The 57671-nt window shown below is 70.2% G+C and carries 44 protein-coding genes and 3 pseudogenes (1 of these 47 running past the window's edge); 24 read left to right on the top strand and 23 right to left on the bottom strand.

Features of this window, described 5'->3' with window-relative positions:
• Positions 1 to 594: the 5' portion of a GTP cyclohydrolase II gene (gene ribA, locus NQU54_RS21645; RefSeq protein WP_257632499.1), read on the bottom strand. 63 nt of this gene lie to the left of the window's left edge; the window shows 594 of its 657 coding nt (coding positions 1-594); its start codon is at positions 592 to 594; its stop codon lies off the left edge, out of view.
• 97 nt (positions 595 to 691) lie between these two features.
• Here ribA and NQU54_RS21640 point away from each other — a divergent pair, with 97 nt between their 5' ends.
• Positions 692 to 1441 (top strand): creatininase family protein, encoded by a 750-nt coding sequence (locus tag NQU54_RS21640; protein WP_257632498.1) that lies wholly within the window; start codon positions 692 to 694, stop codon positions 1439 to 1441.
• Positions 1441 to 2076 (top strand): annotated as a pseudogene (locus tag NQU54_RS21635) (RibD family protein); the annotation flags it as partial. The gene NQU54_RS21640 and the pseudogene NQU54_RS21635, both read left to right, overlap by 1 nt.
• Before the next feature lie 279 nt (positions 2077 to 2355).
• On the opposite strand, the pseudogene NQU54_RS21630 reads toward NQU54_RS21635, so the two are convergent.
• The 5 genes and pseudogenes from NQU54_RS21630 to NQU54_RS21610 all read right to left on the bottom strand — a co-directional run.
• Positions 2356 to 3153: pseudogene (locus NQU54_RS21630) on the bottom strand (lysylphosphatidylglycerol synthase transmembrane domain-containing protein); the annotation flags it as partial.
• Positions 3154 to 3206: 53 nt separating this feature from the next.
• A complete protein-coding gene (locus NQU54_RS21625) occupies positions 3207 to 4112 on the bottom strand; it encodes a class I SAM-dependent methyltransferase (protein WP_372505977.1) in 906 nt (301 codons plus the stop codon).
• Positions 4040 to 5146: a glycosyltransferase family 4 protein gene (locus NQU54_RS21620; RefSeq protein WP_257632497.1), complete on the bottom strand. Its 1107-nt coding sequence runs from the start codon at positions 5144 to 5146 to the stop codon at positions 4040 to 4042. The genes NQU54_RS21625 and NQU54_RS21620 overlap by 73 nt, the downstream gene beginning before the upstream one ends.
• Complete coding sequence (locus NQU54_RS21615; RefSeq protein ID WP_257632496.1) at positions 5143 to 5541, bottom strand: 6-pyruvoyl trahydropterin synthase family protein; 399 nt, start codon at positions 5539 to 5541, stop codon at positions 5143 to 5145. The genes NQU54_RS21620 and NQU54_RS21615 overlap by 4 nt, the downstream gene beginning before the upstream one ends.
• A 78-nt stretch (positions 5542 to 5619) precedes the next feature.
• A complete protein-coding gene (locus tag NQU54_RS21610; protein ID WP_079257046.1) occupies positions 5620 to 6618 on the bottom strand; it encodes a zinc-dependent alcohol dehydrogenase in 999 nt (332 codons plus the stop codon).
• Between the two features lie 118 nt (positions 6619 to 6736).
• On the opposite strand from NQU54_RS21610, the gene NQU54_RS21605 reads away from it, so the two are divergent.
• Positions 6737 to 7462 (top strand): CDP-alcohol phosphatidyltransferase family protein, encoded by a 726-nt coding sequence (locus NQU54_RS21605; RefSeq protein ID WP_257632495.1) that lies wholly within the window; start codon positions 6737 to 6739, stop codon positions 7460 to 7462.
• A 52-nt stretch (positions 7463 to 7514) separates the two neighbouring features.
• On the opposite strand, the gene NQU54_RS21600 is transcribed toward NQU54_RS21605, so the two are convergent.
• On the bottom strand, positions 7515 to 8222 hold the full coding sequence (locus NQU54_RS21600) for an SDR family NAD(P)-dependent oxidoreductase (RefSeq protein ID WP_257632494.1): 708 nt from the start codon (positions 8220 to 8222) through the stop codon (positions 7515 to 7517).
• A gap of 102 nt (positions 8223 to 8324) precedes the next feature.
• On the opposite strand from NQU54_RS21600, the gene NQU54_RS21595 reads away from it, so the two are divergent.
• The 4 genes from NQU54_RS21595 (at position 8325) to NQU54_RS21580 (ending at position 10965) form a co-directional block, all read left to right on the top strand.
• A complete protein-coding gene (locus tag NQU54_RS21595; protein ID WP_257632493.1) occupies positions 8325 to 9164 on the top strand; it encodes a helix-turn-helix transcriptional regulator in 840 nt (279 codons plus the stop codon).
• 303 nt (positions 9165 to 9467) lie between these two features.
• Positions 9468 to 9626, top strand: a complete 159-nt coding sequence (locus NQU54_RS21590) for a hypothetical protein (protein WP_167500918.1) — start codon at positions 9468 to 9470, stop codon at positions 9624 to 9626.
• Complete coding sequence (locus NQU54_RS21585) at positions 9623 to 10171, top strand: sigma-70 family RNA polymerase sigma factor (RefSeq protein ID WP_257632492.1); 549 nt, start codon at positions 9623 to 9625, stop codon at positions 10169 to 10171. The genes NQU54_RS21590 and NQU54_RS21585 overlap by 4 nt, the downstream gene beginning before the upstream one ends.
• Positions 10168 to 10965, top strand: a complete 798-nt coding sequence (locus NQU54_RS21580; RefSeq protein WP_257632491.1) for a hypothetical protein — start codon at positions 10168 to 10170, stop codon at positions 10963 to 10965. The genes NQU54_RS21585 and NQU54_RS21580 overlap by 4 nt, the downstream gene beginning before the upstream one ends.
• Positions 10966 to 11176: 211 nt before the next feature.
• Here the strand turns inward: NQU54_RS21580 and NQU54_RS21575 are convergent, their stop codons facing one another.
• Genes NQU54_RS21575 through kdpF form a run of 4 tightly spaced genes read right to left on the bottom strand, consistent with a single transcriptional unit; the run spans position 11177 to position 15745 of the window.
• Complete coding sequence (locus NQU54_RS21575; RefSeq protein ID WP_257632490.1) at positions 11177 to 11845, bottom strand: potassium-transporting ATPase subunit C; 669 nt, start codon at positions 11843 to 11845, stop codon at positions 11177 to 11179.
• Between the two features lie 5 nt (positions 11846 to 11850).
• The gene (gene kdpB / locus NQU54_RS21570) at positions 11851 to 13986 is read right to left on the bottom strand and encodes a potassium-transporting ATPase subunit KdpB (protein ID WP_257632489.1); all 2136 of its coding nucleotides are present in this window, start codon (positions 13984 to 13986) and stop codon (positions 11851 to 11853) included.
• Positions 13986 to 15647, bottom strand: coding sequence for a potassium-transporting ATPase subunit KdpA (kdpA, locus tag NQU54_RS21565; protein ID WP_147968876.1), 1662 nt, complete (start codon positions 15645 to 15647; stop codon positions 13986 to 13988). Before kdpA ends, kdpB begins: the two co-directional genes overlap by 1 nt.
• Positions 15648 to 15655: 8 nt before the next feature.
• Positions 15656 to 15745, bottom strand: a complete 90-nt coding sequence (kdpF, locus tag NQU54_RS21560; RefSeq protein ID WP_010351568.1) for a K(+)-transporting ATPase subunit F — start codon at positions 15743 to 15745, stop codon at positions 15656 to 15658.
• A gap of 683 nt (positions 15746 to 16428) precedes the next feature.
• On the opposite strand from kdpF, the gene NQU54_RS21555 reads away from it, so the two are divergent.
• Positions 16429 to 18381, top strand: a complete 1953-nt coding sequence (locus tag NQU54_RS21555) for an APC family permease (RefSeq protein WP_257632488.1) — start codon at positions 16429 to 16431, stop codon at positions 18379 to 18381.
• Here the strand turns inward: NQU54_RS21555 and NQU54_RS21550 are convergent.
• The 5 genes from NQU54_RS21550 to NQU54_RS21530 form a co-directional block, all read right to left on the bottom strand.
• On the bottom strand, positions 18314 to 19588 hold the full coding sequence (locus NQU54_RS21550; RefSeq protein ID WP_257632487.1) for a pectate lyase: 1275 nt from the start codon (positions 19586 to 19588) through the stop codon (positions 18314 to 18316). The two genes, NQU54_RS21555 and NQU54_RS21550, sit on opposite strands and share 68 nt — an antisense overlap.
• A gap of 634 nt (positions 19589 to 20222) precedes the next feature.
• On the bottom strand, positions 20223 to 20915 hold the full coding sequence (locus tag NQU54_RS21545; protein ID WP_257632486.1) for a hypothetical protein: 693 nt from the start codon (positions 20913 to 20915) through the stop codon (positions 20223 to 20225).
• Positions 20912 to 21340 (bottom strand): hypothetical protein, encoded by a 429-nt coding sequence (locus NQU54_RS21540; protein ID WP_257632485.1) that lies wholly within the window; start codon positions 21338 to 21340, stop codon positions 20912 to 20914. Before NQU54_RS21540 ends, NQU54_RS21545 begins: the two co-directional genes overlap by 4 nt.
• On the bottom strand, positions 21337 to 21768 hold the full coding sequence (locus tag NQU54_RS21535) for a hypothetical protein (protein WP_257632484.1): 432 nt from the start codon (positions 21766 to 21768) through the stop codon (positions 21337 to 21339). Before NQU54_RS21535 ends, NQU54_RS21540 begins: the two co-directional genes overlap by 4 nt.
• 84 nt (positions 21769 to 21852) lie before the next feature.
• Entirely contained in the window at positions 21853 to 22983 is a 1131-nt protein-coding gene (locus NQU54_RS21530; protein ID WP_257632483.1) for a hypothetical protein, read from the bottom strand.
• A gap of 153 nt (positions 22984 to 23136) precedes the next feature.
• Here NQU54_RS21530 and NQU54_RS21525 point away from each other — a divergent pair, with 153 nt between their 5' ends.
• The gene (locus tag NQU54_RS21525) at positions 23137 to 23880 is read left to right on the top strand and encodes a UPF0158 family protein (protein WP_257632482.1); all 744 of its coding nucleotides are present in this window, start codon (positions 23137 to 23139) and stop codon (positions 23878 to 23880) included.
• A gap of 25 nt (positions 23881 to 23905) precedes the next feature.
• Here the strand turns inward: NQU54_RS21525 and NQU54_RS21520 are convergent, their stop codons facing one another.
• Positions 23906 to 26008, bottom strand: coding sequence for a hypothetical protein (locus NQU54_RS21520; protein WP_257632481.1), 2103 nt, complete (start codon positions 26006 to 26008; stop codon positions 23906 to 23908).
• A gap of 653 nt (positions 26009 to 26661) precedes the next feature.
• Here NQU54_RS21520 and NQU54_RS21515 point away from each other — a divergent pair.
• The 3 genes from NQU54_RS21515 (at position 26662) to NQU54_RS21505 (ending at position 30879) form a co-directional block, all read left to right on the top strand.
• Positions 26662 to 27819, top strand: a complete 1158-nt coding sequence (locus tag NQU54_RS21515) for a recombinase family protein (RefSeq protein ID WP_257632480.1) — start codon at positions 26662 to 26664, stop codon at positions 27817 to 27819.
• A gap of 631 nt (positions 27820 to 28450) precedes the next feature.
• Positions 28451 to 29368, top strand: coding sequence for a hypothetical protein (locus tag NQU54_RS21510; RefSeq protein WP_257632479.1), 918 nt, complete (start codon positions 28451 to 28453; stop codon positions 29366 to 29368).
• A gap of 413 nt (positions 29369 to 29781) precedes the next feature.
• On the top strand, positions 29782 to 30879 hold the full coding sequence (locus NQU54_RS21505) for an integrase core domain-containing protein (RefSeq protein ID WP_257632478.1): 1098 nt from the start codon (positions 29782 to 29784) through the stop codon (positions 30877 to 30879).
• Between the two features lie 19 nt (positions 30880 to 30898).
• On the opposite strand, the pseudogene NQU54_RS21495 reads toward NQU54_RS21505, so the two are convergent.
• Positions 30899 to 31548, bottom strand: a pseudogene (locus tag NQU54_RS21495) (winged helix-turn-helix domain-containing protein); the annotation flags it as partial.
• Positions 31549 to 31713: 165 nt separating this feature from the next.
• Here NQU54_RS21495 and NQU54_RS21490 point away from each other — a divergent pair.
• Entirely contained in the window at positions 31714 to 33123 is a 1410-nt protein-coding gene (locus NQU54_RS21490; RefSeq protein WP_441005750.1) for an IS701 family transposase, read from the top strand.
• Between the two features lie 15 nt (positions 33124 to 33138).
• Here NQU54_RS21490 and NQU54_RS21485 read toward each other — a convergent pair whose 3' ends face one another.
• The 4 genes from NQU54_RS21485 to NQU54_RS21470 are packed head-to-tail and all read right to left on the bottom strand — an operon-like array spanning position 33139 to position 37814.
• Positions 33139 to 34008 carry a GNAT family N-acetyltransferase gene (locus tag NQU54_RS21485; RefSeq protein WP_257632475.1) on the bottom strand — a complete coding sequence of 290 codons (870 nt, stop codon included), beginning with the start codon at positions 34006 to 34008 and terminating at the stop codon, positions 33139 to 33141.
• Positions 34005 to 35261, bottom strand: coding sequence for an ATP-grasp domain-containing protein (locus tag NQU54_RS21480; RefSeq protein ID WP_257632474.1), 1257 nt, complete (start codon positions 35259 to 35261; stop codon positions 34005 to 34007). The genes NQU54_RS21485 and NQU54_RS21480 overlap by 4 nt, the downstream gene beginning before the upstream one ends.
• 22 nt (positions 35262 to 35283) lie before the next feature.
• Complete coding sequence (locus NQU54_RS21475) at positions 35284 to 36501, bottom strand: MFS transporter (RefSeq protein ID WP_257632473.1); 1218 nt, start codon at positions 36499 to 36501, stop codon at positions 35284 to 35286.
• The gene (locus NQU54_RS21470; protein ID WP_257632472.1) at positions 36498 to 37814 is read right to left on the bottom strand and encodes an ATP-grasp domain-containing protein; all 1317 of its coding nucleotides are present in this window, start codon (positions 37812 to 37814) and stop codon (positions 36498 to 36500) included. Before NQU54_RS21470 ends, NQU54_RS21475 begins: the two co-directional genes overlap by 4 nt.
• Positions 37815 to 38098: 284 nt before the next feature.
• Between NQU54_RS21470 and NQU54_RS21465 the strand changes: the two genes are divergently transcribed.
• Positions 38099 to 38875, top strand: coding sequence for a class II aldolase/adducin family protein (locus NQU54_RS21465; protein ID WP_372505982.1), 777 nt, complete (start codon positions 38099 to 38101; stop codon positions 38873 to 38875).
• Here the strand turns inward: NQU54_RS21465 and NQU54_RS21460 are convergent.
• A complete protein-coding gene (locus tag NQU54_RS21460; RefSeq protein ID WP_257632471.1) occupies positions 38761 to 39996 on the bottom strand; it encodes a hypothetical protein in 1236 nt (411 codons plus the stop codon). The genes NQU54_RS21465 and NQU54_RS21460 overlap by 115 nt on opposite strands.
• A 1660-nt stretch (positions 39997 to 41656) precedes the next feature.
• On the opposite strand from NQU54_RS21460, the gene NQU54_RS21455 reads away from it, so the two are divergent.
• From NQU54_RS21455 to NQU54_RS21410, 10 genes are read left to right on the top strand one after another with little or no spacing between them, the layout of a single operon-like run.
• Positions 41657 to 43075, top strand: a complete 1419-nt coding sequence (locus tag NQU54_RS21455; protein ID WP_257632470.1) for a 3-phosphoshikimate 1-carboxyvinyltransferase — start codon at positions 41657 to 41659, stop codon at positions 43073 to 43075.
• Positions 43072 to 44388, top strand: coding sequence for an aspartate aminotransferase family protein (locus NQU54_RS21450; protein WP_257632469.1), 1317 nt, complete (start codon positions 43072 to 43074; stop codon positions 44386 to 44388). The genes NQU54_RS21455 and NQU54_RS21450 overlap by 4 nt, the downstream gene beginning before the upstream one ends.
• Positions 44385 to 45644, top strand: a complete 1260-nt coding sequence (locus NQU54_RS21445; protein WP_257632468.1) for a Coenzyme F420 hydrogenase/dehydrogenase, beta subunit C-terminal domain — start codon at positions 44385 to 44387, stop codon at positions 45642 to 45644. Before NQU54_RS21450 ends, NQU54_RS21445 begins: the two co-directional genes overlap by 4 nt.
• On the top strand, positions 45644 to 46684 hold the full coding sequence (locus NQU54_RS21440; RefSeq protein WP_257632467.1) for an MDR/zinc-dependent alcohol dehydrogenase-like family protein: 1041 nt from the start codon (positions 45644 to 45646) through the stop codon (positions 46682 to 46684). The genes NQU54_RS21445 and NQU54_RS21440 overlap by 1 nt, the downstream gene beginning before the upstream one ends.
• A complete protein-coding gene (locus tag NQU54_RS21435) occupies positions 46681 to 48687 on the top strand; it encodes a non-ribosomal peptide synthetase (protein ID WP_257632466.1) in 2007 nt (668 codons plus the stop codon). The genes NQU54_RS21440 and NQU54_RS21435 overlap by 4 nt, the downstream gene beginning before the upstream one ends.
• On the top strand, positions 48680 to 53434 hold the full coding sequence (locus tag NQU54_RS21430; RefSeq protein ID WP_257632465.1) for a beta-ketoacyl synthase N-terminal-like domain-containing protein: 4755 nt from the start codon (positions 48680 to 48682) through the stop codon (positions 53432 to 53434). The genes NQU54_RS21435 and NQU54_RS21430 overlap by 8 nt, the downstream gene beginning before the upstream one ends.
• Positions 53435 to 53436: 2 nt before the next feature.
• A complete protein-coding gene (locus NQU54_RS21425) occupies positions 53437 to 54468 on the top strand; it encodes a MupA/Atu3671 family FMN-dependent luciferase-like monooxygenase (RefSeq protein WP_257632464.1) in 1032 nt (343 codons plus the stop codon).
• The gene (locus tag NQU54_RS21420) at positions 54465 to 55802 is read left to right on the top strand and encodes a condensation domain-containing protein (RefSeq protein WP_257632463.1); all 1338 of its coding nucleotides are present in this window, start codon (positions 54465 to 54467) and stop codon (positions 55800 to 55802) included. The genes NQU54_RS21425 and NQU54_RS21420 overlap by 4 nt, the downstream gene beginning before the upstream one ends.
• Entirely contained in the window at positions 55799 to 56773 is a 975-nt protein-coding gene (locus NQU54_RS21415) for a beta-ketoacyl-[acyl-carrier-protein] synthase family protein (RefSeq protein ID WP_257632462.1), read from the top strand. The genes NQU54_RS21420 and NQU54_RS21415 overlap by 4 nt, the downstream gene beginning before the upstream one ends.
• 47 nt (positions 56774 to 56820) lie before the next feature.
• Entirely contained in the window at positions 56821 to 57297 is a 477-nt protein-coding gene (locus NQU54_RS21410) for a flavin reductase family protein (protein WP_257632461.1), read from the top strand.
• Positions 57298 to 57671: the final 374 nt, after the last annotated feature.

Genomic DNA, 57671 nt, shown 5'->3' with positions numbered 1-57671 from the left:
GAGCAGATACGGGAGGTTCTCCTTGTGGGGAGTCATCAGCAGCGGCACCTGCTCGCTGACCCGGACGCCGTACCGCAGCAGCGCCTCCCGTTTCTGCGGGTTGTTGGACAGCAGCCGCACGGAGCGCACCTGGAGGTCGTGCAGAACGTCCGCCGCCACCTTGTAGTCGCGGGCGTCCGCCGGCAGGCCGAGGGCGAGGTTGGCCTCGACCGTGTCCAGCCCCTCCGCCTGGAGCTTCATCGCCTGGAGTTTGGCGAGCAGCCCGATCCCACGGCCCTCATGGCCCCTCAGATACACCAGAACGCCCCGGCCTTCGGTCGCGATCGCCTTCAGCGCCGCGGAGAGCTGGTCGCCGCACTCGCAGTGCCGGGAGCCGAACGCGTCTCCGGTGAGGCACTCGGAATGCAGCCGGGTAAGCGCTTCCTCCCCGGTGACATCGCCGTATACCAGGGCTATTTGTTCATCACCGCGAACGAGGTCCCGATAGCCGATCGCGAGAAAGTCGCCATGTGTCGTGGACAGCCGGACATTCACCACTCGTTCGACACCCGAGGGGCGGGTGTCGACATCGAACACGCCATCACTTTCTGTCATGTCCCGATCTTATCTGGAAAACCGCCGCACTTGTACAGGAGAATGAGAAAGCCGCGGCAACAGGCTGTCCGGCCGACACAGGAAAGGTCCATGAGATATGAGCGGTTCGGGAACGCGCCCGCAGTCCGGCAAGGTGTTGCCGACTCGGACGACGGAGGAAGTGCGGGCCGACGGGGCCGATGTCGCGGTTCTTCCGATAGGCAGCTTCGAACAGCACGGCGCATTTCTCCCGCTGGCCACCGACACGGTCATCGCCTGCACGATCGCGGACGAGATCGCGGCCGTGCACCCGGTGCTCCACCTGCCCCCGGTGACGATCTCCTGCTCCCATGAGCATGCGGCCTGGCCAGGGACGGTCTCCCTGTCCGCGGCGACCCTCTACGCCGTGGTCCGCGATATCGCGGACTCGCTCCGGCGCTCGGGTATACGCGGTCTGATTCTGGTGAACGGACACGGCGGAAATTACGTACTGCGCAACATCGTTCAGGAATCCGCCGGTACCGACTTCCGTATGGCGCTATTCCCTGGATCGGCGGACTGGGATGCCGCCAGGACACGCGCCGGAGTGCGCACCCCGTCGAACACCGATATGCATGCGGGTGAACTGGAGACATCCATACTCCTGCATGCCCATCCAGAACTCGTACGGCCCGGTCATGAAACCTCCGACTGGATATCCGACGATCGGAAACATCTGCTCACCCTCGGTATGCCCGCCTATACCGAGTCCGGGGTCATCGGCCGCCCTTCCGAGGCGTCCGCGGACAAGGGAAAGGAACTCCTGGCCGGGCTCGTCGAATCCTTCGCCGAGTATCTTTCCCTGGTCGGTGCCGAGAAGGAGGCGTGATGACTTTTCTGGAGACGGAAGAGGCGTGGGAGCGGCTGCGCCCGGTCCGGACCGAGGCGGCCGCCGCGGCCGCCGGTCTGGTCCGGGGCCCGGACGGCCGACGGCGTTGGAGCGAGGCCGCCTCGCCGGAGGCCCGGCTCCTGGCCGACCGTTACCTCCCGCTGTGCCTCGCCGGGCCGCGGCTGACCATCGCTCAGCTCGGCCAGAGCCTGGACGGGTTCATCGCCACCCGCACCGGCGACGCCGACTACGTCACCGGCGAGGAGGACCGCCGCCATCTCCACCGGCTGCGCGCCCTCGCCGACGCGGTGCTCATCGGGGCCGGGACCGCCGTCGCGGACGACCCCCAGCTGACCGTCCGCGCCTGCGCGGGCAGCCACCCGGTGCGGGTCGTCCTCGATCCGCGCGGACGGGTGCCGCTCGGCCGACGGGTGTTCACCGATGGCTCAGCTCCGACCCTGTGGGTGGTGGGCACCACCGGCGAGCGCCGGCCGGCGCCGCCGGACGGGGTGGAGGTGCTGACGCTCACGGACCCGGACGCCTTTGCCCCCCGCCACCTGGTGCGGACGCTCGCGCGGCGCGGGCTCGGCCGGATACTCGTCGAGGGCGGCGGGGTCACCGTGTCGCGCTTTCTGCACGCCGGGGCGCTGCACCGGCTCTACGTCACCGTGGCCCCGGTGCTGCTCGGCGACGGCATCCCCGGACTGCGCTTCGACGGGACGCCGGTCATGCGGGACGCGCTCCGACCCCCCGTGCGCCGCTCCGCCCTCGGCGAGGACACCCTCTTCGAACTCGACCTGTCGGCCCCGCAGCCGGCCGCACCACTGGACGGCCAGCACCGCGAGACCGGGGAGGCTCGCGGCGAAGGTGAGCACACCGTAGACCACGGCCACGGTCAGCCCCTGGCCCGTGCCCAGGCCCGCGGCACCGAAGGCCCAGGCGGTCACCCCCTCGCGGGGGCCCCAGCCGCCGACGTTCAGCGGCAGCGCCATGGCGATCAGGGCGAGCACCAGCAGGGGCACCAGCTCGGTCAGCGGAGCCTTTGACCCCGCGGCCCGCGCGGCGAGGACGAACGTGGTCAGATGCCCGGCCAGCACCACGACCGAGGCGACCACCACCCCCGGCCAGCTGCCCCGGGCCAGCAGTCCGCGGCGCGCCTCGGCCAGCGCGCCGCGGACCGCGCCCCGCCGCCGCGCGGCCACCGGCGCCGCACGGTGTGCGCGGCGCCGGACGGCCAAGAACACTATGACGAGCAGTAGTACGCCCACGGCGGTCAGGACCGGCACCGACGCCATCCGGCCGCCCAGCCCGCCGATCAGCCGGCCCGCCCGGTCCAGCGCCAGGGAGGGGTGGGCCAGCAGGATCGCCACCCCCACGCCGATCAGCACCACCTGGCCCGCGACCCGTTCGAGCACCACCGCGCGCACGCCCCGGCCGACATCCCCCGCGTCCCGCCCGTGCCGTACCGCGCGGTGCACATCGCCGAGGACCCCGCCGGGCAGCGCGGCGTTGAGGAACAGCGCGCGGTAGTAGTCGGCCACGGCCGGGCCCAGCGGCAGCCGGATCCGCAGGGCCCGCGCCACCAGACACCAGCGCCAGGCGCTGAAGACCGTTGTGAGCAGGCCGAGGCCGAGCGCCGCCAGCAGGGCGGGGCCGTCGATGGTGCGCAGGCCGTCCAGGAAGGCGCCGGTGCCCAGCCGCCACAGCAGCACCCCGAGGATGGCGACGCCCGCGGCCGCCCCGAGCCGGGCCCGCAGCGCGGCGGTCACGCGGCCGCCCCCATCGTGCCGGACGCGGGCAGCGCCAGCAGATCCCGGTGGTGCACCACCACCCGCAGCGCGCCCGCCGTGGCCATCGCCAGCCGGCGGCGCAGATACGCCTCGGCGTGCCCGGCGAGGTCCGGCCGCTGCTCCACGGCCGCGCCCACCCAGCCGCGCAGCCACTCGGCCGTCAGCGCGGAGTGATCGGGGCCCAGCACCCAGGGGCTGGCCTGGGTCCGTACCGTCGCGCCGTGCCGGGTGAACGCCTCGGAGGCCACCGCCGTCGCGTCGGGGCCCACCAGACCGCCGCGCCGCTGATGGGCGTCGAACGCCTCGGCGATCTCCGCGTCCAGCGGATCGGCCGGGGCGAGCTCGACCCGCCCCACCACGGACAGCGTCAGCAGCGCCGGGCACTGGGCCTCGGCGCAGGCCGCGGCGATCCGCTCCACCTCCTCCCGGGTGAGCACGTCCAACAGCGCGGACGCCGTCACCAGCGAGGCGCCGTCCAGCGTGCTCGCGGTCAGCCGGGCGAGGTCGCCACGTGCCGTCGCGACGGTGACACGGCTGCCGTCGGTGGTCGCCCGGGGCATCCGCACCGCCGCCCGGTCCAGCAGATCGGGGTCGCGGTCGTGCAGGATCCACAGCTGCGGGCCGCCCAGCCGGGGCGCCAGCCAGCGCCCCATGGAGCCGGTGCCGCAGCCCAGGTCGTGGATGACCAGCGGCGGGTCGGACAGCCGGGGGCCGAGCGCCTCGAGGAGTTCGGCGGAGCGGGCCGCCGCGTCGGCGCCCTCCCGCAGCTCCAGCCAGTCGGGGGTGTAACGCGGTACGTCGGTCGTCTTCACGCGGCCCTCCGCGGTTCGTCCAGGAGCTGTTCCAGCGCACCGGCCAGATTGCGGGTGGTGTTCGCCCACCCGGCCAGTGCGGTGCGCCGCTCGTGCGCGGCGGCGGTCAGCCGGCGGCGCAACCCGGGGTCGCCCAGCCAGCGGCGCAGCGCGGCGGTGAGCGCCTCGGGGTCGTCGGGGTCGATGAGCATGCCCGGCACCCTGCCGTCGGGCGCCTGCCCGACCGCCTCCGGAACCCCGCCGACGGCCGTGGCCAGCACCGGGATCCCCCGGGCGAGCGCCTCGGTCACCGCCATGCCGTAGGTCTCGGCGTACGAGGCGAGCACCATCGCGTCGGCGGAGCCGTAACCGGCGTCCAGCTGGGCGCCGGTCCTCGGGCCGAGCAGATGCACCCGGTCGGCCACGCCCAACTTCTCGATCAGCTCCCGGAGCCGGTCGGTGTATTCCGGGTCCTGGTCCAGGGCCCCCACACAGTCGCAGCTCCAGGGCAGATCATCGATCCGCGCGAGCGCCTCCACCAGCCGCAGCTGGCCCTTGCGCGGGGTCACCGAGGCCACGCACAGCAGCCGTGAGCCATCGTCGCCCGAGGCGGCGAGCGGGGCGATATCGGCGCCGGGCGCCGCCACATGGACCCGGTCCGGGACCAGCCCGTGCAGCTCCACCAGCCGCCCGGCCGCCCATGCGCTGGTGGCCACCACCGTCCGCGCCGAGCGCAGCGTCCGGCCCTCCAGCGCCGTGAGATCCGCGGCCCGGCCGGGGGCCAGGCCCGTCTCGTCGCCCAGCGGCAGATGCACCAGCACCGCCAGCCGCAGCCGCTGGGCCTGCGGGACGACGATATAGGGGAGCGCGCAGGCCACCAGCCCGTCGAGCAGGACGGCCGTGCCGTCCGGCAGCCCGCCCAGGATCCGGGCCAGCTCGGCGCGGGCGGCGGGGCCCGGCTGGGGCCAGTCGCCCCCCACCGCGTGCTCCTGCACCTCCCAGCCGATGCCGGGCAGATCCCGGCAGACCCGCAGGTCGTAGACGTTGCCGCCGCTCGGCGCGACCGGATCGGCCACGGTGCCGGGCATCACGATATGCACCGTACGCGGTGCGGCCGGCCTCATAGGTCACGCTCGTAACTCGCCCAGGCCACATGCGACTCGTGCAGGGTGACCGCGATCCCGGACAGCCCGCGGGCGCCCTCGCCCAGCGCACCGGAGCGCACCCGTTCGGCGAGGCGGTCGGCGATCACCTTGGCGAGGAACTCGGTGGAGGTGTTGATCCCCTTGAAATCGGGTTCGTCATCGAGGTTGCGATAGCTGAGCGCACCGCACACCTCGCCCAGCTCACGGGTGGCGAGCCCGATGTCGACGACGATGTTGTCGCCGTCCAACTCGGCACGGCGGAAGGTGGCGTCCACGAGGAACGTCGCCCCGTGCAACCGCTGCGCGGGTCCGAAGACCTCGCCGCGAAAACTGTGAGCGATCATGATGTGATCGCGGACGGTGATGCTGAACAACGGATGACCCTCCAGATACGGCGCGTCGGGCCCTCGGCCGGGGCACGCCCTCTAGTACGGGCCTCGCGTTCCCCGTGTTCAGACCGATGACACGGCAGATTCGGCGCCGTAGCGTACCCGGTGGCACAGCCCCGGAATCTCGCCGGAAGCGAGCCTCGGCAGCACCTCGGGAAGCTCCTCGAAGCCGCATTCGCCGGTGACGAGGGCGTCGAAGGCGGGGTCGGCGAGCAGTTCGAGCGCCAGCGCCATCCGGTCGCCGTAACCACGGCGGTTGCCCCGGGCGGGTGACACCGTCCCCACCTGGCTGCTGCGCACCGTCAGCCGCCGGGAGTGGAACGCCTCCCCCAGCGGCAGGCCGACCCGCCGGTCCCCGTACCAGCTCAGCTCCAGCACGGTGCCCTCCGGGGCGAGGAGCTCCAGCGAGCGGGCGAGCCCCCGCTCGGTGGCGCTTGCGTGCACGACCAGATCGAGGTCGCCCGCCGCCTCCTCCGGGAGCGCGAAGTCCACCCCGAGCGCCCGCGCGACCTCGGCGCGCGCCGGCTCGGCGTCCACCAGCTGCACCCGTACGGCCGGGAACCGCGACAGCACCGCCGCCACGGAGGCCCCCACCATCCCGGCCCCCACCACGGCGATCCGGTCGCCCAGCAGGGGCGCGGCGTCCCACGCGGCGTTCACCGCGGTCTCCACCGTGCCCGCCAGCACCGCGCGCTGGGCGGGCACGCCCTCCGGCACCGGGGTCACCGCGCTCGCCGGGACCACATAGCGGGTCTGATGCGGATACAGACAGAAGACGGCGCGCCCCAGCAGGGACGACGGCCCCTCCTCCACCAGACCCACATTGAGATAGCCGTACTTGACCGGCCCGGGGAACGCGCCGTCCTGGAACGGCGCGCGCATCGCGGTGTGCTGACTCTCCGGTACGCCACCGCGGAAGACCAGGGTCTCCGTACCGCGGCTCACCCCGGAGCACAGCGTGCGCACCACCACGTCCTTCGGCCCGGGGTCGGGCAGGGCCGTCTCCCGTATCTCACCGAGGCCGGGGGAGCGAAGCCAGAAGGCACGGGCGGTGCGCGTCATACGACGTTCTCCTGAGGGGATGAACAATCGGGCGGTGGCTCACGTACCGATGACCATGAAGCCGCGAACACGGTACGCGGCACCCATTCACTCCGCCACACAGCCCGGAGGGTGCACGGTGGCCCTGAACAATCCCTACAACACGACGCCGTTGCGGAACGAGACGGCGGTGGGCGCCGCCGCCCAGCTGCTGTTGCTCGTCCTGCTCGGCACGGCGATCGACCTGGGGCCCGCGGGCTGGCTGACCGGCCTGGCCTTCGCGGTCGTCACCTGGGCGGTGCTCACCCGCGCCCTGTCGCGGTCCTGGCTCGCCTCCTTCGGCGCGGCCAACCGCGTCACCCTGGCGCGGGCCACGCTCGTCGGCGGTGTGACCGCGCTGGTCGCCGACTCCTTCGAGAGCCCGACGCCGGTCACCGCCCTGGTGGCCCTCACCGCGGTCGCGCTGATCCTGGACGCGGTCGACGGACAGGTGGCCCGCCGCACCGGCACCTCGTCCTCCCTGGGCGCGCGGTTCGACATGGAGGTCGACGCCGTCCTCATCCTGGTGCTCAGCATCTATGTGGCCACCTCGCTCGGCCCCTGGGTGCTGCTCATCGGCGCCATGCGCTACCTCTTCGTCGCCACGGCACGGGTGCTGCCGTGGCTGAACGGCCGGCTCCCCCCGAGCACCGCCCGTAAGACGGTGGCGGCGCTCCAGGGTGTTCTGCTGCTGGTCGTCGGCGCCGATGTGCTGCCCTATCCGCTGGCCTTCGGCGCCGCGCTGCTGGCCCTGACCCTGCTGAGCTGGTCCTTCGCCCGCGACATCCGGTGGCTGTGGCGCACCCGGGACAGCAGGACCGGATGAGCACGGCGGCGCCGACGAGCCCGCCGCTCCACCAGGGGAGGGTGCCCCCGCCCTACCAGGGGAGGGTGCCCTCGATGTCGACGTAGCCTCCCGTCGGGCCGTCGGGGCCCATCTGCGCCATCCGGACGATGATCTCGGCGCCCTCCGCCACGGTCTGGTGGCCGGTGTGCGCGTTGAGGTCCGTCGCGGTGTAGCCGGGCTCGACGGCGTTGATCCGCATCTCCGGGAACGCCTTCGCGTACTGCACGGTGACCATGTTGACCGTGGTCTTCGACGCCGGATAGGCGACCCCGGGGTAGGCGTAGGCGGGGTCGTCCGGGGTGGAGACCCGCTTCAGCGAGGCCAGACCGCTGCTGACGTTGACCACGACCGGGGCGGCGGACCGCCGCAGCAGCGGCAGGAAGGCATGGGTGACCCGCACCATGCCGAAGACGTTCGTCTCGAACACGGTCCGCATCATGTCGGCGGTGACCTCCGCGGCGCCGACCACCCCGCCGTCCGGCGTCCGCTCCTCGATACCGGCGTTGTTGATCAGTACATCCAGCCCGCCGTCGGCCTCGATGGTCTTCACGGCGGCGGCCACGGACGCGTCATCGGTGACATCGAGGACGACCGGCCGCGCCCCCAGCCGTTCGGCGGCCCGGCGACCGCGGTCGGCGTCCCGGCTGCCCAGGTGGACGGTGTGTCCCGCGGCGATCAGGCGGCGGGCGGTCTCGAAGCCGAGACCCTTGTTGGCTCCGGTGATGAGTGTTGTCGTCATGTCTCCAGGCTCCGCCCGGAGGGTGCGGGCAGCCAGGTGCCCTGTCTTCCTGGGAACGCGAGTACCAGGTTCGTCCCCGGGCCGAGGTGCACACTGGTCACCATGGCGACCACGGAGTTCGGGCAGGCGGTACGGCGCTGGCGCGACCGGGTCCCCCCGGAGGCCGCCGGGCTGCCGGCCGGCGGGCAGCGGCGCGCGGCCGGGCTGCGCCGCGAGGAGCTGGCCATGCTGGCCGGGATCTCCGTCGACTACATCACCCGCCTCGAACAGGGCCGGGCCTCCCATCCCTCGACCCAGGTGGTCGAGGCCCTGGCCAGGGCGCTGCGGCTGTCGGGGGACGAGCGCGCCCACCTCTTCCGGCTGGCCGGGCTGGTGCCACCGGGCCCGGAGACCGTACCGGCGTACATCACCCCGAGCGTCCAGCGGCTGCTGGACCGGCTGACCGGAACTCCCGTCGCCGTGAGCGACGCGTCCTGGACGCTGCTGATGGCCAATCCGCCGTATGTGGCGCTGATGGGCGATCCGTCCCGATGGCGCGGCAACGAGCGCAATGGCGCGTGGCGGCACTTCGTCCGCCAGATCAGCGGGGCCCGGCAGACGCATGAGGACCGGACCCGGTTCCAGGCCGCGCTGGTCGCCGATCTCCGTACGGCCGCCGCCCGCTACCCGGCCGATCAGCGGCTGCGGCGGCTGGTGGCGGAGCTGCGCGCGAACAGCGAGCGGTTCGCGAAGCTGTGGGACTCCGGCACCGTCGGCCACCACGAGGCATCGCGCAAGACCATCGACCATCCGCGGGTGGGTTCGCTGACGCTGGACTGCGATGTGCTCACCGTGGCGGGCAGCGATCTGCGGATCGTGGTCTACACCGCCGAGCCCGGCACCGAGGACGCCGAACGCCTCGCCCTGCTCACCGTGCTCGGCACCCAGACACTCACCGGCTAAGCAGATCGGCGGAAGTCGGCTGCGGTTCGGTGGCGCCCCGAAGGGGCGCGGGGAACTGCGCGACCAGCCACGACGGCGCCGCGGACGATCGACGGCATGTCAGGGCACTTCCAGCGGAGCGCTTAGCACCTATCTGTTTTTCATATTTGCGTAATTGGATCGCTGCGTTCCGTAAGATTTTAGGCTCATCCGATGCACGAACCGGCGTCCGTGCGCGCTATCTGAACAGAGAGCGCAACACGGCGCACTCGCGGGGCGTGTGGGGGCCACCCTCGTACGACGAACAGAAGGACAACAAGTCCGGTGAATCTTCAAACCGTGGTGAACGTCGTCACCGCCGTGCTCGTGGCACGGGTATTCGGCAGTGACGCCATCGCCCTCCTGCGCCGTGCGGCCGCGATGGGAGTCCGCGTCGGCGTATCGGAACTGCATCGCAGCAACCAGGAAGGAGGGGAGCGGTGACCAACGACTTCCCGCGCTCGCGCGAGACCACCTCGATGACCACCGGACTCCCCGCCGACTTCCGTGCCTTCCACCAACTCCACCGGAAGGCGTACATAGACCGAGCCATGGTCTACCTCGGCAACCACGCGGACGCCGAGGAAGCCGTCGACGCGGCCTTCGAGCAACTCCTGCGCTGCTGGCCCAAGGTCCTGACCATGGAGAACCCGGCCGCCTACGCCTGGAAGGTCATGAAGAACCGGGTCATCGACCTCGCCCGCGCCCGCAACCGGGGCCCCGCCCTGCTGGACAACGCGACCTTCGAGACCGCGATACTCCAGGACGCGGTCGATCCCATAGCCGTGCTCGAGGAGAGCCTGAACCTCTATCAGGCCATCAAGAAACTCCCCGAGCGCCAGCAGGACGTGGTCATCCTGCTCCACTGCCGCGGCTACCGCGTCGCCGAGACCGCCACCCACCTCGGCATCACCGAGGCCGGTGTCCGCTCCACCGCCCGCTACGCCCGCCGCCGTCTCCAGCAACTCCTGGCCAAGGAAGACCGATGACCTCACCCATTGACCACATCCTCGCCCGGGCCCTGCTCAACCCCACCCCTCCCATCGACTTCGAGGCCGCCGAGGCCCGGCTCGCCGCCCGCCACGCCGACCCCGGCGGCGCCCCACCCCATGAGCGGCCCCCGCAACACCCCCGGGGGACGGCCGGGGCCGCCGAAGCCGCGGCGCCGGGCGCGGACGAACGGATGGCGCAGGACCTGCACACCCTGTGCGAGGCGATCATGGCCCGCCCCGACGCCCTGACCCAGCTGCGGGACTTCCTCACCCGGCGCATCCTCGAACCGCCCGGCTCCCGTGTCCTGGGGTGCGTCCTCCAGCTGGCCGGCCATGAGGACCACGCCCAGTTCTGGTGGCAGTTCGCCGCCGGCGCCGGGGACCCCGCCGCCGCGTACTGCCTCTACCTCCACCACATGGCGCTCGGCGAGGACGGCCAGGCGCACGCGTGGCTGGAGTGGTGGCATGAACAAGCGGGCAACGACATCCCGCCGGTCACCGACACCGTGGAGGACTGGGCCGCCACCGACCATGAGATGGCCGCGGCCCTGCGCATCCTGCACGGCCTGAAGAGAGGCCAGGAGGTGCCGCCCGCCACCACGGCGGTCATCCACTACGTCGCCCGGGCCGTCGACTTCATCGACGACCCCGATATCGACCTCCCCCTGCCCGAACCGGGGTTCGCCGACCGCATCGAGGACCTCACCACCACCAAGGCGGCCGCCGCCAGCGCGCCACCGGCCGGCCGGGCCGTGCTGCCCGAGCGGCCGCGCAGCGGTTCACCCGCCTAGCGGCCCGGGGCGCGTGGGGAGACGGGCCCCGGCCCGAGGCCATCCCTCGAAGCGGTACCCCGTACCGGGCGGCGCCTCCTCGGTACGGCGGACCGCGGCCCGCAGCCGGACCGGCAGCTCGTCCATGCCGAAACGGCGGCGCGGCGGCGGGAGCCGGTGGCCGGAGGCATCCTCCGGCCACCGGCTCCCGCTCCTGGGGCGCGCCACGCCATCAGCGCTCGGCGACGAGATCCTTGAGCGCGATGTTGAGCTCGAGGACGTTCACCCGCGGCTCCCCGATGAAGCCGGCCATACGGCCCTCGGTCCTGTCCTCGACCAGCTTCTTCACCTGGGCGACGGGCAGCCCGTTCTTCACCGCGACCCGGTGCACCTGGATGTCCGCGTACCGCGGGGAGATGTCCGGGTCCAGACCGGAGGCGGAGGAGGTCACCGCGTCGGCGGGGACCTGGGACGGTTTGACGGTGTAGCCGGGCACCGAGTTGTTCTTGACGACCGCGGCCTTGGCGTCCTTGACCTGCTGGACGAGGTCCTCGCTGTCGGCGGCGAGGTTGGTGGCTCCGGACAGCAGCAGCGAGTACTGGGTGTTGAGGCTGTTGGTGCCCAGGCCGTTCGCCGGACGTCCCTGGAACCACTTCAGATCGGGATCCGGGGTCTCCTGACCCTTCTTCAGTGGCAGGTTGTACGGCTGCCCGATCAGCGAGGAGCCGACGACCTTGCCGTGCGCCTCGATCTCGGAGCCGTTCGCCTTGTCGTGGAACAGCCCCTGGGCGATGCCGGTGACCAGCAGCGGATAGATGACGCCCGTCACCAGGGTCAGCATCAGAAGGGCGCGCAGACCGGCCCCGAACAGCCGGACGGTGTTCGTGACGGAGTTGTTCATGGCGATCAGCCGATCCCGGGGATGAGGGAGATGAGCATGTCGATGATCTTGATGGCGATGAAGGGCGCTATCAGGCCGCCGAATCCGTAGATCCCGAGGTTGCGCCGCAGCATCCTGTCCGCGCTCATCGGCCGGTAGCGCACCCCCCTCAGGGCGAGCGGCACCAGCGCGATGATGATCAGCGCGTTGAAGACGACCGCGGACAGGATCGCCGAGTCCGGTGAGGACAGCTGCATGATGTTCAGCTTGTCCAGGCCCGGGTAGACCGCCGCGAACAGCGCCGGGATGATCGCGAAGTACTTCGCGACATCGTTGGCGATGGAGAAGGTGGTCAGCGCGCCACGGGTGATGAGCAACTGCTTGCCGATCTCCACGATCTCGATCAGCTTGGTCGGGTTGGAGTCGAGGTCGACCATGTTGCCGGCCTCCTTGGCGGCCGACGTACCGGTGTTCATCGCCACCCCGACATCCGCCTGCGCAAGCGCCGGGGCGTCGTTGGTGCCGTCGCCGGTCATCGCCACCAGCTTGCCGCCCGCCTGCTCACGCTTGATCAGGGCCATCTTTTCCTCGGGAGTGGCCTCGGCGAGGAAGTCGTCGACGCCCGCCTCATCGGCGATCGCCTTGGCCGTCAGCGGGTTGTCACCCGTGATCATGACGGTCTTGATGCCCATGCGGCGCAGCTCGTCGAACCGCTCCCGCATGCCCTCCTTGACGACGTCCTTGAGGTGGATGACGCCCAGGACCCGGGCCCCGTCGGCGTCCTCCACCGCCACCAGCAGCGGGGTGCCACCGGCCTCGGAGATCCGGTGGGCGATCCGGTCCGCGTCCTCGGCGACCGTGCCGCCCCGCTCCCGGACCCAGGCGATGACCGAACCGGCCGCGCCCTTGCGGATCTTCCGCTCGCCCGCGTCCACACCCGACATCCGGGTCTGCGCGGTGAACTCGATCCACTCGGCGCCCACCAGTTCGCCCTGGTGGCGCTCGCGCAGCCGGTACTTCTCCTTCGCCAGGATCACGATGGACCGGCCCTCGGGGGTCTCGTCGGCCAGCGAGGACAGCTGGGCGGCGTCGGCCACCTCGGCCTCCGTGGTGCCGCGCACCGGCACGAACTCCGCCGCCTGCCGGTTGCCCAGCGTGATGGTGCCGGTCTTGTCCAGCAGCAGTGTGGAGACATCACCGGCGGCCTCGACCGCCCGGCCCGACATCGCCAGCACATTGCGCTGCACCAGCCGGTCCATGCCCGCGATGCCGATCGCCGACAGCAGCGCCCCGATCGTCGTCGGGATCAGACAGACCAGCAGCGCCACCAGCACCACCATGGTCAGCCGCGTACCTGAGTAGTCCGCGAACGGCGGCAGCGTGGCGCATGCGAGCAGGAACGCGATCGTCAGCGAGGCGAGCAGGATGTTCAGCGCGATCTCGTTGGGCGTCTTCTGCCGCGCGGCGCCCTCGACCAGGCTGATCATCCGGTCGATGAAGGTCTCGCCCGGTTTGGTGGTGATCCTGATGACGATGCGGTCGGACAGCACCTTCGTACCGCCGGTCACGGCCGAACGGTCGCCGCCGGATTCGCGGATGACCGGCGCCGACTCACCGGTGATCGCCGACTCGTCGACCGAGGCGACGCCCTCGACCACATCGCCGTCACCGGGGATGACATCGCCGGCCTCGCAGACCACCAGGTCGCCGACGCGCAGTTCGGTGCCGGGGATCCGTTCCTCCGAGCCGTCCCCCCGCAGCCGCCGCGCGACCGTGTCGGTCTTGGCCTTGCGCAGGGTGTCGGCCTGCGCCTTGCCCCGGCCCTCGGCGACCGCCTCCGCCAGATTGGCGAAGATCACGGTCAGCCACAGCCAGGCGCTGATCGCCCAGCCGAACCAGTCGCCCGGGTCCTTGAAGGAAAAGGCGGTGGTCAGCACGGACCCGACCAGCACGACGAACATCACGGGCGACTTGACCATCACCCGCGGGTCCAGCTTGCGGAAGGCGTCCGGCAGCGACCTGAGCAGTTGCCCCGGATGGAAGAGGCCCGCGCCGACACGGTCCTCGGCCGAGGCGTGTCCGGTGGGAACGCCGTTGTGCGGCGCCTTGGTCCCAGTGGCAGTGGACATGGAGTCCTCGTGGTTTTCTATGCGGGTGGTCATCACGCCAGCCCCTCGGCCAGCGGCCCCAGCGCCAGCGCCGGGAAGTACGTCAGACCGGTGATGATCAGGATCGCGCCCACCAACAGCCCGGTGAACAGCGGCTTTTCGGTGCGCAGAGTGCCCGCGGTGGCCGGGACCGGCTTCTGCTCGGCGAGCGAGCCCGCGAGCGCCAGGACGAAGACCATGGGCACGAAGCGGCCGAGCAGCATCGCGAGGCCGGTCGTGGTGTTGAACCAGTCGGTGTTCGCGTTCAGGCCCGCGAAGGCCGAGCCGTTGTTGTTCGAGGCCGAGGTGAAGGCGTACAGCACCTCGGAGAAGCCGTGCGCACCGGAGTTGAGCATCGAGTTCGGCGGCGTCGGCAGGGCCACCGAAGCGGCGGTGAAGATCAGGACCAGTGCCGGGGTGACCAGGATGTAGCAGGCCGCCAGCTTGATCTCACGGGAACCGATCTTCTTGCCCAGATACTCGGGTGTGCGGCCGACCATCAGCCCGGCGATGAACACCGCGATGATCGCCATGATCAGCATGCCGTAGAGGCCGGAGCCCACACCACCGGGCGCGATCTCGCCCAGCATCATGCCGAGCATGGTGATACCGCCGCCCAGACCGGTGAAGGAGGAGTGGAAGGAGTCCACCGCTCCGGTCGAGGTGAGCGTGGTCGACACCGCGAAGAGCGCCGAGCCGCCGACCCCGAAGCGGGTCTCCTTGCCCTCCAGCGCGCCGCCCGCGGCCTGAAGGGCCGGGCCGTGGTGGGCGAACTCGGTCCACATCATCAGGGCCACGAAGCCGACCCAGATGGTGACCATGGTCGCCAGGATCGCGTAACCCTGTTTGACCGAGCCGACCATGACACCGAAGGCGCGGGTCATCGCCAGCGGAATGACCAGGATCAGGAAGATCTCGAAGAGGTTGGTGAACGGCGTTGGGTTCTCGAACGGGTGGGAGCTGTTGGCGTTGAAGTAGCCGCCGCCGTTGGTGCCCAGCTCCTTGATGGCCTCCTGCGAGGCCACGGCGCCGCCGTTCCACTGCTGCGAGCCGCCCATGAACTGGCCCACCTCGTGGATGCCGGAGAAGTTCTGGAGGGCGCCGCACGCCACCAGGACCACGGCGGCGACCGCCGCGATCGGCACCAGGACGCGGACCGTGCCACGCACCAGATCGGCCCAGAAGTTGCCGAGTTCACCGGTGCGTGAGCGCGCGAAGCCGCGCACCAGCGCCACCGCGACGGCGATGCCGACCGCGGCCGACACGAAGTTCTGCACGGCCAGACCGGCGGTCTGCACGACGTGGCCCATGGCCTGCTCGCCGTAGTACGACTGCCAGTTGGTGTTCGTCACGAAGGACGCGGCCGTGTCGAACGCCTGCGCTGGCTCGATCGAGGAGAACCCGAGTGAACCGGGCAGGCTGCCCTGCAACCGCTGGAGCAGGTACAGGAAGAGCACACCGGCCACCGAGAAGGCCAGCACCCCACGCAGATACGAGACCCAGCGCATCTCGGTGTCGGGGTTGGCACCGATGCCCTTGTAGATCCACTTCTCCACGCGCCAGTGCTTGTCGGAGGAGTAGACCTTGGCCATGTAGTTGCCGAGGGGGACGTAGGCGAGTGCCAGCGCCCCTATGAGGGCGAGCAGCTGGAGCACGCCGGCGAGTACGGGACCCATATCCGATCTCAGAACCTCTCCGGGAAGATCAGGGCGAGGACGAGATAGCCCAGCAGGGCGACGGCCACGATGAGGCCGACGACGTTTTCGACGGTCACAGCTTTGTCACCCCTTTGGCGACAAAGGCCACCAGCGCGAAAACCGCGATCGTGGTGACGACGAAGGCCACATCGGCCATCGCGAGCTCCTGGAAAGAGGTCGGGGAGATCCGCGAACCGCGGATCGGAGGGATAACGGGTAGAAGAAAACCCCGACCTTTGACCGGATTCGAGCGTTGTTGACGAGTCCCATACGGCGATGCGCGCCCCTTTGACGCGCCTCTTACGGACTCCACGGAGGGCCTCGACGTCTTGCCGGCGCTTGGGGTCGCGGCCGTCGCCCGGGACACGGTCTTGACGCGGCCGGGCGCGGTCGGGCGGGCCGGGTGCGGTCACCTTCCCGGCCACCTTCCGGCCACGCTCCCGCTCGCCTTTCCGTCGCCTTCGTGCGAGTTGTCCAGAGGGTGCCGTACGAGATGGCCAGGGGTGCCGTACGAGATAACGCTGAGTGTCCGCCCCGGCGCCCTCGGCCACGCCCGCCCACGCCGTGACGTAATTCACGGCCGTAGGCGGCGGACCTGCTCCTCTTGGCGCACCGCCGGCACCCGCCCCGGCGCTCTTAACGGAGTCTTGACGCCCGCGAGGCGTCTTTTCGAGGGCCAGAACATCACTCTCCGCTACGCTGGTGCGGCCGTCCGTGTGATGGCCGGAACCGCACGCCGAGCCACGGCAGGAGCACATCGATGGTCACCACCGAGGGCCCACCGCGTCGTCTGCGTGCGTGGATGCTGGAGGGTCTGTCCGATATGGGTAGGACGGGCGGCCACACCGGTCCGCACGCCGAGCCGAAGCCCGCGCACAAGGGCCAGCCATGGTGGCGCGTGATGTGCCTGACCGGCGTCGACTACTTCTCCACCCTCGGCTACCAGCCGGGCATCGCCGCCCTCGCGGCCGGACTGCTGTCACCCATCGCGACCATCGTCCTGGTGGTGGTCACCCTGGCGGGCGCCCTGCCGGTGTACCGGCGGGTGGCCGAGGAGAGCCCCCGGGGCGAGGGCTCGATCGCGATGCTGGAGCGGCTGCTGTCCTTCTGGAAGGGCAAGCTGTTCGTACTGACCCTGCTCGGCTTCGCGGCCACCGACTTCCTGGTCACCATCACCCTCTCGGCCGCCGACGCCTCCACCCACCTGGTGGAGAACCCCCATCTGACCAGCACCCTCCATGGCCATCAGATGCTGATCACCCTGCTTCTGGTCGCCCTGCTCGGCGCGGTGTTCCTCAAGGGCTTCCTGGAGGCGATCGGGGTGGCGGTCGCGCTGGTCGGCGTCTACCTCGCGCTGAACGCCGTGGTGGTCGTCGTCGGCCTGTGGCATGTGGCCACCGCGGGCCATGTGGTCACCGACTGGTCCGCCGCCCTGACCGCCGAGCACGGGAACGCCCTCGCCATGGTCGGCGTGGCCCTGGTCGTCTTCCCCAAACTCGCCCTCGGCCTCTCCGGCTTCGAAACCGGCGTCGCGGTGATGCCGCACGTCAAGGGGGACGACAGCGACAGCGAGGAGAAGCCCGCCGGGCGGATCCGGAACACCAAGAAACTGCTGACGGCCGCCGCCGCCATCATGAGCGTCTTCCTGATCACGACCAGCTTCATCACCACGCTCCTGATCCCGGAGAAGGAGTTCGAGGCGGGCGGCAAGGCCAACGGCCGGGCCCTGGCGTACCTCGCCCACGAGTTCCTCGGCGGTGCCTTCGGCACGATCTACGACGTCTCGACGATCGCCATCCTGTGGTTCGCCGGCGCGTCCGCGATGGCGGGCCTGCTGAACCTGATGCCGCGCTATCTGCCGCGCTACGGCATGGCCCCGCACTGGGCCCGCGCCGTACGCCCCATGGTCATCGTGTTCACCCTCATCGGCTTCCTGGTCACCTGGATCTTCGACGCCGATGTCGACGCCCAGGGCGGGGCCTACGCCACCGGGGTGCTGGTGCTGATCAGCTCCGCGGCGATCGCGGTGACCATCGCGGCGCGCAAGGCCGGGCAGCGTAAGTGGACGATCGCGTTCGCGGTGATAGCCGCGGTGTTCCTCTATACGACGGTCGTCAACGTCATCGAGCGTCCCGACGGTGTGAAGATCGGCGCCTGCTTCATCGCGGGCATCATCCTGGTCTCCCTGCTGTCCCGGCTGGCCCGCGCCTTCGAACTGCGTGTGACCAGCGTGACGCTGGACCCCATGGCGGAACGCTTCGTCAGGGATATCGCCAGCCGCAAGATCCGGTTCATCGCCAATGAGCCCGACCGGCGCGACCGGGCCGAGTACCGCGACAAGGTCGATCAGATCCGCGCCGACAACGATCTGCCGGAGCAGGAGGACTTCGTCTTCGTGGAGGTGACGGTCACCGACCCCTCCGAGTTCGAGGCGAGCCTGACCGTACGCGGCGAGGTCCTCCACGGCCGCTACCGCGTGCTCACCCTGGAGTCCTCCTCCATCCCCAACGCCCTGGCCGCGCTGCTCCTCCACGTCCGCGAGACGACGGGCCGCACCCCGCACATCTACTTCGAGTGGACCGAGGGCAACCCCTTCGCCAACTTCCTGCGCTTCTTCCTCTTCGGCCAGGGAGAGGTGGCCCCGGTCACCCGCGAGGTCCTGCGCGGCGCCGAACCCGACCGCACCCGCCGCCCGCGCGTCCACACCGCCTGAGCGGGCCGAGCAGCCCCACGGCGATGCCGCCCCCCTCGCTCGGCCGACGGCGTGCGCGATCCGGGCTCAGCCCGCGGGCTGAACCACGTAGCCGATCAGTTTGGCCATGTTGGCCACGTAGGCCGCGGAGCTGATGCCCAGTGGGGCCTCCCGCGGCTGGTACGGCGGCTCGGCCGGCGGATCCTGGGGGTTGTACGGCGAGGTGTCCCGGAGATCGCCGACGTTCTTGCTCATGTACGCCTTTCCGTCGTACGGCTTCCGGGCGCCGGGCCCCTCGTAAGGGTTGGTCACCGCGTCCAGCCGGGTCAGCCAGTGGTCCCGATCGCCGAGTCCGGCCACCAGAGCGGCCGCCTCGGCGTCCGACACCACCGGCAGCGGGAGAGGCGCGTCGCGCAGCAGGTCGGACAGCTGGATGTCGCGGGGTGTAGTCGCCGTCCTCCATGCCGTGCGTCACGTCGTCGGGGAGCCACGAGGGCCGCCGTTCGGGCCACGGCATCCTGCTGACCGAGCCGTGGTACGCGGGGAAGCGCTGCGGCCAGCGGCCGTCGGCGACACCGGTGCCGAACTGGGCGGCCAGCACGAAACCGATCGCGCGGTCCAGGGCCTTTTCGAACCGCCGATCGCCGCGCTCCACGTACAGCCGCAGGATCAATTGGGCGGCGGCTGAAGTGCCCGCGTCGTCGAAGGTGGCGTTCCCGTAGTAGTGCTGGAACTCCTCCAGCCGCCAGCCGTTGGCGCCGATCGTCTCGTACCAGTCCTCGAGGGACTTCCCGCCGGCGAAGTCATGGATGTAGTTCCAGCCGCCGACCGGCAGTTGGGCGTCCACGAGGGCGAGTCCGGTGCGCTCGGCGGCCCGGTAGAACACCTCGTGGCCGGTGGCGTGGTAGGCGTCGAGCATGCTGTGCCCGACGGACGGGGTACCGGGCGGCTGGACCCAGCACATGGTGCGCTTGGCCTCCATCTCGCCCCATGTCACCGAGAGGTCGGGCAGATAGTTCCAGACGTAGCCGCCCCGGTAGGAGACGGTGCCGTCCATGTACGCGGCGGCTCTGCTCATGGCGCGGATCGTCTCGGTCCGCTGATCGGCGCCGTTCCGGGCGGTGCCGGGGGACGATGCCGCGGCCGCTCCCGGATGGGTCGCGGCGGGCATGGCGAGCAGCGGGGTGACGGCGAGTCGACTGAACGTGCGACGGCCCAAGTTCTTCATGACGAAGTGCCTTCCTCACGTACGCGTAGTCCGAAAGGTGGGCGCGGCTCCGGCCGCACAGCGGCGGCACCCGCTGTGCCGTCCTCGCAGCACGAGCGCCCGGTACACCGACATGAACACGGGCGCCTCGTTGTCCGGGTGGACGCTAGTGGTTACCTCATCTAACGAACAGTATGTGGACGCCATTTTGATTCAGGAATTCGCGCCGGACCGGTACGAGCGCCGTCCGGCGCCACTTCCGGCGCACCAGCTGCCGGTGCCGGGTCAGCGGTGTGTCCGGGGTGACCAGCCGATCACGGCGTAGGGTGGAGGGCAGGTGCCACGCGAGGGCGGAGAGCACAAAGTGCTGGCCGAGAGGAAACTCGACCAGCACTATCAGAAAGCCTGTGGGCTATCAGTATGTGTCCGAGGGGGGACACGCACCATACGTACACGCCCGTCTTGCGGGGCGAGCTGCTCCTGCCGTAGCCACAGGTTCGAGTCCTCGGCATTACCCAGACGATCTTCGCGAGCGGGGCGTCCGATCCCACACCGGGTCTACGGCCGCACCCCGTCGGCCGCGTCACCAACCTCCCCGGGCAGAACACCTAGGTCTGCCCGGGACCCGGCTGGTGGTCCGGCCCCGGGGCGGGGTTCAGGCCACGCGCTGGCGCCGTTCCAGGGCTTTCGCGGCGCGCTGCCGCTCAGAGACGAACGCGTTGATCGTTCCGGGGCCGGCGCCCGGGGTGCGGTCCCACTGTTCGAACTTCCGGGCGACGGTGGCGAGCCGCTCGTCGCCGGGGCCCACATCGATCTGGAAGTGGCTCTCCTTCGGGATCTTCTCGTCCCCGCCCCACCGCACCACTCCCTCGCAGTCGGCGAGGATGTCTCGGATGACGACCGTCTCGTGCGGGAAGAGCCCGTCCTTGGAGCCGACGGGGTACAACACGGGACGGATCGCGATCGCTGTGCCCGAGAGGTAGTTGCTCTCGTACCGCGCCGAAACGGCGCGGTCCATGGAATGGCCGGTGACCTCGCCCGCGTCCAGGGTGGCGATCTCGTAGTTGAAGCGACGGGCCACGAACAGCAGCGCCGTGGCCACATCGCCCGCCAGGAGGGGGACGGTCACCTGCTCAGTGCCCTCCACCTGGTGCTCGTGAACCTCGCTGGTCACCGGCCAGCCGTTCGCTGATCTCTCTTCGCGCCATAACGCTCTCTCGGCTCCGGCCGCTGTGGCCGGGCCGGTCAACCCGCCCGCCCACAGGGTGACGCCGCCCGCTATGCCGAGCCCGGCGGTCAGGAAGTCTCGGCGGCCGAACCGCGAGGCAGTGGGTAGGACATCGCTCATGCACTGGCTCCTGTTCTCGACGTAACGGTTCTCGACGTGACGGCCGCGTGCACGGCCTTGGCGGAACACAGAACGAAACCTGCGGCGAAGACGAAGACCACCGGGTTCACCCAAACCGGAACGAGATCGCTCGTGGTGCCGTCGTTCCACCGGCACTCATGACTCAGCGGGAACGCGGTCTCCGTGACCGAGTCGGGCCGATTTCCGGACCCGTGCCCGGACTTCACGGCGCAGATCTCGCTCGTCTGCGTGAAACCGGACAGCGCTCCGAACATGTACACGAATAACGTGATGCCGAGGCATACCGCGGCGGCCGCCGACCACGCCCGTGGATCACGCCATGGGAAGGCCCGTGCCCTCAGCAGGCGCACGGACTTCACGAGGACGAAGACGAGCAGCAGCAGGGCAGCCCCGGCGAAAATCATTGCGAATCTCTCAGGTTCTTCTTCTGGTTGGCGAGGTAGGTGGCCTTCTTCAGGCCCTCTTGTCCGGCTCTGGCCAGCAGCGAGTCGGCGAATCCCCGGCAGAATTCAGTGAGCTTGTCGGCGGGGAGCATCTCGGGCAGCAGCGTGTCGTACCCCGCGATGCCGTAGATCAGCTTCGCCCGCCCCAGCGCGATGGTGGGGTCGTCGCTCATCGTCAGCATGTTCCGGGCCATGTCGGTGGCGGTGCTGGCAAGCCCGCTGAACCGTTTGGTGAGGAAGTCGCCGATCCGGGTGAGGCCGCCGCTGCCGCGGTAGTGGTTCCGGACCGCCGTGACGATGTCCTGGCCGCCGCGCACCCGTTCTGAGATCAGATAGCCGTCCGCGTCTTCGAGAAGGTCGTTGAAGCCGAAGGTGAAGCGTCTGCGCATCGGGGACTACCGGGTCGCACACGCTCGTGGCGATCGTCTGGCGGTGCCGAGCCGTTATCCGGAGTTCGGGGTCCGTGCCGTCTGTTATCGGAGGTTGTGGGTGTTCAGACGGTGGATGAGGCCGGGGCGGCGCTGGTACGTCTCACGCAGACGCGTGAGGCGCTGCCGGAAGTCCGCTCCGTTGCCGACGTGGTCGCAGGCGTCGCGCAGGTCACGCAGAAGAGTGACCGCCTGGTCGTAGGCGTTGGTTTGTTTGGTGGCAATGTGCGCCTCGACCTGTCGCCACACGGACTCCGCATCGGTGGCCAGGGCTGTCAGGTGCTGGGCGCACGCTTCCGCCTGTCGGCGCTGTTCGCGTCGGCGGCGTTCTGTGCGGCGGGTGTGGGCGGCGTCGAGCAGGTGGGCTGCGGATCGGTTGCCGGGAGTGGTGGCCGGGGTGGCGGTGCCGCGCAGGCGGTGCAGCAGTTCGGTGTGCAACTGGGGTTCCTGTCCCAGGGCCAGCCGGAGCAGAAACCCGTCCTTTTCCTTTGCCGGCAGGGCGGTGATCAGGGGTTGGAGTTCTTTCTTCGTGGGCTTGGCCGTGGGTTCGGGGGCGGCGGGGCTGGACTGTGCGGCGACGGAGAGCAGGTCGGTATCGACGCGCAGGTAGTCCGCCAGTGCGCGCTGCGGGGCGGTGAGATCGGCCAGACCAGCCGGGACGGGAGGCTCGGTGACGGTCTCGTACTCCTCTTCGTCGTCGTCCAGCAATTCCCACGCGGCGAGGGCGGACAGCCAGGCGAGATACAGCGGCCGCAGGTCGCCTGCGGCGAGTTCGTCGCGTACGCCGATGAGCGCGGTCAGGGAGTCGTCGGCGCCCTCCGCCCAGTCGCCGCCTTCGTCCTCGCTGGTCAGATCAAGGACGATATGCGTGTGGGTGTTCCATGCCTCGACGTGCTCGTCGAGGCAGTACGGCTGGACGGTGCGCAGCGGTAGGCGCTGCTTGGGCAGCCGCAGCATCAGCTGGTGCGTTCCCCAGTTGGTGACATACAGGTGGGCGTCGAAGTACCGCTCGACCATGCGGCGCGGCTCGCCGCGGAAGTTTCCCCAGTGGTAGGTGTTGGTGAAGCTTGTCGCGGTGATCCGCGCCCGGGTGGACAGATCACGAAGCTGTTCCTGCTCCTCGCGGCTCAACGGCCGCTCAAGGGCCTGGAACTCGAAGTACTGGTACTCGCTCACCCACAGGACCCTACTGTCGGCCGCCCGCGGTCGCCCTCGAGAGGGGGCGCATGCTGTCGGGTCGTCCGTAGGATGAGTCGGCATGACCGGTGACGGAACGATGATGAGGACGACGGCAGAGCGGATCGCGAGGCGTGCCGCGTGGGCGCGGGCATGACCGATGCCTGGAGTGACCACGATGTGACAGCGCTCCGCGCCGCCTGCTACGCGGCGGACAGCAGGGCCCTTGTCGCGCTGCTTCGCACACGTGATGCGGAGCCGGTGCTCCAGCAGTGCGGAGACGTGCTGACCACCGCCGTTGTCCGGGGTGTGCCGGCAGCCGTGGAAACGGCCGCCCGGTGCTCGGCGGCGCTGCGGGTGCGGAATGGGGAAGGCGATGAGGTACTGGCGGATCAGCTTGACGCCGCGATCGGTGGCGCTGCCCCTTTCCTGCGTCCGTTGCCTGTCGATCTGGAGGAACTCTCCGGCCTGCTGGAGGGCGATCCGGCCGGGGGCGGTGGCTGGGTCGATCTGAACACCGGCGAGTGCCGGCCGGCGACGGCGGACTTCGGGGAGCCCTGGGGTGAAGGAGAGCCGGAGGACACCGGGCGGCGGCTGCATGTGGCATGCGCGAGGTCACACGCTGCTTACCGGGACATGGAAGACTTCATCGCCGCACTCGACGACCGGAGCCTCGCCGACGCCTTGGGTGCCACGATCAGGGGCCGGGGAGCGTTCCGCCGGTTCAAGGACGCGCTGGCCGTCTCACCGACTGAGCAGCGCCGTTACTGGTTGTTCAGCGCGGAACGCCGGCACGGCCGGGCCCGGACCTGGCTCGCCGATCACGGCTACCGGCCCACACCACGTGCGGGTTCCAGTCGGGCCCGGCCCACTCCGTACGCCCCGGGGCAGCCGTGACGAGCGGGGAGGGCGCGGGTCGAGGTCAGCGGCGGCGCTTGCGCTTCTTCGTCGTGCTGCGCCGTGCCCGGGTGCCGGTCGCATTCTGCCGTACGAGCTGAGCCGCTTTGGCGCGAAGGGGACCGTCGGCGAGGTGGCGCAGCGCTTCGAGTCCGGCCCGGTCGGGGTGGGCGGAGGCGAGTGCGGCCCCGATCGCCGTCTCGGCCTCCGCGCGGCCCTGGACGAGCAGGGCTTCCAGGAGGGCCTGCTCGCCGCCCAGGTCCAGGAGTTGGAGGAGGCTCTCGGCGACCATCAGCGCGGCCTCGGTGTCGGTCAGGTCCTCGTGGTCGAGGGCGCCGCGCTGGGTAAGGACCGTGAGGGCGGTGGGGGCCAGGTCCGGGTCGCCGCGCAGGGAACGCAGCAGTTCCGTGCCATCGGGCAGGGCGGTGGCCAGGGTGTCGAGAAGAGCGGCGGCACGAGTACGGAAAGGAGTAGTGCGTACGGTCTCCAGGAGCAGTCGCCGGGCGTGCCCGGGGCTGTCGTGGGCGGCGGTCCAGGCGGCGAGTTCGGCTTCGGCGTGCTCGGGGTCGTACTCCTGGGCCAGCACGCCCAGCAGTCCGGCGGCCGGTGCGTGGGTGAGCTCGCCCACCAGCGGTGCGCTACGGCCCTGGGCGATCAGCCGCCGCCGGACGGCGCGGGTGCCCAGATCGGTGAGGCGGATCAACTCCACGGGACCTGAAGCCAGTTCCGCACGCAACTCCTTCGCGCGGGCGGCGGCACTCGGGTCCGGGACGGCCGGGAGGGAGCCCAGCAACTGGGCGAGTTCCGCGGGCATCCCGGTGGGCAGTTGCGGACCGGCCGGGGGCTCATCGAGTGCGGTGTCCAGGAAGACGGGGTCGGCCATGCCCTGCTCGCGGGTGATCGCACCGAGGCGCTCCAGGAGGTCCAGGACGTGGCGCAGGTCGTGGTCGGCGTCCAGCAGCCACGCCCGCTGCTCGCGTTCCGGCGCCTCGCCGAGGGTGAAACTCATCCGGTAGGCGAGGTGGACCGAGTCGCGGAGCCGGGGCCAGGGCATCGGGTACGGAAGGCTGTAGAGAGTGTTGAGGATGTCGGGCAGCACATCCTGGTACACATCGAACAGCATCGAGGTGGCGTCGTACCCATCGGGGCCGCCCAGCAGTGGGCCCCGCAGCTCGAAGAACGCCTCGAAGGCCCGCTCCCACAGCGCGAGCGGATCCGCGAGCACCGGGCGCGCCTTGGCCACCGCGTACACCCGGCCCTTGGCCACCCGGATCAGCCGGGCCTGCTTCGCCCAGGCGAACAGCAGGTTCACACGCGGCAGTTCCGCACTGGTACGCACCTGCTCGACCGGGTCCCCGGTGTCCAGGACGCGGACGAGGTCCCGGGCATCGGCGAGGCGCAGCCGGCCCGTCTTCGTCAGATCACGGCCCTCGCTCCCGGCCCACCCGGCCAGTCCCGCCAGCTGCCCGATCAGGGGGACCGCGGCGGCCCGCTCCCGCAGCACGTCCTCCTCCGGCAACGTGACCGGCAGCTGCGGTTCCGCCCGTTCCCCCTGCGCCGGGCCGGCCGTCATGTGCCGGGTCATGATCGCGTCGAGGGCCTCGCGGTCGTAGGGAACCTCCCCGCGCCGGGCCCGCTCGGCGAACCGTGCCATCGCCGCCTGGTTCATGATGTCCACGCCCTGCTCGGCGGCGGTGACCGCCCAGAACTTCGCCGGCCCCCAGCGGGTACGGTCCGCCATCCGGGCGCCGAACTCCCCGGACGCGGAGCTCACCGCTGACTCCAGCGCGGTCAGGCCATCCCCACGGGGATCGGCCAGTCCGAACGCGTCGAAGTACCGCAGCAGGGCCAGCAGCGAACCCGGACCGTCGGGCAACGGCTGCCCCGGCAGCACGGTCAGCGTCCGCGGCAGCCAGTCCAGAAGAACCCCCTCCACATGAGCCGCCCGCCACAGCCCCAGACGGCCGTCCGCCGTCCCGCGGTGGCGGTAGTCAAGAGCCGACTGCACAACGAACGCGTCCGCGTCCGCCCCTTCGCCGTGCTCCCGCGCCCACTCCTCCACCCGACTCGCCAGCATCTCCGCGGCGGCGTCGAACTCCTCGTCGTCGGGCTCGAACAACATGCGCATGAACAGACCCCCTCACAGACACGAAGCAGTACCCGGCCACGCTACCCGGCAGAAAATAGGCCCCTGGACACCCACAACAACGGTTGCCGTCCCGCCGGCACGGATCCAGCCACCGGGCCGCCACGCAAGCAAAGAACGGAGCCACTTCGAACTGGCCGTACTCGGGGGTCGTGCCCGAGGCTATCGGCCAGGCAGCACACTGCGGCCGAAGCAACGGACACCGATCTTCATCCGTTCGAGTCAGCCTTTGTCCCGGGCCGTTGACGGCAACTCGCAAGCGGTCCACGGTCGACATGCCGGGCGAGCCCAGCGGTGAGCAGGAGGTGCCGACGATGCCCAGCCGACGCGCCACCCGCCGTCCCAGCCTCTGATACCGCGGCCGGGCAAGGTTCGCCCGCGGACTGGGCCGGCGAACCCTGGCAGCGGCGGTTCGGATCCTCGTCCCCCGAGCTGCCCGAACTTCGGTTTGCCTTCTACGGGCGGGTATCCACCGAGGACCACCAGGATCCCGCTACGTCACGGGCCTGGCAGCTGCTGCGCGCCCAGGCCCTCGCTTCCGGGCATGGGCGGATCGTGGCCGAATTCTTCGACATCGGTCATAGCCGGACCGTGCCCTGGGCGCGTCGTCCGGAGGCCGCCGCATTGCTGGCGCGATGGCCGACCCGGACCGGAGGTTCGACGCGGTCATCATCGGCTCCAGCGAGCGGGCCTTCTACGGCCATCAGTTCGCGACCATGGCCCCGCTGTTCGAACACTACGGTGTCGGAGCCTGGGTGCCGGAGCTGGGCGGCGTGGTGGATCCGCAGATCGGCGGGCAGGAGGAGCCGATGATCCTGCTCGGCATCCTGTCCAAACGGGAGATCGCCCGCGCCCGGATCCGGGTGCGCAGCGCGATGACCGTGCAGACCCGCGACCAGGGCCGTTACCTCGGCGGTCGGCCACCGTATGGCTACCGGCTGGTGGACGCCGGACCACACCCCAACCGGGCACTCGCTCGCCGCGGCCTGCGCATCCAACGTCTGGACATCGCCCCATACTGCGGGCCGACCCTGTCCTGGATCTTCACTCAGCGCCTGGCCCGGCACAGCATCGCGCGCATCGCGCGTGCTCTGAGCGACGCCGGTATCCGTTGCCCGTCCGCTGCCGACCCCGGACGCAACCGGCACCGGAACGGTCAGCGTTGGGTACTGCCCACGGTGCGGGCCATCCTGGCCAACCCCCGCTACACCAGTCACCAGGTCTGGAACGGCCAGCGCACCGACCATGACCTGATCGATGCGGCCAACACCACTCTCGGGCACCGCGACGTGATGCGGTGGAACACCCCTGCCGACTGGGTTATCTCGGCCCAGCTCGCGCACCCGGCGCTGGTCAGTGAGGCCGCCTTCATCGCCGTTCAGCACCTTCACGCCGTCCGGGAAACCGCTCCCGGCCGGACCTATCTCCTGGCGGGGCTGCTGCGCTGCGGCGCCTGCGGGCGTCGGATGGAATCCCACTGGGCTCGCCATCGCCCTGCCTACCGGTGCCGCCACGGCCACACCAGCGCCACCAGGCCCATGCCCGGCCGCACTCCCAACGCCTACGTGCGCGAGGACCAGATCTTACCGCACTTGCCTGCTCTGCTCGTCCGCCTCACGCACCACGACCCGGACGGAGCCGAGCCGATGGCCCTGATCGCGAGTGCAGCGACGCTCTCGTCGGCCGACGCTGTCGCGCACCTCCGCAGCGAGGCGATCTCGCTGATCTATGACCCGGTGGCCAGATCCCTGACCGCGGACACCCCACGAGCAGAAAGGATCACGATCGGCTGATCCAGAGCCCGACCACCGAACCCCTGGCGAAGGGAGAAGCCCAGGAGAGAGCCGAAACGACGAACACCCGCGTCCAGCCAGGAGCCGGAGGCGGGTGCCGATTCCGCCTGCCCTGGAAACGGACAGTACGGGGAGGTTGTGTCCGAGGGGGGATTCGACCACTGACGATACGGTCGTGGTGGCACAAGGGAAGCTCTGGTTCTGAGACGGCTGACGGGGTACGCCAGAACCGACTGCCACGGACGCCGGCCCGGCAGGGTTTCGCGGCTCGTCACACGACGACGCGGGCACACCACGATCGGCACGACGGCGGACTCGCCCTGGCTCTTCCCCGGCGCCCTCGCCGGCCAGCCCCTCAGCAGCCACCACCTCGGGAAGCGGTTGAGACGCCTGGGCATCTACTCACGTCCGGGCCGGACCTCCGCGCGGATGGGGCTCTCCACCCAACTGCCAGCGGCGATCCTCACCGAACCCCAAGACCGCCACCGCCTGGACCCAGGAAGGCGGCCACTGGCCGCGATACGCCGCAGCACTCCACGACCGTCCCCACCCCCAAACTTTGCTGAGCCGCACAGCGGGCGATAGTGAAACCCCGAGCGCCTGACGGTCCGGCGGCCTTATCGTCTCGGCCATGGATTCAGAGCAGTTGAAAGGTTCATCCCATAGATGGATGAATGCCGCACTGACGGCCTTTGTCGAAGGCACCGAGAGCTACGACTTCGCCGTTCACCACGCCGGAGTCGCCACGGAGCACCTGCTCAAGGCATACCTGGCCGCGATTCATCCAGCTCTGATCGTTGACGGTCGGCACTTCGACTCGTTGCTCCATGCCACAGGTCTGGGCGCCCACGCAGGCCCATTGACCAAGGTCAGGACCATCGGCCTTGCTGAAGCTCATGAGCGGGTGCTCAAGCTCCTTCCCCGGAAGATCCCAATCGACAAGAAGGCCCTCGAACCCCTGGCGGACGCCCGCAACGGAGTGGCCCACAGCGCGATACACGACTCGGCGCAAGCCGAAGCAGTGTTCACCGTCTGTATTCGCGTGGTCGACCCGGTTCTCGAAGAACTGAAAGTCGATCCGACCAACTACTGGGGCCCATACCTGGCCCTGCACAACAAGCTGGTCGATGAGCAGGTGCGACAGGAACGCGTTGCGGTGGAAGCCCTACTGGTCAAGGCCCGTTCGTTGTTCGAACAGCGCTTCGGGCACATGTCACGCAATGAGCGTGACGTGGTCCTGGCCGCCATCACCAGTCAGCCGCTGATCACCATGACCCGGGAAGCACCAAGGGAGTGCCGGGCCTGCGGTTCTCAGGGATGGGTGGCCGGCGAAGTGAGGATCATCCGCGACATGGACCACGGCGTCGTCCCGGGCGAGGTTCTCCTCGACCCCTATGAGTTTCACTGCGCAGCGTGCGACCTGGAAGTGGGCACCAAGCTGCTCATGCACTTGGGCGATCTGGCCCAGGGCATCTTCGTGGATGGCGACCCCTACGACTACATCGACGTCGAGCCGCCAGTGGACGAAGATATCTACAGAGGGCGTTAAGACGAACCACCCTCATTCCCAGTTACTCGGAAGTTACCAATAAACCGTCGATCGAGCCCTTTTTAAGTCCAGCCCTTCAGTACACGCAAGACTAGAGGTCCGGATACGCGATTTCTTTGGGGTGCTCTCTCAGGCTTTTCAGCTTCAGCACGCCCTGATCCGTCTTATTTATCAGGAAGAGCTCACGAGTATTACATTCCGTGCACACATCCACCGACGCTAGAGGCCAAAGATCCAGCGGTACTCTCGCGGGGCCATTACCCACGTAAATATGCTTGGGCCTCAACGGTGCGCTTGCCGAGAATGTCATCCGCCCTGGTCGGAAGCCTGCACCTGGACTGGCGGTCGTCGGCCTCGTCGCTCGAGTAGGCGCTCTCGCGTAGCGGGTGGTCCACGCGTCATGATGATCGACCGTGCTGCTGCGACTGGCCTACCTGGTAGTGACCAACGTGTTCGCGCTGCTGCGTCTGCTGCCGATGAGCGACCGGGACAAGGATGCGGAGATCCTGGCCCTCCGCCATCAGAGCACGGTGCTCGAACGCCAACTCGGAGGTGCCCGAGTACGGTTCACTCCAGGCGACCGGGCGTTCCTGGCGGCGCTGCTGCACCAGCTGCCGTTGCCGGTTCTGCGGCAGGTGCGGTTGCTCGTGCGTCCTGACACGGTACTGCGCTGGCATCGCGACCTCGCAAAGCGCCGGCATGCCGCCTCATCACGGCCCAAGCAACCCGGTCGGCCTCGTACCGTGCGCTCCGTCCGGACTCTGGTACTGCGCCTGGTCAGGGAAAACCCGAACTGGGGCTACAGGCGGCTTCACGGCGAGCTGCTGGTGTTGGGAGTGAAGGTGGCCGCCTCGACCGTATGGAAGATCCTCAAGGATGCCGGCGTCGATCCAGCGCCCGGCCGGAGCTCCAGCACATGGGCCAGCTTCCTGCGCTCCCAAGCCGACGCCCTCCTCGCCTGTGACTTCTTTGAGACGGTCACCCTGTCCGGCGCCCGGATGTACGTACTCGCGGTGATCGAGCACAGCAGCCGCCGCATCCGGATCCTGGGCGCCACCGCACACCCGACCACCTCATGGGTAACCCAGGCTGCGAAGAACCTGGTCATGGACCTCGAGGACGTAGGCTGCCGGGCCCGGTTCATGATCAGGGACAGGGATAGGAAGTTCCCCGGACTATTCGATGACGTCCTCAAAGACGCGGGGATCGAGGTCATCCTCACCGGCATACAGATGCCACGAACGAACTCGATCATGGAACGGTGGGTGCAGACCTGCAGACACGAGCTCCCGGACCGGACCCTGATCTGGAACCAACGCCACCTCCTCCACGCCCTACGGGAGTTCGAGCAGTTCTACAACACTCATCGGCCCCACCAGGGCATCGCGAACGCCCGGCCACTGCACCCGCTGCCCGCACCGATCACCGATCCGGACAAGTTAACCCGCCTCGACATACGACGACGCGACCGCCTCGGCAGCCTCCTCCACGAATATCACCATGCTGCCTGACCTGCATGGATGAAGTTCTCGGCAAGGACAAGGCCAAAGCGGCGATCGATATGCGTCTGCGGGAGCGGCCCCGCACCCGCACCACCGGAGTGCGGCCCCGCTGTGACCAGGTCCGGGCACGCGGCGGCGTCATGGAGAAGCCGGCTTCGTCCTCGAAGACCAGCCACGCCCCACGGGCCGCCGCGAGCCTTCCGCGCAGGGCCACACCTCCTTGACCCACCCGGTCACGGCGTCGTCGTCCCGCTCCATGGCCCGGCGGGCGGGCACCTGACAGGACCAGCCGTTGCGTACCAGCAGCTTCCGCACCCCCTGGACCGTGTAGGCCAGGTGAAATCGCCGACCGATCACGGTTCTGACGCGCTCCAGCGTCCATCGCTGGTCCTCCCAGCCATGCGCGGCCGGCCCCTTGGCCAGCTCCGCCTCCAGCTGAGCGAACTGCTTCTCGCTCAGCCGCGGCAACGACGCGGGCCCCTGCGACCGCAGAGCACGCGGACCACCCTCATCCCACGCCTGCCGCCACCGCTGCACCGATCGGACACTGACCCGCAGATCCTTGGCGATCACCGAACTCGCCTCACCACAGGCGAACCGCTCGCCCGCCTGGAGGCGTAACTCCTCGCGGAACTCCTGCCGTTCGGCAGTCAGCCCGCCACCCTGTGGATACCGCATGTCCTGGTGATACCGCAGGGGACCGCAGCCCGTCAGCCCCTACGACAACACGAGTTCAATCTCAGTAGCGGTAGTTCGTTAAATCCGGCGGTGGTGTGGGTTGACGGCCGGTCGGGTTGGTCGTAGGCCGGTGGTAGGAGTCAACTGCCTTGCTGGGGGCTGAAGATGACCGCTCGCCGTCCGTGTCCGCCTGCGCCGGGGCCGTTGGAGGAGTACGCGGCCCGGTTCGACGACCTCTTCTTCAGTCTCGCCCAGCGGCGGGGCTTTCGCGAGTACCTGACCGGACTGCTGGCGCCACGGGAGCGGAACAAGACGATCACCTGCCTGGCAGGGGCGGAACCGGTGGCAGGTGCGGGGATGCCGGCGGTGCAGCGGCTGCAGTTCTTCCTGTCCGAGTCGCCCTGGGAGGCCGAGCAGGTCAACGACCGGCGGCTTGAACTGCTGCGCGAGCAGCCGGCGACAGCTCCGCACGACGGCGGGGTCATCGTGATCGACGACTCCGGGGACCGCAAGGACGGCACAGCCACCGCACACGTGGGCAGGCAGTGGCTGGGCCGGCTGGGAAAGACGGACAACGGCATCGTCACGGTGACCACGGTGTGGACCGACGGCCGTGTGTACTACCCGCTGCACGCCACTCCCTACACCCCCGCCCACCACTTCGCCCGCGGCCGGGCCGATCCGGCCTTCCGTACGAAACCGCAGCTGGCCGCCGCCCTCGCGGCCCGCGGGAAGGAGGTGGGCTTCGGCTGCCGCGCGGTGGTCGCCGACTGCGCCTATTCCGTCAGCGACGACTGGTACCTCGCACTGCGCGAGGCCGGCCTGGCCTACGTGGTCGCGCTCAAGCCGCACCGCGGCACCTGGGCTCCGGCCGACCAGCCGCACACCCCCATCGAAGCCGCCCACGCCCTGACCTGGCGCGATGCCAAGCGTCCAGGCGACTGGACACCCGTGGAGCGTCACTTCCGTGACGGGCACACCGAGACCTGGTGGGCCGCCGATGCCCGCCTGGGCGGATACGGACCCGACTCACCCTGCCGACTGGTCGTGGCCACCACCGACCCAGCCGGCCTGCCGGAGAAGGCCACCTGGTACCTGGCCACCAACCTGCCCCACCCCCACGCACCCCACGCCACCACCAGCCCGCACCCGCCGGCCGACCTCGCCGAGATCATCCGCCTCTACAGCCTGCGGCCCTGGATCGAGCAGAGCTACAAGCAGATCAAGGACGAACTCGGCTGGGCCGACTTCCAAGTCCGCTCCGACCGCGCCATCCGCCGCCACCAGACCCTGGTCAACTGCGCCTTCTCCTTCTGCTGGGACCAATGGTTCGCCCCACCAGGGCCCCTGGATACCACCGCGCCGGACCCCTGCCCCGACGAAGGGCCAGAGAGGGGGACCGGCCCCGTCCCACCAGCCCCAACAACCTTGTTGGCCCAGGGCCTTACGAGCCATCCGCTCCTGGCTCACCCCCGCCACCACCCTCACCCGATGGTGGCGAGCCTGGACGGACAGGGACCCACCCTCCGAGCTCCAGGCCCTGATCGACGCGGTCACCACCGGACACGGCATTGACCTCTACCGCCGGATTTAACGAACTACCGGTAGACACACCCTATCGGGCACGATCTTCCTGTAGAAGCAGACTCGATCCTGCCCCGGGCCGTCGTAGTCGACACACACGGGCAAGCCGTCGACCTCGCGATCGCCCGGTTCGAGAGTGAACCCCATGGCCTGGTGGAACGCGATGGAACCGGTGTTGCCCGGCGAGGTGATCGCACGCACCTCGCGACGGCCTGCGCCGGCAGCTCGCCGGAGGAACTCCGTGTAGAGCCTGCGGGCCAGGCCCTGCCCGCGCAGCGTCGGATCCACTCCCACGAAGTGGATGTAGGCCTCCTCGTCGTTGTCCGCGGCGTAGAAACCGATGAGGAACGCTCTGATGTCCGCGTCGTCCTCCAGCACCAGGCTGGTGCCGGAGAAGAACTGCAGGAAAAGCCTCGGCAGGAGCAGCGACAGTTCGCGGGCTTGATCAGGCGTGCGGGAGTCGCTCCACCACTGCTGCACGCGGCCGACGATCATGCGGTGATCAGAGACGCGTGCCTGGCGCAGCCCGAGTGCCGCGTCCACTTCCTGCTCCATTCGTCCTCCCCGACTGGAACGAGAGACCGCGAGATCCTTACCGTGCGCAGGGAGATCGGGTCGCACGTCCGAGGAGTCGCGCACCATCTCCAGGACGAGCAGTCCAAGCCGGACGCCCAGCGGCCCCAACTCGGCGCGGTAGCGCCGCAGGGCCTCATTCTCCCAGGCGAGCTCGGACCTCGGCCAGCCCATTGCCGTGCGCAGCTCACCCAGCCGGCGCGCGGCGCCGGCGCGTTGTCGCATCAGTGCGGCGATGGTCCGGTCCATGCCTGCGATGAGGGCCCGTTGCTCTTCGACCGCGGAGAAGGAGACCTCCGTCATGCGAACGGATCCAGCGCTTCGTGGGCCTCGGCAAGGACGTCCCCCATGGTCGGCGCGGACTCGTCGGCGACCGGTGTGGTCCGCACGACAATCGACTCGGAGACCTCCCGGACGCGCCGCACGGCCTCCGCACCGGTGGGCGCCTCCACCAGGACGTAGCCAACCCTGTCGTCGGACCACTGCACGGGCCGGACGACGTCCCCGACCTCGGCCCGCACGCTCAGTTCCACCACCCCGTCCGCCGCTCGGGCGGAGTCGACACCGGACACCTCGGCGATCCGGCCCGGCGCCACGTCGAGGAACTGGACGGCTGCCCCACCGCGCGGCCGGGGGACCGGAGCGGTGAAACCCGGGTCGGCGGCCATCCGGAACGGCAGCGCCTCCAGGTCGATCCCGGTGGCCAGCTCGACGAGCTTGCTGATGCGGTCGCCCCCGGCCCTGCTGTGCGACTCGATCACCCGCGGCCCCCGCTCGGTGAGCATGATCTCCGTGTGGGCCACCCCGTCCACGAGGCCCACCGCGTCCAGCACCGCACAGGTGAACTCACCGACCGCGGTGGTATCCCGTTCGCCCAGCGGCGCCGGTACGACATGCCCCTGCTCGATCACCCCGTCCTTCGTGTCCTTCCCCGTGACCGCGACGACGGTGTGGCGTCCGGCGTGGGAGAAAGTCTCGACGCTCAGCTCCTCGCCGGTCAGCAGCGCCTCGATCATGAAATCGCCGACGCCGTACGAGCCGATCCACTCCCAGATCTCGGACACCTCGTCGACCGAGCGGACCTTGCGCACGCCGAGGCTCCCGGAGCCCATCAACGGTTTGACGACCGCGCTCCCGTGCTCGCCCACGAAGGCACGGAGGTCCTCGCGGGTCGTCCTGCGGGCGGCGGGAACGGGCCCCAGGCCCTTCTCATTCAGCAGTTCCCGCAGCGCCAGCTTGTTGTGCAGAGTCCGGGTGACCTCCAGGCCGTTACCCGGAAGTCCCAGGGTGGTGTTCAGATGCCCGGAGATCACCTGCCCGGTCTCGCTGTGCGTGATGATCCGGGAGAAGGGGTCGACGGAGTGGAGCGTCCGGGCCAGCTCCGTGACGAGCCGTAGGTCCTGGAAGTCGAAGAGATGCAGCCCGGAGCAGTACTGAGCCACCTGCGGGTCGAATGTACCGGGCTTCTCGAAATTCGTAACGCGCAGACCGAGGTTCGCCGCCTTCTCCAGAATGCGGGCGTTTCCGGCGAGAACAAGGATGTGAGGATGTGCCATTTCCTACCTCTGACCAGGAGTGTTAACCGTTTTGTTTCACCGGGCTGTGGACGGTGTCGGACATTTCTCGACGGAATCGGAGAGCACCCGCGAAATACAGCCCGCACGCCGTCGCCACCGCAGCCGCGGGAATCCAGCTGCCAACGGAACTGCCCGCATGCTCCGCCACATAGCCGCCCAGCGCGTTCCCGCAGGCCACGCCTGTGTTCGCACTGGCACTAGCCCAGGTGAACACCTCCTGCAGCCGGGCCTCCGAGGCGACGATCCGGCTGAGCAGATTGAATTCCTCAATTCCGATCGCGGCCATCGGAATACCGGCGAGAAAGAGGGTGCCCGCGAGCAGCCAGGGATCCGACTGCAGGGCGACGAGAGCGAAAAGCGGGACCCAGACGAGCAGCAGCCGACCGAATCGGCGGCCGGGCACCGCTTCGGTCGGCAGCAGCCCATAGGCGGTACCGCTCAGCACGCTCGCCAGCGCGGGCGCGAGCAGTACGAACCCCGCCGCCTCCGCGTCACCGGCCTCGCCCAGCACCGACACGACGGATACGTCCATGGCTCCGGTCACCGCCGCCGTCACCCCGCCGACGCCCACCAGCCAGGCCACCGGCAGCGACACCTCCCGGGAGGAGCCCCGGCGCCGGGTGCCGCCGTCCGGGCCCAGGCACTCGCGGACGAGCCGCGTGCACGAGAACCCCACGGCGCCGACGACAACACAACCGTCGGCGACGGCCAGGGCCAGTCCGGCGTGGATGGCGGCCAGCACTCCGGTCACCGGCGGCGCGACGACGAAGAGCATTTCCGTGACCACGGACTCCAGGGAGTTCGCCGTACCCCGCAGCCGTTCCGGGGTCCCCGACCTCGGCCACAGCGCGCGCATCGCCGCCCCGATCGGCGGTGTCGTCATGCCGATGACGCAGCAGCCGGCGACGAACGAGGGGACCGACCGGCCGCCGGCCCCGGCCAGCGCCAGCGCGGTGCCCGGGACGCTGACGCAGGCCATCGCGGCGTAGACCGCGGAGGTGCCGTACCGGGCACTCAGCCGTCCGGCGACGGGACTGCCGACGGCGACCCCGAGCATGAGACCGCCGGCCCCCAGGCCACCGACACCGATGCCGAGTCGGGCGGTCCCCAGGAAGAGGGCGCCCAGACCGCACGCGACGTAGCCGAACCGGCCCAGGACCGAGAAGAACTCGGCCTGCCTCAGCCCCGGGCGGTGGAAGAGTTCGGCGTACTGCCTCATCGCGCGCCGGGATCGGAAGGCTGTCGCAGCGGAGCCAGTTCCAGGGTGATGGCGCCCTCGATCGCCTTCAGCCGGGTGAAGAAGTCGCCGAAGTCGTCGCTCGTCGCGAGCACCCGGAACGGGTGTGAGATCGTCCCCTCGTCGGCGACCAGCCGGTCCCCGCGCCGCTTGGCGCGTACCACTTCCAGTACGCCGGGGAGCCGGGCGATCTCCTCCTCGCCGCTTGCCTCGATCACTTCGTACTCTCCCTGCGGCGGCTGAGGCGTGTAGTAGAAGGCGTGGCCGCGGAACCGGGGCAGGCCCGTCGGCGGCTGCCCGAGCGCGCTCCGTGCCAGCTGCTCCACGACGTCGTACCCGGCGGCCGCGCGCAGGAGTTCGGTCACGCCACCGCCGATGCGCCCGTTGATCTCGACGACGACCGGGCCGGCGGCGGTGAGCATGAGTTCCGTGTGGGTAGCGCCACGAGTGACGCCCAGGGCCCGCAGCGCGTCGGTGGTGGCCCGCCGGATCTCCGTGAGCCGGGGCTCCGGCAGGCCGGACGGCATTACGTCCCCCACTTCCCGGAAGGGGGGTGCCAGGGGCAGCTTGTCGGTGACCGCCAGGTGGTGGACCGTGCCGTCGTCGATCAGGGACTCGACGCTGACCCGGGTACCCATGCGGTCGTCGGCGTGCCAGTTGTCGCCCTCGATGACCTCCTCCACGACGAACACCGGCGGAGCGCCGATGACCCGCGGGTCCGTCGCGTACATCCCGTTCGCTCGCCTGAAGGCGGCGACCAGCTCGGGCAGGTCGTGCACGAGCGTCACGCAGAGGCTGCCGACGCCGACGGCGGGCTTGAGTACCACAGGGAACGTCAAGTCCTCAGCGGCGGACCGCAGACCGTCCTCGTCGGACACGACGGCGAACGCCGGGCAGGGCACTCCCGCCGCCCGCAGAGCCTCTCGTTGCAGGTCCTTGCGCCGCAGGCGAGCGGTCGCGACGGGCGGGTTGCACGGCAGCCCGAGGGCGGCGGCGGCCACGGCGGCGTGGTAGCTCACCAGCTCGCTCAGGGCCAGAACGCCGTCCACCGGCCCGGACCGCACGGCGATCCGGAGCACCTCGTCGATGGCTTGATCCGGTCGTTCGACGATCTGGACGGGGCCGAGTGCCGTCAACTGCCCGACCCGCCGGTCCTGGTCCTCCTGGGTGCCCCAGCGCAGCGTGACGACACTGCAGCGGGCCACGCCCCGCAGGGCGCCCAGAATGTCCTGCAATCCCGGTCCAGGAGGCGCGTCCACCAGAATCAGATGCGGCTTAGGCGGCGACTGCGGCACTGTGTTCTCCCTTGTTACCCACATTTCGGCACGGATTAACAAACGTAGATCGACAAGCAGGGATCGAGGATCGGTGAGCACGGACAAGCGGTCCCGAAAAGGCAGCCGAAAGCTTATCCCGTGTCCTTTCCGGCCAACACCGTGTTTCAAGCCAATTCATCGCCTCCGCTTGCCGGTCGGGTGCCCACGCTTCCCGGAATCCCACTGGTCGGCGGCGACCTAATACGGCATGATGACTTTGTCGAAGCACGTTCCCGAAGGAGGATTGAGTGAGCCTCGTCGATCTGAAGCCGATACCGAGGGACCGGCTGGCCTTACGAGCTCCGCGGGTTTTCGAGGACGTCACGGAAGAACGGCGCCATCGCCAGGAGAGTCTGGTTATTGCATTCCGCCTCTTCGGAAGGTTCGGGTTCGAGGAAGGAATCGCAGGCCATATCACGGCTCGCGATCCCGAACACATCGATCATTTCTGGGTGAACCCGTACGGAATGCCTTTCAAACACATCCGGGTCAGCGATCTGGTGCTCGTCAACTCCGCGGGAGAGGTGGTGCACGGCCGGCACGACATCAACGAGGCCGCGTTCGCGATCCACTCCCAGATCCACGCAGCGCGCCCCGAGGTGGTCGCGGCCGCTCACAGCCACTCCCTGCACGGCAAGGCACTCTCCGCGCTGGGCGAGAAACTGGAGCCGATCACCCAGGACGTCTGCGCGTTCTACGAGGACCACGGCCTGTACGAGGAGTACAACGGCCTGGTGGACGACACCGAGGAAGGCCGCCGCATCGCCCGCGCCCTGGGTGACCACAAGGCGGTGATCTTGAGCAACCACGGGCTTCTTACCGTGGGACGGTCGGTGGAGGCCGCCGCCTGGTGGTTCGTCACCATGGAACGTTCCTGCCAGGCGCAGCTGCTGGCCAAGGCGGCGGGCAAGGTGGTGCACATCGATCACGAAACGGCCGCGGCGACGTGCCGGGACATCGGCGGCGACGACTTCGCGTGGGTCAATTTCCAGCCGTTGCGCGACCAGATCGTCCGGGACGAGACCGATCTCTTCGACTGACACCCCCGGCCTGGACTCCTCGACGGAAGTGCACGCGGCCAGGTTGACCACATGGAAGCCCACCTCGCCCAGGAAATGGGCGATGAGCTGGTTGGCCACCACATGGGAATCGCTGGCGGCCACGCCGAGGACGACCAGCCGGCGGCCGCCGGGCGCAGGGGATGCGGGGGTCGGCGGTTGCTCCCATGACGTCGACATGCGAACTTGCTAGACCAGTTCGCCGGTGCACAGGTCGTCAAGGTACGCCTGCTTGGCGGCGTGGTCGCGCTCCGAGAGCAGGTAGCGGGACCAGCCGCGCCGCTCATCGGCGGTGGCGTCGAGTTCCTCGATGCTCTGGGTGGGCCGTAGGAAGCCGGGCTTCGACGGGTAGGGCAGGAAGCCGTCGCGCCGTCCCGGTGCAGCAGGACGAACCCCAGTTCCTGGCGGAACTCGAGCCGTTCGGTCGCAGCCTCCGCCGCCTGGAAGTCCCGCGCCTCGGCGGTGATCTCCAGGGTGGCGTCCTGGTGGGCGCCTCGGATGTCGTACCACTTCAGACAGGCTCCGGGCAGGTACGGGGACTCGCCGGGGAAGATCCGCTTGGCGTGGCTCGTCCAGTCCGCCGGGTAGTCGGCGAGGCCATCGAGGGAGGACTTCCTCTGGGCCATGGGATGCTGGTGCCTTTCCGTGGGTGAGGTGAACAGGTCGACGGTGCGGGGCAGCGGTGCGTCCTGCGAGAGGGTGAGGACCAGGTCGACGAAGGAGTCGAGCGACCGCAGCTCTGCCAGGTGCTCAGCCGACAGGACCGCCGCCTCGTACGGGTTGACGAGGGTCACGTACCGCAGCCGGGACGAGGGCCAGTAGCGGGGCAGCCGGTGTTCTGCGAGGTCCTCGGGCCGGGCGATGGCCCGTGCCATGCAGTCGAGCTGGTCGGCGCCGAGGAACCGCGAGACCACCGCGGGGGCGTGCGATCCGCCAGCCCGCGCGGCGCTCTCGACCAGGACCGGCCCGCGCACGGTCAGGATCACCTCGGTGTGCGCCGCCCCGTTGCGGATCTCCAGCGCGTCCAGGACGGACAGGACGTACGGCACGACGGTGGCGACGGCCGGGTCCTCCGGCGGCACCGGCTCCTCGAAGTCGTACATCGGACGGGCGCCGTCGGGGCTCTTGTGATATCTCCACACTCCACCAGGTGGTGGGCTCCGTCGCGGCTCACAGTGTTGACGAAGTACTCGTCACCGTGCAGGTGGTACTCCTGGGCGAGCACGGTCGTGTTGTGACCGCCGTAGCGGTCGGTGCCGGCGGTGACGGCCTCGAACGCCTCCTTCAGGTCCTGCTCCGAGTGGCAGAAGCGGACGTTGTCCGTACCGGCGCTGGCGAGGTCGAAGTTCAGCGGCGCGTGGCTGAGGACTCTCGTGCCCGGTCCGATCCCAAAGGGCTCGGGCGCCCATGCGGTGAGCCGGTCCACGGCCGCGCCGCCGAGCGGCACGAGCTTGGGAAGGCCGGTCGACCCCGAGGTGGAGGGAAAGAGACTCGTGTCCGGCGGCACGACAGCCGCGGGCGGTACGGGCTCGGCGGCCTGTGCGGGTTCGGTGGCAGGTGTGCCGGGGCGGGTGGACCGTTCGCCGTCGTCCGCCGGACCGTCCTCCGCTGTCAGCAGGTCCGGACAGCCCGCCCGCCCGCCGCGACAGCCGGTCCAGCACGTCGTGCCCGAGGTCGAGCGACGGCAGGAACACCGTCCGGCCGACGGCGAGACAGGCGAGGACCACCGCGATCGAGTGCGGCGATTTCCTCGCCCGCAGGCCGATTGGCGAACTTCTTGGTGACGCCGATAAACCGATCTTTTCGGCGGCCCGCCGACTGAGTTCTGCCAGGTCCGCATAGGTGACGACGGCGCCGTTCCATAACAGCGCCGATATGTCCGGCTTTCTCCTGGCATGGGCGAGAACATCGCCAGCCAACAGTTTGACACCTGCCTCCCCGTATCTCCCGTGGGAAACCGCTCTCTACTGTCACACCGTCGACGTTCAAGAGTCAACGGATCATGAGGCTGTCAGGGCGGGAGGCGAACGCGATTCCGGATCCGACTTCAGCCAACTTGGCGGCGGCACCCCCATGCCCAACAGAAATCACCCTTGATTTCCATCGCCTGCGGGAGCGTCCTTACTTCGACCCTGACCAGGCATTTTTGCCAAAAATCTGACTTTTGTAAGCAAATTCTCCGACCCATGGACCGGTCACGGAAGGAAAATTTCCGGCCAGGATGACTCGTTCCGGCAGGGCGCTCCAGGACAACATCGATAGATCCTTTTCAGACAGGGAGAATCCGATCTTCCACTCCAGAAACCGCTGTTAGGCACGGTCCCGGCCCGCCGGAAGACGCGTCCAATTCCATCGATCGACTGTTGACAGGGACCACGACCTATGAGAAAAACTTGCGGTCAATGAATCATCGTTTCCGCTGCAATCCGAGCCACTGCACGACCCGGAACATCGCCTTCCGTCCATTCCGCCAGTGGAGTTGATGAGTGAGCCGCAACGATGTGCCCCGCAGATCGGGCAGCCGGGTCAACTCCCCACAGCCGTAGAAATCCACCGAGATCTACGGATTGGGTAAACTTCCACTTTCTGTTTTCTTTCAGCCGGCACACGGCATGGTGTCGCGCCGGTTCACGGGGCCTCACGCTCGCGATTCACCGTGCCGCCTGCCTCGGTCTCCCGGGGTGCGGGCCAAGAGCCGTGCCCGCGCGCCGTTCCGGCCATGCCCTTCCCCGCAGACGGCGGATCACGTTATGGAGCATGTGCGTGTTTGAGACGTCATCCTTCGACAGGCCGAGAACCACATCGGGCGACCTCGTGGTGGACGGGGGCCGGCCGCCTTACCCGGCGGCCGCCCGCTCCGTCACGGTGCCCGGCGACAAGTCGGTGAGCCACCGCGCCCTGCTGGCGGCGATGCTTCCCGGCGCCCCATCCCGTCTCACCGTCCGCAACGCCAACCTGGGCGGCGCGGTGCGCGCGCTGCTCCCGGCCATGCGGACCCTTGGATTCCGAACGACCGTTGCCGCCGACACCCTCACGGTCGAGCACGGCGGCCCCGTCACCCCGCAGCCGAAACGCCCGCACCCGGACATCACACGATGGCCGGACGGCGTGCCGTACCTCGAAACAGGAGGATCCAGCGCCGCCGCGCGGCTCCTCATCGGTGTGCTCGCCGGCCTCGGCCGCACCGCCGTGGTCGACGGCGACGAGACCTTGCGGCACCGGCCCATGTCCTGGCTCGCCGAGCCGTTGACCCGGCTCGGCGCGGACATCGTCCACCTGGGGGACGCCGGCCGGCTTCCCGTGCTGGTGCGCGGCGCGGTGCACCGCCCCTGCACCGTCGAGCTGACTGTCGGGAGCGCCCAGGCGAGATCCGGGGTGCTGCTCGCGGCGGTCGCCGCCGGTCTCCCGGTGACCGTGCGCCATCCCGTGCGCTCCCGGGACCACACCGAGCGCATGCTCGCCGCCTTCGGCGCAACCCTGACGGAGTCCCCCGGCGAGGTCCGCTACGACGGCGGCCCCGTCACCGTGCCGCCGGTCGTCGACGTACCTGCCGACCCTTCGCTCGCCGCGTACCCCGTCGCCGCGCAGCTGCTCGCGGGCGACGGCGGAGAGCTGAGTGTGCGGAACGTCTGTCTTAACCCGACCAGGCTCGGCTTCTTCGACGTACTGCGCCGGGCGGGCGCCGACATCCGCTACCGCGACATGCGCCTGGGTTCCAGCGGGGAGTCGGCGGGCACGATCGCGGTCCGGGGCGGCACCAAGGGCGTCGACGGCGTACGCGTCGACGACCCCGCCACCCTGCACGCGCTGATCGACGAGGTGCCCCTCCTCGCGGCCGTCGCCACCACGCTCCCCGGTCCGTCCTGGATCGGTTGCGCGGAGGAGCTGCGCTTCAAGGAGACCGACCGGCTGACCACCACGGCGGGTATGGCCGCCGCCTTCGGAGCTCGGATCGAGGTGGCCGACGATGGGCTGCTGGTGAGCGGCGGCGCGCCACTGTCCGCCGGCCACGTGCCCAGTTATGAGGACCATCGCATCGCCATGGCCGCCGCGACCCTGGCGACCTGCCTGCCCGGCCGCACCACCGTGTCCGGCGGTGCCTGCCATCGGACGTCCTTTCCCGACTTCGCCGAGGTACAGCGTGCCGTCGGCGCGAGGATCACGGAGGTCACCCCACGATGAACAGCAACCGCGAGAAGACCGCGGCAGAGGCGCGGTCCACCGGCACCACCCTGGGGCCGGAGTTCCACAGCGGACAGGGCCCCTGGTTACACACCGCCGACGGCACCGCCTGGTTCGACGCCACGTCAGGCAGCGGCGCGGCGACCCTGGGCCATCAGCACCCGTCCGTCGTCGCGGCGGCCACGGCCCAGCTCGGCCGACTGGTGCACACCGGCTGCAAGCTCGGCTCGGACGCACGCGCCAGCCTGGTCCGCCGGCTGGGCGAGCTCTCCCCGTACCGGTCGCCCGCCGTGCTGCCCACGGTGACCGGTGCCGAAGCAGTCGAGAGCGCGCTGAAGGTCGCCCGCGCGGCCACCGGGCACCGGACCGTGGTCGGCTTCACTCACGGGTACCACGGCAAGACCACCGGCGCCCTGGGACTGACCTGGCGAGCGGAGTTCAGGCAGTACAGCGCGCTTCCGCCGGACGCGGTCGTCACCGCGTCCCTGCCCGAACTGCGCGGCCCCGAGGCGGCGAGCCTCGAGGACACCGCCGCGTTCCGGTCCGGCCTCGAAGCGGCGCTGGACCGGGCTGACCGGCTGGGCGGGACGGCCGCCGTCGTCCTTGAACCGGTGCAGGTCACCGAGGGCGTCCTGATCGTTCCGCCCGCCCTGCTGGACGAGATCGCCCGGGCCGCGCATGCGCGGGGAGCCCTGCTCGTGCTGGACGAGATCTACACCGCGCTCGGGCGCGCGGGCCGGATGTTCACCGCCGAACTCATGTCCGAGACACCTGACCTGACCCTCGTCGGCAAGACACTCGGCAACGGGTTCCCGATCGCCGCCGTCGTCGGCGAGCGCGAGGTGGTGGACGCGCTGCCGGCCGGTGTGCAAACCTCCACGTTCTCCGGGAGCCCGGTGAGCTGCGCGGCGGCCGCCGCGGTACTGGAGACCGTCGTGGCGCAGGACCTGCCCGCGCGGGCCCGCACGCTGGGCGCACGGCTGGCGGACGATCTAGCCCGGCTGGCGAAGACCTTCCCGTGGCTGAGCTGGGTGCGCACGTCCGGGGCGCTGGCCGCCTTCGACTGCGCCCCGGACGGTCAGCCCGACCCCAGTCTGGCCCGCGCGGTCAGGGAGGCCGCGCTGCGTGGCCGACTGCTGCTGTTCGGCGGCGGCCCGGAGGACGTCACCATCAAGATCGTCCCGCCCGCGCTCCTCAACCAAAGCGACTACGACGTCCTGATCACGAGCCTGACCACGGCGATCGGCGAGGCCGACCGCGACCTGCCCGCCACGGCCCGCGCGGCCCGCACAGGGGCGGAGACCCGGCGATGAGCTTCGAGCAGTTGGCCAAGGACGTGCTGGAGAACGACCTGTGCGCGGTGTGCGGAGCCTGCCAACTGGCCTGCCCGCCCGGTGTCATCGGGTTCGACGGCCTCACCCCGGTACTGATCGAGCCAGCCTGGACCGAGTCCGACTGCGGCACCTGCGGCGACTGCCTGGACGTCTGCCCCGGGGCCGACCCGCAGACCCCGAGTTCCGAGGAACGGCTGTTCGGCCGCACCCGCACCCCGGAGGAACGGTGGACCGGCATCTTCTCCGAGGTACTCGCCGGGCACTCCCTCACCCCCTCGGTCTACGAGTCATCGGCCAGCGGGGGCAGCCTCACCACGCTGCTGCAGACCGCCCTGTTGGCCCTGGACGTGGACGTCGTCCTGTCGATGGGCCGGGATCCGGACGAGCCGTGGCGGGCCGCCCCGGCGATCGTCCGGGACCCGGCGGAACTGACCGAGACCGCCCAGTCCACCTACCAACTGGCGCCGTACCTGGGCGCCTTGCGGCAGGTGATGGACGAGGAGCCCGACGCGCGGGTGGCGCTGACGGGCGTGGCCTGTCACATCCAGGCCATGCGCAAGCTCCAGGGGATGGACACCGACGCGGGCCGGTGGGCCCGTGACCACGTGGTGCTCATGCTGGAACCGGCGTGCTCCTCCAGCACCCTCCCCGAGGGAACCCGGGCGGTGATCGAACGGCGGGCGCTGGTGCCGGCCGAGTCGGTGGTCCGGCTGCGTTACCGCGAGGGCGACTACCCCGGCGGCATCGCCATCCGCACCGACGACGGGGAGCAGCACGTCGTCCCGTTCTGGCAGGCCGTGCGCGACTTCGCGGGCAACAAGACCCACCGCTGCCTCTCGTGCGGCGACTGGATGTCGGGCCTTGCCGACGTGAGCGTCAGCGACGGCGACCCGAACATCTTCGCCGCGAGCGTGCAACGCAGCGAACGCACCAAGCACGGCCGCGTGTTCGTCCGCACCGGAGCCGGCGCCGCGGCGGTCTCCGCGGCCCTCGCGCACCCGCTGCTGTCCGTACGTCCGGTCGAACTGCGCGGCCTCAACCTCGGCCTGGAGCGCAAACGCAACCGTCGGGCCTCCTACGAGCAAGCCGACGCGGCCATACCGGCCGGGCCCATCCCGGGTCACCGGGAGGAGCTGGACATCGTCCCCGACGAGCGCTGGATCGCGGCTCCGGACGACGTGGATCCGGACGAGGCCGCCGCGAACGGGACGGCACGACGAGAGGGGAACGAGTGATGTCGGCACCCGGCACCACCCACGCGGCCTCGCGCCGGCTCCTCGCGGGCGGACGCCCGCTGCCGCGCGTCGAGGAAGTGCGCATCGGCCCGCCCGGTCCCCGCGAGCTACGGATCCGGGCCGCACACAGCCTGGTCAGTCCGGGCACCGAACTGCACTACCTGGACCGCTTCGCCGACACGACACAGGACTTCCCCCTCGGCTACTGCTCGGCCGGGGTGGTGGACGCGGTGGGCCCGGACACGCCGGGGTTCGGCGTCGGGGACCGGGTGACCGCGATGGGCTGGGGCGAGGCCGTGCACGGTGACGTGATCGTCGTACCGCACCGCCTGTGCACTCCCGTCCCGGACACCATGGACCTGGCGGACGCGGTGGTGGCCACCCTCGCCGCGACGGCCGTGCACGCGGTGGACCGTGCGCTGCTGCGGCCCGGTGACGAGACCGCGATCGTCGGCGCCGGGATGGTCGGCCTGCTGGTCGCGCAGATCACCGCCGCCCGGGGACACCGGACCACCGTCCTGGACCTGCGTCCGGACCGGGTCCGCACCGCAGCGGCGCTGGGCCTGAACACCCACGTCGGGCGCGACTTCCCGGAGGCCGGGGCTGCGGTACCGGACGAGGGCGGCCGCTGTGCCTTCCTGTGCGTCACCGGCGAGGCGGGCGACACCGTCGCCGGGGCGGCCCGCTGGGCAGCCCGCGCCCCCGGCCGACCACGTCTGGTCGGCGTGGGCCGCTTCACGGCGCGGGTCGATTTCAGCGTCGAGCTGGGCAACGTGGACATCCGCTACGCGGCCCGCTGCGGTGCCGGATACCGCGATCCGTCGTACGCCCGCGGACTCACCGAGGTCACCGCGCCCTCGGGCGAGGGCACCGTCACCGAGAACCTGCGGCGAGCGCTCGACCTGATCGGTGCCGGAGCCATCCGACCGGACCTGCTGGGTCTGCCCAGAATGCCGCTGGAGCGGGCCGCGGAGGCCTACGCCGAGCTGCGCGAACGCCCGGCGCACCCCGCCGTGATCTTCGACTATGGACCGAGGTGAGTCCCCTGAAGACGAGCGCCCCCTGCCCCACCGCGCCCGAGGCGGTCAGCGGGCACCGCCCCTTCCCGGCCCCCGCCGAGGCCCGCACACTGTCCCACCGGTTCCTGGCCATGGCCGATGCCCATCCCCGCCAGGGGGCCGTCGTCACCCCGCGGACCCGCTGGACTTACGCGGAGACCCGCGAGAGGACCACACGCGTCGCCCATGGGCTGAGCGCCGCGGGCCTGAACCCGGGAGAGCGGGTCGGGCTGCTGTTCTCGCACGGCGCGGAGATGATCGCGGCCCTGCTCGGCGTCCTGCGGGCCGGGCTGTCGTACGTACCGCTGGACGCGTCGTACCCGCCGGAGCGGCTCGCTTTCATGGCGGCCGACTCGGGCATCCACGCCCTCGTCGTCGGTGGCCCGCAGGCTGGCCTGGCGACGCGGCTGGCGTCCGGGGCGGAGCTGTCCGCCCTGCCGGTGCTGTCGTACGAGGACCTGATACGGCACGCCCAGCCCGGTGACGAGGAGGATATCGACCGCGCCCTCCCGGACGCCGAGGCCTACGTGCTGTACACCTCCGGATCCACCGGCCGGCCCAAGGCCGTGTCCCAGCCGCACCGCAACGTGCTGCACCACACCAGGGCCTGGGTCGACGGCCTGCACATCGGTCCGGCCGACCGGCTGTCGCTGCAGTCCGCCTACAGCTGGGACTCGGCGGTCCAGGACACCTTCTCGGCCCTGCTGACCGGGGCCGCACTGTATCCGGTCGACCTCACGGCGCTGGGGGTCACGGGCCTGCTGGAGTGGATGCACACCGAGCGGATCACCGTGTACCACTCGACGCTGCCCGTGTTCCGGGCGCTGGTGCGGGCGATGGAGAGCCGCGGCACCCGGCTGCCCACGATGCGGATGCTGGCCCTCGGCGGGGACACCCTGCACCTCGCCGACCTGGAGGCCTGCCGGCGGCACTTCGACACGCCGTGCCGTGTGGCCGGTGCGTACGGATCCACCGAGTGTTCCTGCGCGCTGCTGCACGTCGCCGACCTCGACTACCGGCCGCCGACCGGCGTGTTCCCGCTGGGCTTCCCGGTGTCCGGGACGGAGGTGCGGCTCACCGACGCCGACGGCCGCACGGTCGAGGGCCCCGGCGAGGGCGAGATCGTGGTCGTCAGTGACTACCTCGCCCCGGGCGCCACCCCGGACGGGCGGACCTACCGGACCGGCGACCTCGCGCGGCGCCTGGACGACGGAACACTGCTGCTCGTCGGCCGCCGCGACTTCCAGACGAAGATCTCCGGCATCCGGGTGGAGACCGGCGAGGTGGAGAGCGCCCTCAAACAACTGCCGGAGATCCGCGAGGCGGTGGTCGCGCCGTTCACGGACCGGCTGGGCGAACGCCAGCTCGCCGCGTACGTGGTGCCCGACGACGGCGTCACGCCCAAGGGACCGAGCCTGCGTGCCGCGCTGCGCCGGGTCCTGCCCGACCACGCCGTGCCCACGGCGTACCTCGTGCTGGACGAGCTACCGCTGACGGCGAACCACAAGATCGACCGGGCCGCGCTGCCCGACCCCGTCACCGAGCAGGACCGGCAGGACCTCTCCGGCGACCGCCCGCAGGCTCCCGGCCCTCCCCTGGAGGAGGCCGTCGTCGCCGCCTGGCGCGAGGTGCTCGGGGTGCGCCGACCGGGCCGCGACGACAACTTCTTCGACCTGGGCGGCACTTCGTTGCGCATGGCCGGGGTGCACGAGCGCCTCACCCGCACCGTTGCCCCCGACCTGCGGATGACCGACCTGTACCAGGCGCCGACGGTGCGCTCCCTGGTCCGGCTGATCTCGGCCTCCTCGGCGTCCCGCGCCGGATCCGGCGCCGATGGCGCCGCCCGCGGACAGGACCGCGGCGCGCGCCGCCGCGTGGCGGCCCGCGTACTCCGCCGAGGGTCGGGGCGCACCCCCGGCAGCCCGTACCCGAGCCCGCCGCCCGGCGAGGCTCATGACACCGCCACAGGAGGCACGCGTGACTGAACAGCCGCACCAGGACCCCCTGTCCGGGCGCATCGCCGTGGTGGGCCTCGACTGCCGACTCCCCGGCGCCCGCGACCACGGCGAGTTCTGGCGCAACCTCCTCGCGGGCACGAGCCACGTCACGGACCTCGACGAGGAGGCCCTGCGCGCCGCAGGGGTGCCCGAAGAGACGTTCGCACACCCCCGTTACGTGCGGCGGGCGGCCGTCGTGGAGGACGCCGACAAGTTCGACGCGTCGTTCTTCTTCCTCAGCTCCCGTGAAGCCGAACGCATGGACCCACAGCTGCGGCTCTTCCTCCAGACGGCATGGGCCGCCCTGGAACACAGCGGCCACGACTCGGAGGTCTACGACGGGCGTATCGGAATCTTCGCCGGGTCGCTGACCAGCACATACCTGCTGAACAACGTGCTCACCGGAGAGCGCGGGTTCAACGGCTCGCTCCAGCGCATGCAGCAGGACATGGCCACGCTGATGGGCAACGACCCCAACTACCTGACCACCCGCGCCTCCTACCACCTGAAGGTCACCGGCCCGAGCATCGCGGTACAGACCGCGTGCTCCACCTCCCTGGTCGCGGTGCACCTCGCCGCGCAGAGCCTGCTGACCCAGGAGTGCGACGTCGCACTGGCCGGCGGAGTGGCCCTGCGATTCCCGCAGGAGGCCGGCTACGTCCACGAGCCCGACGGCATCACGTCGCGCACCGGAGTCGTCCGTCCGTTCGACGTGAACGCGGACGGCACCGTCTTCGGCAACGGCGTCGGAGTCGTCGTGCTCAAGCGCCTGGAGGACGCTCTGGCCGAGGGAGACACCATCTGGGCGGTGCTGCGCGGCTCGGCGGTGGGCAACGACGGCAACGACCGCGCCGGCTACACCGCGCCCGGCATCTCCGGCCAGGCCGCCACGCTCGGCGAAGCCCTCGCGGTCGCCGACGTGGACCCCGCCACGGTCAGCTACCTGGAGGCGCACGGCACCGGGACCCGGATGGGCGACCCGATCGAACTGTCCGCCGCCGCCCAGGTCTACCAGGTGCCCGGCGCCGCCCCGCTCATCCTCGGCTCAGTCAAGGCCAACATCGGGCACCTGAGTACGGCGGCGGGGGTCGCCGGCCTGATCAAGTGCGTCCTGATGCTGCACCACCGCACGCTGGTGCCCACCCCGCACTTCACCGAGTGGAACCCGGAGTGCCCGGTCGACGGCACCCGCTTCCGGGTCGGCACGGACGTGCGGCCGTGGCACGACGCGGACGGTCCGCTGCGCTGCGCCGTCACCTCCACCGGCATGGGCGGAACCACCGCGCACGTCGTCCTGGAGGAGGCGCCAGGGACCGCGGCCGCCCCCGCCGGGACGGCGACCGTCCCCCCCACGGTCGTGATCCCGGTCTCCGCCAAGTCACCGGCGGCGCTGGAGAAGGCGCGGCACGCACTCGCCGACCACCTGGACGAGACCGCGCCGCAGGACTCGGCAGCCACGGCCGCGCCCGGCGACACCTACCTGGACGACGTCGCCTACACCCAGGCCACCACCCGGCACACCTTCGACTACCGGGCCGTGGTCACCGCGCCGGACCGGGCAACCGCCGTACAGGCTCTGCGCACCGCCGATCCCCGGTTCGTGTACCAGGACTCCGGCCACCCCGCCGACCGCCGGGTCACCTTCCTGCTGCCCGGACAGGGCGCCCAGTACCCGGCCATGGGCCAGGGGTGGTACGAGCACCTCGCCGTCTTCCGCGCCACGCTCGACGAGTGCGCCGAGTTGCTGACACCCCACCTCGGCCTCGACCTCAGGGACGCCCTCTACCCGGGCCCGCGCGGCTACGAGGGCGAACGGCCGAACCTCGACCGCACCGCGCTCACCCAGCCCGCCCTGTTCGCCGTCGAGTACGCGCTGGCGCGGCAGTGGATGTCCTGGGGGATCCAGCCCGCCGCCCTGATCGGCCACAGCGTGGGCGAGTACGTCGCCGCCACCCTGGCCGGGGTGTTCACCCTGCCCGACGCCCTGCGGGCGATCGCCGAACGCGGCCGCCTCGTGGACGCGCTGCCCGGCGGTGTGATGCGGGCCGTGATGGCCACGCCCGAGGAAGTGGTCCGCCACCTCGTCGACGGAGTCGACCTGGCGGTGGTGAACGAACCCGGGGTGTGCACGGTCGCCGGGCCCAAGGAGGCGATGGGCGAGGTGACCGCGGCGCTGACCGCGGTCGGCATCACCCACCGCAAGGTCTCCACCTCGCACGCCTTTCACTCCGCACTGATGGAGGCCGCGCAGGCGCCCCTCACCGAGGTGCTGCGCGGAGTCGAACTGCGCCGTCCGCAGATCCCCTTCCTGTCCAACCGCACCGGCACCTGGATCCTCGACGAGGAGGCCACCGACCCCGCCTACTGGGGGGCCCACCTGCGGGAGACGGTCCGGTTCGCGGACTGTGTGGCGACCGCGTTGGGCGAAGGGGACCAGGTCTTCGTCGAGGTCGGTCCCGGTCATACCCTGGCCACCTTCGTCCGCCGCCACCCCGACCGGCAGACCGGGATACCCGTCATCACCTCCACGGCCCGCGGCAAGGACCCGGCCACCGACCTCACCGCGCTGACCGCCTCCCTGGGCCGGCTGTGGGCAATGGGCCTGACCCCCGACTGGGCGGGCTACTACGCGGGCCGCGGCCGCCGCAAGGCGCCCCTGCCCACGTATCCCTTCGAAGGCACCCGATACTGGGTCGAGCCCGGCTCGGGCGTCCTGACCGGAGCGGGCGGTACCGCGAACCGCACGCCGGGCAAGCTACCCCTGGACGAGTGGTTCTCGGCGCCGGTGTGGCGGCCCGCCGTAGGCACGCTCGACGCCGATGCCGAGCCGCTGACGGAACCCGTACTGCTGTTCGCCGACCCCCAGGGCACCGCCGCCCGCCTGGCAGGCCAGACCTTCGCGGGCACCGTGCTCACCGTCACCGCGGGCGACGCGTACGGCCGGGACGGCGATGCCTTCACCGTCCGGGCCGACTCCGAGGAGGACCACAGCCGGCTGATCGGCGAACTCCTCGCCGAGAACCGGCTGCCCGGCCATGTCGTGCACGCCTGGTCCACCGCGCCGCTGCCGGACGAACGGGGCATCGAGCGGTTCGAACAGGCTCAGCGCAACGGGCTGTACAGCCTCATCGCCCTGGTGAAGGCGTTCAGCAAGCACGACGTCACCAGCCCGCTGCAGATGGACCTGATCAGCGCCGGAGCGTACGCCGTCACGACCACCGAACCGGAGCCTGCCGCCGAGCTGGTGTCGCTGGCGGTTGCGGCCCGGGTCATCGGCCAGGAGCACGGCAACATCGGCGCACGCCACTTCGACCTGCCGGCCGGTGCTGACGAGCGCTCCTTACGCTCCCTGGCCGCCGAACTCACCGCGCGGCGACCGCCGGAGCTGGCCGTCACCCTGCGCGGCGACAGGCGCTGGACCGCCGATCTGGCGCCGGTGCGCGCCGATTGGTCCACCGCGGCCCGGTCCCGGCTCAGGGACAGCGGCGTCTACCTCATCACAGGCGGCCTCGGCGAGATCGGTTCGCTGATCGCCCAGTGGCTGCACCAGGAGTGCGGGGCCCGGATCGCCCTGCTGACCCGGGACCCACTGCCCGACCGCGCGCAGTGGGACGACTGGCTCGCCGGCCACGACGCCGACGACGAGACGGCGTTGCGCATCACCCGGCTGCGCGAGCTACAGGCCGCCGGTGCCGAGACCTTCCTGGTCCACACGGACGTGGCCGACGTCGACGGTCTGCGCACGGCCGTGGAGCGCGTCGAGGGACACTTCGGGGCGCTGCACGGCGTCGTCCACGCGGCCGGCCTGCCCAGCGAGCAGTGGGACCGCGCGATCACCAGCGCCAGCGTCGAGCAGTGCCAGTGGCACTTTGTCCCCAAGGCCCACGGCCAGATCGCCCTGGAAGAGGTGCTCTCCGGACGTCCGGTCGACTTCTGCCTGATGCTCTCCTCACTGGCCGGAGTCCTCGGCGGACTGCGGCTGCTCGCCTACGGTGCGGCCAACCATTACATGGACGCCGCCGCGGAGCGGGCCAACCGGGGCCTGGACCGCACGGTGTGGATCAGCGCGGCCTGGGACGTCTGGCAGCACCACCAGGACGAGAAGCGGGCCATCTCGGCCATCGGGCGGAGCATGGACGACAAGGCGATCCAGCCCGACGAAGGGCTGGAAGCCATCCGCCGGCTGCTGACCCTGCGGGACGTCTCCCAAGTGGCGGTGTCCACCTGGGACATCGGGCACCGACTGGACCAGTGGGTGCGCGACGAACGGATCGCACGGCCGACCGCGCGCACCGCCACGCCCGGTCCGCGCACCGAGACGGAAGCGGCCGGCGACCTCACCGAGCAGGTGGCCCGGCTGGTGCGGGACGCCCTCGGCGACGAGGAGATGCCGCCGTCCGGCGACATCTTCGAGTTCGGTGGCGACTCCCTGCTCATCGTCAAACTGCTGTCGGACATCCGCGAGTTCTTTTCCGTGGAGGTGCCGCTGGCCGACGTGCTCGCCGATCCGACACCGGCCGCTCTGGCCGAACTCGTCCAGCGGCGGCTGGACGCTCGCGAAGAGGCCGAGAGCGCCGTACCCGAGACACCAGACGCCGCCCACGCCGACGAGATCGAGGCGCTGGCGGCGGAACTGGCCGCTCTGGACCCGGACCTCACCGACCGTCTGCTGTCCGAGGCCGTCGACCAGGCCCCGCGAGAAGCCGCCGACGATGTCCAGCGAGAGGAACACTGACCGTGGACTTCAGCCTGATCTTCTTCTCCGGGGACGAGAAGAAGAAGTACCGATTCGTCTTCGACGCTGCCCGGTATGCCGACGAGAACGGCTTTACGGCCATCTGGACACCCGAGCGGCACTTCCACCGCTTCGGCGGGCTGTACCCGAACCCGTCCGTGCTCGGCGCCGCGCTGGCCACGGCCACCCGGCGGCTGCAGATCCGGGCCGGCAGCGTCATCCTGCCGTTGCACAGCCCGATCCGGGTGGCCGAGGAATGGGCGGTCGTCGACAACCTGTCCCAGGGTCGCGTGGGCATCGCACTGGCCACCGGCTTCAGCCCGGTCGACTTCTCCATCAATCCGACCGGCTGGACGGACCGGCGGCAGCGCACCTTCGACGCGGTGACCACGATCCGCGAGCTGTGGGAGGGCGAGCCGGTCACCGTCCAGGACGGTCTGGGCAACCACATCGAGGTGGAGCTGCATCCGCAGCCGGTCCAGCCCGAACTACCGGTCTGGCTCACCTGCACCAAGAGCCCGGAGACCTTCGAGACCGCCGGCCGGCTCGGCTGCAACGTGCTGACGGCCCTCATCGACATGTCGAACGAGGAGCTGGAGGACAAACTCGACCTCTACTTCAAGACGCTCCAGGCGCACGGGCACGACCGGGACGACGTGACGGTCACCCTCATGCTGCACACGTTCATCGGCACCGACCTCGACGAGGTGCGCGAGACGGTCTGGCCCCCCTTCAGCGAGTACCTGCGGTCCTTCCTCACCGTCATCGACTCGCAGAAGAAGAACCTCGCGCCCGGCGCGGGCGTCCGCGACATGTCGGAGGGCGACGCCGATCAACTGGTCCGGTTCGCCTTCGACAAGTACTTCGAGAAGGGCGCGCTGCTCGGCACGCCCGACTCCTGCATGGCCGTGGTCGAGCGGTTCAAGGGCATGGGGGTCACCGAGATCGCCTGTCTGATCGACTTCGGCGTCGACGAGGACCTGGTCGTGCAGAGCCTCGGCCAGCTCAATGAACTGCGGAGGCGCTACGCATGACCTCGTCACCGTCACCCGCCCTGACCGCCCGGCTCGCGGCCCTCACCGCGCAGCAGCGAGCGCTGTTGCGCGCCAAGGTGCTCCGAGCCCGACCGCAGGAGCGGCTGACACCGGGACAGCGCAGGCTGTGGGAGACCCACTACGCGATCGGTGGACAGCCGGCGGACGTGGTCTGCCAGGCCGTCCACCTCACAGGAGCGACGGCCGACCTCGATCTGCTGGCCGAGCGCGTCGAGGGATTCGTACGGGACCACGAAGCGCTGCGCACCACGTTCCAGGAGACCGACGGCGAGGTCCGGCCGGTCGTCCATGAGACGCTGCCGCCCTGGCTGACCCGGGCCCACTGCGCGACGGCTCAGGAGGCACAGGCCCTCGCACGGGAACTGGCCCATGAGCCGTTCGACCTGGCGAGCGGTCCCCTGCTGCGCGTCGTCCTGGCCACGGGACCCGTCGTCCAGGAGGCATGGCTGCTCGTCGTCGTACACAACCTGGTCTTCGACGCCTGGTCCTTCGACATGCTGCTCGACGCCCTGGCCCGCGATGCCCGAGCACCCGCGCCCGCCACGACCCCGTTCAGCCGTTGGGCCCGGGACCAGGCGGCCTGGGTGGCCGACGACGACGGGCGCGCTGCGGCCGAGTACTGGACGGCCGAGGTCGACGCTCCGCCCCCGCCCCTGCCGACGGACCGGCCGCGGTCCGGGACCACCGCACGGAACGGAAACCGGGTGGAGTTCTCGCTGCCTCCCGGCGTCAACGTGGGGATCGCCGCGCTGGCCAAGCGCGAGGCCGCCTCCGTGTACGCCGGCTGGCTCGCGGTGGCCTGGGCGGCTCTGGAGGGGTTCGGAGGTCGCGCGGACACCCTTCTGGGTACCTTCACCGCCGGCCGGGACCGACCGGGCGCCGAGACGGTGGTGGGCTACCTGCTCAACGTGCTGCCGGTGCGGCTGCGCGACCCGGCCGACGGTTCCTGGACCGCCCGCGTGCGGGCGGCTGGCACGATCTCCCGCGCGGGACTGCGGCACGCGGCGTACCCGGGGGAACTCATCGACGTCCCGCGTCGGGTCCCCGGTACGCATCCCCTCTTTGACGCCGTGTTCGTCTTCGACAACCTCGGGGAGACCACCCGCACCATCCAGGGGGCCGCGGTGTCCACGGCGGACGTCGACAAAGGCACCGCCCGCTACGACCTGACCCTGGCCGTCTACCCTCGTGCCGACGGAGTGACAGGCTGGCTCGAATACGACACCGAGCTGTACGAGGAAACCACCGCGCGGAGGCTGGCCGAGCTGTTCACCACCGCCGCCGAGGAAGCGTCCCGGGAAGGCTGCCGGTGATCACTCCGCATCTGTGCGCCCCCGCCTACGAACTGGGCGAGTACGCCGAGCCGGTGGCCGACCTGCCCGAGCTGTCAGCGGGGTCACAGGCCACCGCCGACCTCACCCTCCCCGCTGCGGGGTTCGTCACCTACCACTGGTCCGAGGGGCCGATGGTCGAGTTGATGACCGCTTCCGTCCGTCGGACCCTGGCGCATTCCGGAGTGCCGGGCAGTGAGATCGACATCGTGCTGCTGGCGACCGACTCGCTGCCACCGGGCCGCGCGGCTCACCGGGACGTCTCGGAGTTCCTGGCGGAGACCGGGATGAGCGGGGCCACAGTGATCACGGTCGGCCTGATGGACTGCGCCACGGCCATGGCCGCGGTGGGAACTGCGGCGTCGCTCGTCAGGGACGACACTGCCCGTCACGTCATGGTGGTGAGCGGTGATCTGGCCGAACTCTCGACCGGAGGTCCGCGTGTCGTGGCGGGCGGCGTGGCGATCGCCAGCGACGGGGCGGCCTCGGCGCTCGTGTCGGCGGAGGCCGCCGGTCTGCCGGTGCTGGCCACGGCGCACCATGCCGCCCCGGGTCAGGAGTGGGGTGGCGGATCCGCGCACCAACAGCTCACCTCGCGGATGAACGCGTACCGTGAGGTGTTCTCCCGGCTGTCGGCGCGGCATCCCTTCCGGCCGGCGAGAACGCTGGTTCTGCCCAGCAACTTCGCGCGCCATGTGATGCGCATGTATCTCGCGGAGGCCGGCTTCACCGCCGACCGGATTGCGCTGGAGGGGGTGGGCCGTATCGCCCACTGCCAAGGCAGCGATCCGCTGATCAACCTCGCCGACCGGTGGGGAGACACGAAGCCGACCGCCCCGGAGCAGCTGACCGAGCCGGAGACGTACGTCCTGTTCGGCTCGGGCATAGCCCATCTCGGCGCCGTACTACTCGGAGCGCGTCCGCTCCCGGAATCGAAGGAGGGATCGTCCTGAACCGCCGGACCACGCCCGCGGCGTCGGTGACACCGGCGGAGCTGCGCATGGTCGCTCGGCGGCTGCCCACCGGGGTCACGGTGGTGACCAGCGGACATGGAAACGACATGCACGGGATGACGGTGAACTCCTTCGCCACGCTGTCGCTCTCCCCGCCGCTGGTGAACTTCTCCGTGCGGCGCGGGGCCCGGATCACCGCCCTCATCGACAGCACAGGGGGCTTCGTGGTCAATGTCCTCGGTGCGGACCAGCACGCCTTGGCGCGCCGGTTCGCCGATCCGGACCGGCCCACCGGAGCCGACTGTTTCGCCGCGGTCGAGACAGCGGGCGCCCACGCGTCAGGCGGAATGCGGCTCGCGGGTACCATCGGGCACTTCGCCTGCCGAGCCGTCCACCTCATCGAGGCCGGCGACCATACGCTCGTCGTCGGCCTGGTGGAGGAATGCAGAGTGCTGGGCACGGCCGACCCGCTGCTCTTTGTGAATGGAGAGTTCCGATCCGTCCTGTACGGGTCTCTCCAGTGAGCCTGCGGAAGCCGCTCGTCCGATGCGCGGAAGAGTGAGACCGCACACACCCCGGTAAGCCACTGAAGATCAACAACCACGGAGCCCGACCGCCCGGCGGCCCACCAGCCGTCGGGCTCATGCGTGTAAGCGTCATCACGCCACGTCCGACCTGCCCAAACACAGCGGAACGGGCTCGTCGTGATCACGATGAGCCCGTTCCCTCGGTGGGTGGCCGGGGCCTCGATGAGACCCTTGAGGGCCGCGTCGTGGTCCATACGTTGACGAAGCCAAACAAAAACGTCAGTCCTACCACCGCAGCCATGATCAGCGTCACTGCCCTAGTAGGACTCCGTTAGGTCTGTATGTCGCCTGTGTTCAGGGGCATGAGGGGC

This window comes from Streptomyces malaysiensis subsp. samsunensis, assembly GCF_024519315.1.
In the GTDB taxonomy this organism is placed as follows: Bacteria; Actinomycetota; Actinomycetes; order Streptomycetales; family Streptomycetaceae; genus Streptomyces; species Streptomyces malaysiensis.
Note: the sequence above shows the minus strand (reverse complement) of the source record. Positions and strands in the feature narration are given on the sequence as shown.

Bases quoted from the DNA above. Each gene is read 5' to 3' on its own strand.
- NQU54_RS21640 (WP_257632498.1), top strand. From the start codon at position 692: ATGAGCGGTTCGGGAACGCGCCCGCAGTCCGGCAAGGTGTTGCCGACT.
- NQU54_RS21620 (WP_257632497.1), bottom strand. From the start codon at position 5,146: ATGAGGCCGGCCGCACCGCGTACGGTGCATATCGTGATGCCCGGCACC.
- NQU54_RS21610 (WP_079257046.1), bottom strand. From the start codon at position 6,618: ATGACGCGCACCGCCCGTGCCTTCTGGCTTCGCTCCCCCGGCCTCGGT.
- NQU54_RS21600 (WP_257632494.1), bottom strand. From the start codon at position 8,222: ATGACGACAACACTCATCACCGGAGCCAACAAGGGTCTCGGCTTCGAG.
- NQU54_RS21595 (WP_257632493.1), top strand. From the start codon at position 8,325: ATGGCGACCACGGAGTTCGGGCAGGCGGTACGGCGCTGGCGCGACCGG.
- NQU54_RS21580 (WP_257632491.1), top strand. From the start codon at position 10,168: ATGACCTCACCCATTGACCACATCCTCGCCCGGGCCCTGCTCAACCCC.
- NQU54_RS21575 (WP_257632490.1), bottom strand. From the start codon at position 11,845: ATGAACAACTCCGTCACGAACACCGTCCGGCTGTTCGGGGCCGGTCTG.
- kdpB (WP_257632489.1), bottom strand. From the start codon at position 13,986: ATGACCACCCGCATAGAAAACCACGAGGACTCCATGTCCACTGCCACT.
- kdpA (WP_147968876.1), bottom strand. From the start codon at position 15,647: ATGGGTCCCGTACTCGCCGGCGTGCTCCAGCTGCTCGCCCTCATAGGG.
- NQU54_RS21555 (WP_257632488.1), top strand. From the start codon at position 16,429: ATGGTCACCACCGAGGGCCCACCGCGTCGTCTGCGTGCGTGGATGCTG.
- NQU54_RS21550 (WP_257632487.1), bottom strand. From the start codon at position 19,588: ATGAAGAACTTGGGCCGTCGCACGTTCAGTCGACTCGCCGTCACCCCG.
- NQU54_RS21545 (WP_257632486.1), bottom strand. From the start codon at position 20,915: ATGAGCGATGTCCTACCCACTGCCTCGCGGTTCGGCCGCCGAGACTTC.
- NQU54_RS21540 (WP_257632485.1), bottom strand. From the start codon at position 21,340: ATGATTTTCGCCGGGGCTGCCCTGCTGCTGCTCGTCTTCGTCCTCGTG.
- NQU54_RS21535 (WP_257632484.1), bottom strand. From the start codon at position 21,768: ATGCGCAGACGCTTCACCTTCGGCTTCAACGACCTTCTCGAAGACGCG.
- NQU54_RS21525 (WP_257632482.1), top strand. From the start codon at position 23,137: ATGACCGATGCCTGGAGTGACCACGATGTGACAGCGCTCCGCGCCGCC.
- NQU54_RS21520 (WP_257632481.1), bottom strand. From the start codon at position 26,008: ATGCGCATGTTGTTCGAGCCCGACGACGAGGAGTTCGACGCCGCCGCG.
- NQU54_RS21515 (WP_257632480.1), top strand. From the start codon at position 26,662: ATGGCCGACCCGGACCGGAGGTTCGACGCGGTCATCATCGGCTCCAGC.
- NQU54_RS21510 (WP_257632479.1), top strand. From the start codon at position 28,451: ATGGATTCAGAGCAGTTGAAAGGTTCATCCCATAGATGGATGAATGCC.
- NQU54_RS21490 (WP_441005750.1), top strand. From the start codon at position 31,714: ATGACCGCTCGCCGTCCGTGTCCGCCTGCGCCGGGGCCGTTGGAGGAG.
- NQU54_RS21485 (WP_257632475.1), bottom strand. From the start codon at position 34,008: ATGACGGAGGTCTCCTTCTCCGCGGTCGAAGAGCAACGGGCCCTCATC.
- NQU54_RS21480 (WP_257632474.1), bottom strand. From the start codon at position 35,261: ATGGCACATCCTCACATCCTTGTTCTCGCCGGAAACGCCCGCATTCTG.
- NQU54_RS21475 (WP_257632473.1), bottom strand. From the start codon at position 36,501: ATGAGGCAGTACGCCGAACTCTTCCACCGCCCGGGGCTGAGGCAGGCC.
- NQU54_RS21460 (WP_257632471.1), bottom strand. From the start codon at position 39,996: ATGTACGACTTCGAGGAGCCGGTGCCGCCGGAGGACCCGGCCGTCGCC.
- NQU54_RS21450 (WP_257632469.1), top strand. From the start codon at position 43,072: ATGAACAGCAACCGCGAGAAGACCGCGGCAGAGGCGCGGTCCACCGGC.
- NQU54_RS21445 (WP_257632468.1), top strand. From the start codon at position 44,385: ATGAGCTTCGAGCAGTTGGCCAAGGACGTGCTGGAGAACGACCTGTGC.
- NQU54_RS21440 (WP_257632467.1), top strand. From the start codon at position 45,644: ATGTCGGCACCCGGCACCACCCACGCGGCCTCGCGCCGGCTCCTCGCG.
- NQU54_RS21420 (WP_257632463.1), top strand. From the start codon at position 54,465: ATGACCTCGTCACCGTCACCCGCCCTGACCGCCCGGCTCGCGGCCCTC.
- NQU54_RS21410 (WP_257632461.1), top strand. From the start codon at position 56,821: ATGGTCGCTCGGCGGCTGCCCACCGGGGTCACGGTGGTGACCAGCGGA.